At 74.4% G+C, this 56873-nt stretch carries 50 protein-coding genes, 1 tRNA gene, 1 other RNA gene and 1 pseudogene (1 of these 53 only partly in view); 40 read left to right on the top strand and 13 right to left on the bottom strand.

Annotation, left to right across the window (positions count from 1 at the left end):
- On the top strand, positions 1-627 hold the 3' portion of the coding sequence (gene nudC / locus ACPYN7_RS10380; protein WP_231738413.1) for an NAD(+) diphosphatase. It extends 459 nt beyond the left edge of the window; the window shows 627 of its 1086 coding nt (coding positions 460-1086); the start codon falls outside the window, past its left edge; its stop codon occupies positions 625-627.
- Positions 624-2453: an ATP-dependent helicase gene (locus ACPYN7_RS10375; RefSeq protein WP_424347594.1), complete on the top strand. Its 1830-nt coding sequence runs from the start codon at positions 624-626 to the stop codon at positions 2451-2453. The genes nudC and ACPYN7_RS10375 overlap by 4 nt, the downstream gene beginning before the upstream one ends.
- Here ACPYN7_RS10375 and ACPYN7_RS10370 read toward each other — a convergent pair.
- Positions 2444-3277, bottom strand: coding sequence for a ThiF family adenylyltransferase (locus tag ACPYN7_RS10370; RefSeq protein WP_424347593.1), 834 nt, complete (start codon positions 3275-3277; stop codon positions 2444-2446). The two genes, ACPYN7_RS10375 and ACPYN7_RS10370, sit on opposite strands and share 10 nt — an antisense overlap.
- A 161-nt stretch (positions 3278-3438) precedes the next feature.
- Here ACPYN7_RS10370 and ACPYN7_RS10365 point away from each other — a divergent pair, with 161 nt between their 5' ends.
- Complete coding sequence (locus ACPYN7_RS10365) at positions 3439-4008, top strand: M48 family metallopeptidase (RefSeq protein WP_424347592.1); 570 nt, start codon at positions 3439-3441, stop codon at positions 4006-4008.
- Here the strand turns inward: ACPYN7_RS10365 and ACPYN7_RS10360 are convergent.
- Entirely contained in the window at positions 3984-5426 is a 1443-nt protein-coding gene (locus tag ACPYN7_RS10360) for a zinc-dependent metalloprotease (protein ID WP_058874799.1), read from the bottom strand. The genes ACPYN7_RS10365 and ACPYN7_RS10360 overlap by 25 nt on opposite strands.
- Before the next feature lie 216 nt (positions 5427-5642).
- Between ACPYN7_RS10360 and ACPYN7_RS10355 the strand changes: the two genes are divergently transcribed.
- The 3 genes from ACPYN7_RS10355 to ACPYN7_RS10345 all read left to right on the top strand — a co-directional run bounded on the left by ACPYN7_RS10355 (position 5643) and on the right by ACPYN7_RS10345 (position 10002).
- The gene (locus ACPYN7_RS10355) at positions 5643-6722 is read left to right on the top strand and encodes a YlbL family protein (RefSeq protein ID WP_424347591.1); all 1080 of its coding nucleotides are present in this window, start codon (positions 5643-5645) and stop codon (positions 6720-6722) included.
- Between the two features lie 157 nt (positions 6723-6879).
- The gene (locus tag ACPYN7_RS10350; RefSeq protein ID WP_424347590.1) at positions 6880-9879 is read left to right on the top strand and encodes a UPF0182 family protein; all 3000 of its coding nucleotides are present in this window, start codon (positions 6880-6882) and stop codon (positions 9877-9879) included.
- Positions 9880-9925: 46 nt separating this feature from the next.
- Positions 9926-10002: transfer RNA gene (locus tag ACPYN7_RS10345), tRNA-Met, on the top strand.
- Positions 10003-10124: 122 nt separating this feature from the next.
- Here the strand turns inward: ACPYN7_RS10345 and ACPYN7_RS10340 are convergent.
- A complete protein-coding gene (locus ACPYN7_RS10340; RefSeq protein WP_058874796.1) occupies positions 10125-10868 on the bottom strand; it encodes a PspA/IM30 family protein in 744 nt (247 codons plus the stop codon).
- Between the two features lie 142 nt (positions 10869-11010).
- Entirely contained in the window at positions 11011-13059 is a 2049-nt protein-coding gene (locus tag ACPYN7_RS10335; protein ID WP_424347589.1) for a TPM domain-containing protein, read from the bottom strand.
- A gap of 282 nt (positions 13060-13341) precedes the next feature.
- Here ACPYN7_RS10335 and ACPYN7_RS10330 point away from each other — a divergent pair, with 282 nt between their 5' ends.
- Positions 13342-14817 carry a S1C family serine protease gene (locus tag ACPYN7_RS10330; RefSeq protein ID WP_424347588.1) on the top strand — a complete coding sequence of 492 codons (1476 nt, stop codon included), beginning with the start codon at positions 13342-13344 and terminating at the stop codon, positions 14815-14817.
- A 31-nt stretch (positions 14818-14848) separates the two neighbouring features.
- Here the strand turns inward: ACPYN7_RS10330 and ACPYN7_RS10325 are convergent, their stop codons facing one another.
- A complete protein-coding gene (locus ACPYN7_RS10325) occupies positions 14849-15316 on the bottom strand; it encodes a tRNA (cytidine(34)-2'-O)-methyltransferase (protein ID WP_424347587.1) in 468 nt (155 codons plus the stop codon).
- Between the two features lie 57 nt (positions 15317-15373).
- Between ACPYN7_RS10325 and ACPYN7_RS10320 the strand changes: the two genes are divergently transcribed.
- From ACPYN7_RS10320 to secA, 10 genes are all read left to right on the top strand, one after another.
- Positions 15374-16579 (top strand): cysteine desulfurase family protein, encoded by a 1206-nt coding sequence (locus ACPYN7_RS10320; RefSeq protein WP_424347586.1) that lies wholly within the window; start codon positions 15374-15376, stop codon positions 16577-16579.
- Between the two features lie 113 nt (positions 16580-16692).
- Entirely contained in the window at positions 16693-17889 is a 1197-nt protein-coding gene (gene mnmA / locus ACPYN7_RS10315) for a tRNA 2-thiouridine(34) synthase MnmA (RefSeq protein ID WP_424347585.1), read from the top strand.
- Positions 17890-17899: 10 nt separating this feature from the next.
- Positions 17900-18301: a chorismate mutase gene (locus ACPYN7_RS10310; RefSeq protein WP_424347584.1), complete on the top strand. Its 402-nt coding sequence runs from the start codon at positions 17900-17902 to the stop codon at positions 18299-18301.
- Positions 18298-19356, top strand: a complete 1059-nt coding sequence (locus tag ACPYN7_RS10305; RefSeq protein WP_424347583.1) for a hypothetical protein — start codon at positions 18298-18300, stop codon at positions 19354-19356. Before ACPYN7_RS10310 ends, ACPYN7_RS10305 begins: the two co-directional genes overlap by 4 nt.
- A 160-nt stretch (positions 19357-19516) precedes the next feature.
- On the top strand, positions 19517-20200 hold the full coding sequence (gene mtrA, locus ACPYN7_RS10300) for an MtrAB system response regulator MtrA (RefSeq protein ID WP_017833623.1): 684 nt from the start codon (positions 19517-19519) through the stop codon (positions 20198-20200).
- Positions 20197-21951 (top strand): MtrAB system histidine kinase MtrB, encoded by a 1755-nt coding sequence (gene mtrB, locus ACPYN7_RS10295; protein WP_424347582.1) that lies wholly within the window; start codon positions 20197-20199, stop codon positions 21949-21951. Before mtrA ends, mtrB begins: the two co-directional genes overlap by 4 nt.
- Positions 21948-23642, top strand: coding sequence for an LpqB family beta-propeller domain-containing protein (locus ACPYN7_RS10290; RefSeq protein ID WP_424347581.1), 1695 nt, complete (start codon positions 21948-21950; stop codon positions 23640-23642). The genes mtrB and ACPYN7_RS10290 overlap by 4 nt, the downstream gene beginning before the upstream one ends.
- Positions 23643-23740: 98 nt before the next feature.
- Positions 23741-24523 (top strand): ComF family protein, encoded by a 783-nt coding sequence (locus ACPYN7_RS10285; RefSeq protein ID WP_058874786.1) that lies wholly within the window; start codon positions 23741-23743, stop codon positions 24521-24523.
- Between the two features lie 102 nt (positions 24524-24625).
- A complete protein-coding gene (gene hpf, locus ACPYN7_RS10280; protein ID WP_058874785.1) occupies positions 24626-25312 on the top strand; it encodes a ribosome hibernation-promoting factor, HPF/YfiA family in 687 nt (228 codons plus the stop codon).
- 191 nt (positions 25313-25503) lie between these two features.
- Complete coding sequence (secA, locus tag ACPYN7_RS10275; RefSeq protein ID WP_058874837.1) at positions 25504-28218, top strand: preprotein translocase subunit SecA; 2715 nt, start codon at positions 25504-25506, stop codon at positions 28216-28218.
- Positions 28219-28239: 21 nt separating this feature from the next.
- On the opposite strand, the gene ACPYN7_RS10270 is transcribed toward secA, so the two are convergent.
- Positions 28240-28761, bottom strand: coding sequence for an Rv3235 family protein (locus ACPYN7_RS10270; RefSeq protein WP_424347580.1), 522 nt, complete (start codon positions 28759-28761; stop codon positions 28240-28242).
- Positions 28762-28905: 144 nt separating this feature from the next.
- The gene (locus tag ACPYN7_RS10265; protein ID WP_424347579.1) at positions 28906-29652 is read right to left on the bottom strand and encodes a LysM peptidoglycan-binding domain-containing protein; all 747 of its coding nucleotides are present in this window, start codon (positions 29650-29652) and stop codon (positions 28906-28908) included.
- 209 nt (positions 29653-29861) lie between these two features.
- Here ACPYN7_RS10265 and ACPYN7_RS10260 point away from each other — a divergent pair, with 209 nt between their 5' ends.
- On the top strand, positions 29862-30425 hold the full coding sequence (locus ACPYN7_RS10260) for a hypothetical protein (protein ID WP_424347578.1): 564 nt from the start codon (positions 29862-29864) through the stop codon (positions 30423-30425).
- A 27-nt stretch (positions 30426-30452) separates the two neighbouring features.
- On the opposite strand, the gene ACPYN7_RS10255 is transcribed toward ACPYN7_RS10260, so the two are convergent.
- Complete coding sequence (locus tag ACPYN7_RS10255; protein ID WP_058874782.1) at positions 30453-30668, bottom strand: helix-turn-helix domain-containing protein; 216 nt, start codon at positions 30666-30668, stop codon at positions 30453-30455.
- 236 nt (positions 30669-30904) lie between these two features.
- On the opposite strand from ACPYN7_RS10255, the gene ACPYN7_RS10250 reads away from it, so the two are divergent.
- Genes ACPYN7_RS10250 through ACPYN7_RS10240 form a run of 3 tightly spaced genes read left to right on the top strand, consistent with a single transcriptional unit; the run spans position 30905 to position 34504 of the window.
- Positions 30905-31558, top strand: a complete 654-nt coding sequence (locus tag ACPYN7_RS10250; RefSeq protein WP_058874781.1) for an SAF domain-containing protein — start codon at positions 30905-30907, stop codon at positions 31556-31558.
- The gene (locus tag ACPYN7_RS10245; RefSeq protein WP_424347577.1) at positions 31534-32901 is read left to right on the top strand and encodes an AAA family ATPase; all 1368 of its coding nucleotides are present in this window, start codon (positions 31534-31536) and stop codon (positions 32899-32901) included. The genes ACPYN7_RS10250 and ACPYN7_RS10245 overlap by 25 nt, the downstream gene beginning before the upstream one ends.
- A gap of 49 nt (positions 32902-32950) precedes the next feature.
- Positions 32951-34504, top strand: coding sequence for a sensor histidine kinase (locus tag ACPYN7_RS10240; RefSeq protein WP_424347576.1), 1554 nt, complete (start codon positions 32951-32953; stop codon positions 34502-34504).
- Positions 34505-34571: 67 nt separating this feature from the next.
- Here the strand turns inward: ACPYN7_RS10240 and ACPYN7_RS10235 are convergent, their stop codons facing one another.
- Entirely contained in the window at positions 34572-34820 is a 249-nt protein-coding gene (locus tag ACPYN7_RS10235; protein WP_017833636.1) for a WhiB family transcriptional regulator, read from the bottom strand.
- Positions 34821-35138: 318 nt separating this feature from the next.
- On the opposite strand from ACPYN7_RS10235, the gene ACPYN7_RS10230 reads away from it, so the two are divergent.
- The 6 genes from ACPYN7_RS10230 (at position 35139) to ACPYN7_RS10205 (ending at position 41780) form a co-directional block, all read left to right on the top strand.
- Positions 35139-35537: a hypothetical protein gene (locus ACPYN7_RS10230; RefSeq protein ID WP_058874778.1), complete on the top strand. Its 399-nt coding sequence runs from the start codon at positions 35139-35141 to the stop codon at positions 35535-35537.
- A 147-nt stretch (positions 35538-35684) separates the two neighbouring features.
- On the top strand, positions 35685-36863 hold the full coding sequence (locus ACPYN7_RS10225) for a glycosyltransferase family 4 protein (RefSeq protein WP_058874777.1): 1179 nt from the start codon (positions 35685-35687) through the stop codon (positions 36861-36863).
- A gap of 105 nt (positions 36864-36968) precedes the next feature.
- A complete protein-coding gene (gene glf, locus ACPYN7_RS10220) occupies positions 36969-38156 on the top strand; it encodes a UDP-galactopyranose mutase (protein WP_058874776.1) in 1188 nt (395 codons plus the stop codon).
- Positions 38153-40156 (top strand): glycosyltransferase, encoded by a 2004-nt coding sequence (locus tag ACPYN7_RS10215; protein WP_058874775.1) that lies wholly within the window; start codon positions 38153-38155, stop codon positions 40154-40156. The genes glf and ACPYN7_RS10215 overlap by 4 nt, the downstream gene beginning before the upstream one ends.
- Positions 40156-41016: an ABC transporter permease gene (locus ACPYN7_RS10210; RefSeq protein ID WP_424347575.1), complete on the top strand. Its 861-nt coding sequence runs from the start codon at positions 40156-40158 to the stop codon at positions 41014-41016. The genes ACPYN7_RS10215 and ACPYN7_RS10210 overlap by 1 nt, the downstream gene beginning before the upstream one ends.
- 2 nt (positions 41017-41018) lie before the next feature.
- Positions 41019-41780, top strand: coding sequence for an ABC transporter ATP-binding protein (locus tag ACPYN7_RS10205; protein ID WP_424347574.1), 762 nt, complete (start codon positions 41019-41021; stop codon positions 41778-41780).
- Positions 41781-41964: 184 nt separating this feature from the next.
- On the opposite strand, the gene ACPYN7_RS10200 is transcribed toward ACPYN7_RS10205, so the two are convergent.
- Positions 41965-44037, bottom strand: coding sequence for a DUF6541 family protein (locus ACPYN7_RS10200; RefSeq protein ID WP_424347573.1), 2073 nt, complete (start codon positions 44035-44037; stop codon positions 41965-41967).
- 143 nt (positions 44038-44180) lie between these two features.
- Here ACPYN7_RS10200 and ACPYN7_RS10195 point away from each other — a divergent pair, with 143 nt between their 5' ends.
- Together ACPYN7_RS10195 and ACPYN7_RS10190 are read left to right on the top strand one after the other, a co-directional pair.
- A complete protein-coding gene (locus tag ACPYN7_RS10195) occupies positions 44181-44846 on the top strand; it encodes a glycosyltransferase family 2 protein (protein ID WP_231738411.1) in 666 nt (221 codons plus the stop codon).
- A gap of 51 nt (positions 44847-44897) precedes the next feature.
- A complete protein-coding gene (locus tag ACPYN7_RS10190) occupies positions 44898-45314 on the top strand; it encodes a DUF2304 domain-containing protein (RefSeq protein WP_058874770.1) in 417 nt (138 codons plus the stop codon).
- 16 nt (positions 45315-45330) lie between these two features.
- On the opposite strand, the gene ACPYN7_RS10185 is transcribed toward ACPYN7_RS10190, so the two are convergent.
- Entirely contained in the window at positions 45331-46278 is a 948-nt protein-coding gene (locus tag ACPYN7_RS10185; protein ID WP_424347572.1) for a glycerophosphodiester phosphodiesterase, read from the bottom strand.
- 376 nt (positions 46279-46654) lie between these two features.
- Between ACPYN7_RS10185 and ACPYN7_RS10180 the strand changes: the two genes are divergently transcribed.
- The 7 genes from ACPYN7_RS10180 (at position 46655) to ACPYN7_RS10150 (ending at position 51382) form a co-directional block, all read left to right on the top strand.
- On the top strand, positions 46655-47917 hold the full coding sequence (locus ACPYN7_RS10180) for a CpaF family protein (protein WP_368825686.1): 1263 nt from the start codon (positions 46655-46657) through the stop codon (positions 47915-47917).
- Positions 47914-48771, top strand: coding sequence for a type II secretion system F family protein (locus ACPYN7_RS10175; RefSeq protein ID WP_424347571.1), 858 nt, complete (start codon positions 47914-47916; stop codon positions 48769-48771). Before ACPYN7_RS10180 ends, ACPYN7_RS10175 begins: the two co-directional genes overlap by 4 nt.
- Positions 48768-49712, top strand: coding sequence for a type II secretion system F family protein (locus ACPYN7_RS10170; RefSeq protein ID WP_424347570.1), 945 nt, complete (start codon positions 48768-48770; stop codon positions 49710-49712). The genes ACPYN7_RS10175 and ACPYN7_RS10170 overlap by 4 nt, the downstream gene beginning before the upstream one ends.
- A 51-nt stretch (positions 49713-49763) precedes the next feature.
- A complete protein-coding gene (locus ACPYN7_RS10165) occupies positions 49764-49988 on the top strand; it encodes a hypothetical protein (RefSeq protein WP_058874766.1) in 225 nt (74 codons plus the stop codon).
- A gap of 2 nt (positions 49989-49990) precedes the next feature.
- On the top strand, positions 49991-50398 hold the full coding sequence (locus ACPYN7_RS10160) for a TadE family protein (RefSeq protein WP_058874765.1): 408 nt from the start codon (positions 49991-49993) through the stop codon (positions 50396-50398).
- 133 nt (positions 50399-50531) lie between these two features.
- Positions 50532-50915, top strand: coding sequence for a hypothetical protein (locus ACPYN7_RS10155; RefSeq protein WP_424347569.1), 384 nt, complete (start codon positions 50532-50534; stop codon positions 50913-50915).
- A complete protein-coding gene (locus ACPYN7_RS10150) occupies positions 50912-51382 on the top strand; it encodes a pilus assembly protein TadG-related protein (protein ID WP_424347568.1) in 471 nt (156 codons plus the stop codon). The genes ACPYN7_RS10155 and ACPYN7_RS10150 overlap by 4 nt, the downstream gene beginning before the upstream one ends.
- Positions 51383-51490: 108 nt before the next feature.
- Here the strand turns inward: ACPYN7_RS10150 and ACPYN7_RS10145 are convergent, their stop codons facing one another.
- Positions 51491-52654: a glucose-1-phosphate adenylyltransferase family protein gene (locus ACPYN7_RS10145; protein ID WP_424347567.1), complete on the bottom strand. Its 1164-nt coding sequence runs from the start codon at positions 52652-52654 to the stop codon at positions 51491-51493.
- A gap of 88 nt (positions 52655-52742) precedes the next feature.
- Here ACPYN7_RS10145 and prfB point away from each other — a divergent pair, with 88 nt between their 5' ends.
- Positions 52743-53864, top strand: a complete 1122-nt coding sequence (prfB, locus tag ACPYN7_RS10140) for a peptide chain release factor 2 (protein ID WP_424347566.1) — start codon at positions 52743-52745, stop codon at positions 53862-53864.
- Positions 53865-53919: 55 nt separating this feature from the next.
- On the opposite strand, the gene ACPYN7_RS10135 is transcribed toward prfB, so the two are convergent.
- Positions 53920-55155, bottom strand: a complete 1236-nt coding sequence (locus ACPYN7_RS10135; protein ID WP_424347565.1) for a polysaccharide pyruvyl transferase family protein — start codon at positions 55153-55155, stop codon at positions 53920-53922.
- Between the two features lie 181 nt (positions 55156-55336).
- Between ACPYN7_RS10135 and smpB the strand changes: the two genes are divergently transcribed.
- The 3 genes and pseudogenes from smpB to ACPYN7_RS10120 form a co-directional block, all read left to right on the top strand.
- On the top strand, positions 55337-55813 hold the full coding sequence (smpB, locus tag ACPYN7_RS10130; protein WP_058874759.1) for an SsrA-binding protein SmpB: 477 nt from the start codon (positions 55337-55339) through the stop codon (positions 55811-55813).
- 86 nt (positions 55814-55899) lie between these two features.
- Positions 55900-56281: a transfer-messenger RNA gene (ssrA, locus tag ACPYN7_RS10125) on the top strand.
- A 211-nt stretch (positions 56282-56492) separates the two neighbouring features.
- Positions 56493-56873, top strand: a pseudogene (locus ACPYN7_RS10120) (hypothetical protein); the annotation flags it as partial.

The following is a 56873-nucleotide window of genomic DNA, read 5'->3' as shown; positions in this document are numbered from 1 at the left end:
GCCGGCCTGCGCGAACTGGGCCCGGTGCTCCCGGCGGCGGACACCTCGCTGCTCGTCACCGCCCAGTCCGTGGGCCTGTGGCACCGGGACCACCCCCGGTGCCCCCAGTGCGGGGAGCCCACCGAGGTGATCCGCTCCGGGTGGGCCCGGCAGTGCCGCAACGACGACTCCCTGCACTTCCCGCGCACCGACCCCGCGATCATCGTGGCGGTGAGCGACGGCCACCCCGATCCTGAGCGGGAACGGCTGCTGCTGGGCCGCTCCGCGCTCTGGAAGGGCAACCGGTTCTCGACGCTCGCCGGGTTCGTGGAGCCGGGGGAGTCCCTCGAGCAGGCCGTGGTCCGCGAGGTCGCCGAGGAGGCGGGCCTGACCGTGGGGGACGTGCAGTACCTGGGCTCCCAGCCCTGGCCGTTCCCGCGCTCCCTGATGCTCGGCTGCCGGGCGGTGGTGCGCTCCGGGGCGGCCGTCCCGGACGGCCAGGAGATCCTGGAGCTGCGCTGGTTCACCCGGGCGCAGCTGCGGGACGCGGCACGCACCGGGTCGGTGACCCTCCCCGGGCGGGTCTCCATCGCGCACGCGCTCATCGCGCACTGGCTCGGCGAGGACCTGCCGGAGACCGCGTGGTGAGCGCGGGCGAGGCCGCCACGGAGGTGGAGTCGACCCTGGAGGAGCGCATCCTCGCCGGCCTGGACCCCGAGCAGCGGGAGGTCGCGACCACGCTGCGCGGTCCCGTGTGCGTGCTCGCGGGCGCCGGCACGGGCAAGACCCGGGCCATCACCCACCGGATCGCCTACGGCATCGCCACGGGGGTCTACACCCCGCAGAAGGTCCTGGCCCTGACCTTCACGGCCCGCGCCGCCAACGAGATGCGCAACCGGCTGCGCGGCCTGGGGGCCGCCGGGGTGCAGACGCGGACGTTCCACGCCGCCGCCCTGCGCCAGCTGCAGTACTTCTGGCCCCAGGCCGTGGGCGGGCCCCTGCCCGGGCTCGTCGAGCACAAGGCGCGGCTGATCACGGAGGCCGCGCAGAACATGCGCCTGTCCACGGACCGTGCGGCCGTGCGGGACCTCGCCGGCGAGATCGAGTGGGCCAAGGTCTCGATGCTGACCCCCGACACCTACCCGGCCCGGGCCGCCGGGCGGGACATGCCCCTGAACTACGACGTGCGCACGGTCCAGCGCCTCTACCAGTCCTACGAGGAGCTCAAGACCGACCGGCACCTCATCGACTTCGAGGACGTCCTGCTGCTCACGGTGGCCGTGCTCGAGGAGGACGAGCGCGTCGCCGCGACCGTGCGCGAGCAGTACCGCCACTTCGTCGTCGACGAGTACCAGGACGTCTCCCCGCTCCAGCAGCGCCTGCTCGACGCCTGGCTCGGGGGCCGGGACGACCTCTGCGTGGTGGGCGACGCCTCCCAGACGATCTACTCCTTCACCGGTGCGACCTCCCGGCACCTGCTCGAGTTCCCGGCCCGGCACCCGCAGGCCCGGGTCATCGAGCTCGTGCGCGACTACCGCTCCACCCCGCAGGTCGTGGAGACGGCCAACCGCCTGCTCGCCGCCCGCCGGCCGGAGCGGGGCGCGACCCCCGGCGCGTGGGCCACCCCGCTGCGCCTGGTCGCCCAGCGCCCGGACGGTCCGCCCCCGTCCTGGAACGAGTACGCGGACGACGAGGCCGAGGCGGCCGGGACCGCGGCGCGCATCCAGGACCTGATCGACGACGGGGTGCCCGCCGCCGAGATCGCCGTGCTGTTCCGCACCAACGGGCAGTCGCAGGCGTTCGAGACCGCCCTCGCGGAGGCGGGCATCGGCTTCCAGCTGCGCGGCACGGAGCGGTTCTTCAACCGCCCGGAGGTCAAGCAGGCGGTGGTCCAGCTGCGCACGGCGGCGCGGGCGGCCGAGGCCACGGACGAGCCGACGCGCCTGGTGCGCGACATCCTCTCCTCCCTGGGCTACTCGGACCGGGCGCCCCGCTCCACGGGAGCGGTGCGCGAACGGTGGGAGTCCCTGGCGGCGCTCGTCTCCCTCGCGGACCGGATGGCGGCGGAGGCCGCGGCCCGCGAGGAGCAGTTCGTCCTGCCGGCCTTCACCGCGGAGCTCGAGCGGCGCATGGCCCAGCAGGACGCCCCCGTGATGAACGGGGTGACCCTGGCGTCCCTGCACTCGGCCAAGGGCCTGGAGTGGGACGCCGTCTTCCTGGCGGGCCTCAGCGAGGGCCTGATGCCCATCGGCTTCGCCGAGACCGCGGACGAGGTCGACGAGGAGCGCCGACTGCTCTACGTGGGCATCACGCGGGCCCGGGAGCACCTGGTGCTCTCCTGGACCCTCTCCCGCACCCCGGGCGGCCGGCCCACGCGCCGTGCCTCACGCTTCCTCGACGCCCTGCGCGGCACGGACACGGCCCGCGCGCCCCAGCGCCGGGCCCGCCCGCGCGGCGCCCGCGCTCACTCCTGAGCGAGCCCGCACAGGCACCGGCTCCGGTCCAGTCGCGGCCGGGACACGGCCTCCGGCCACGGCGGGGCGAAGAGGACCGCGTGCCGGTCGCCGCCCCTCGCCCCGGCCGGGAGCAGCGCCCCGCGCCCGTCGCCGTCGCACAGCGAGTCCAGGGCGACCCGGAGCACCTCGACGGCCAGGCGGACCGCCACGGCCTCCGCGTGGGCCGGTGCCGCCCACGCCGCGAGGACGGCGTCCGGACCGGGGGGCGCCGGGCCGGGCTCCCGGCCGTCGAGCGTGGCCCGCACGCAGTCCGGGCACGGCCGGTGCGCCCAGGGCACGGTGGGCCAGCGCAGCAGGACGCCGCCGGCACGGTGCAGCGACACGAGCGGGTGCCGGGGATCGATCCCCGGCCACGCCTCCGGCTCCCCCGCCGCGGGCACGGAACGGCCGGCCGGAGGAGCGGCCGGGTGCTCGAGGCTGTGCACCACGACGGTGCCCGGGAGCAGGGCACCGGGGAACAGCTCCGGCGCGCTCACCGGCACGCACCGGGGATCGAGCTCGCGCAGCCTCCGGCGCAGGGCCGCCTCCCGGGAACGGCCGACGTCCGCGGGCCGGTACGCGCCGGTCCCGAGATCGGCGGCCGTCACGGCCGCGGAGTCGTTGACGTTGAGCCCGAGCACGCCGCAGCGCAGCAGGCGCACGGCCAGCGCCGCCGCGAGACCGTCCAGGCCCAGGAGCAGGACGTGCACCTCGTCCGGGCGGGGGCGCTCGAGGCACGACGCACGCGGGCCCGCGTCCTGCTGGTGAGCCCGGGACGGGCCGGGGAACGGTGTGGTGGGCACGGGACGCCTTCCGGGACGCGCGGACGGGACGCCCCCACTGTGACCCGCGCCGGGCCTGCGGCGCGCCCGCCGGCGGGCCGTCCACAGTCCACGCCGGCGGACCGTGCACAGGTCACGGGCGGCGTTTCGCGGCCCGCGCCCGTGGCGTGTTCAATGGCCCCATGCCCGTACCGTCGCAGCCCGAGGTCGTCGTGCGCCGCTCCGCGCGCCGGCGCAAGACCGTGTCCGCCCACTGGAGCGAGGACACGGTGGTGCTCTCGGTCCCCCAGGCGGCCACCCGGCGGGAGATCGAGCACTGGACCCGGGAACTGGTGCCCCGGGTCGTGGAGCGCCGGCGCCGCGAGGCGGCCAAGGGCGCCGACCGGCGCTCCGACGACCGTCTCCTGCAGCGCGCCCAGGAGCTGTCGCGGCGCCACCTCGACGGCCGCGCCCGGCCCTCCGACGTGCGCTGGTCAGGACGGCAGCAGGCCCGGTGGGGCTCCGCGACGCCCGCCACCGGCGTCATCCGGATCTCGGCGCAGCTCCAGGAGGCCCCGGAGTGGGTGCTCGACTTCGTGCTGGTGCACGAGCTCGCGCACCTGCTCGAGGCCGACCACAGCCCCCGGTTCCGGGAGCTGGAGGCCCGGTACCCCCTCGCCGAGAGGGCCCGGGCCTTCCTGGACGGCGCGGCGTGGGCGCACCGGCACGCGGAGGACGCCGCGGAGGATCAGCGGGAGCCGTCCCCGTCCTGAGGCCCGGCGCCCTCCGGCCCCCCGGGGCCGCCGTCCGCGCCGGGGGCGCCGTCGGCTCCGGGCCCCTCGTAGCCGCCCGAGAGCAGCCGCTGGAGCGCGGCGTCGACCTCGTCCTCGGACGCGGTGAGCAGCCCGCGGCGCTCGGTGAAGCCCGCGGGGTCGTCCAGGTCCTCGTCGGTGGGCAGCAGCTCCGCCGCGTCCCACAGCCCGTCCCGGTCCTGCACGCCGCGGCGCTCGCCGACGTACTGCCAGAACTCGGCGGCCTCGCGCAGCCGGCGCGGGCGCAGCTCCAGCCCCACGAGGGAGCCGAACGCGTGCTCGGCCGGCCCGCCGGAGGCCCGGCGCCGCCGGACGGTCTCGGACAGCGCCTCGGCGGACGGCAGGTTCGCGGTCGCGGCGACGGTCACCACGTGCACCCAGCCCTCCACGAGGGCGAGCACGGTCTCGAGCCGCTTGAGCGTGACCTCCTGGTCGGGGGTCTGCTGCGGGGCGAAGATCCCGGAGGACAGGGCCTCCTGCATGCTCGACGGGTCCATCGGGTCGATCTCCCGCGCAGCCTCCTCGATGCGGGCCATGTCGATGTGGATCCCCGCGGAGAACCGCTTGACGAGGTCCAGGACGTGCTGGCGCAGCCACGGGTTCGCCGCGAACAGGCGGACGTGGGCGGCCTCGCGCACGGCGACGTAGAGCATGATCTCCTGCGCCGGGATGTCCAGGCCCTCGCCGAAGTCCTTGATGCTGGCCGGCAGCAGCCCGGACCGGCCCTCCGCGAGCGGCAGCCCGATGTCGGTGGAGCACAGCACCTCGCGGGAGAGTCCGCCGATGGCCTGGCCCAGCTGGATCCCGAACAGCATGCCGCCCGCGCCGGCGAGCATGCCCGAGGCCCCGCCCATCATGGCGGAGAGCTCGGGGGGCAGCTGCTGGGTGAGGGCGTCGGTGAGCGCCTTCGTCACGGACTCCGCGACCGGACCCGTCATGTCCTTCCAGGTCTCCTGGGTGGCCTCGATCCACTCCGCGCGGGACCACGCCCGGGGCAGGATCGAGGGCTGGCCGAACTCGGTGTGGTCGGCCAGCCACAGCTCGGCGAGGCGCATCGCGTCCTCCACCGCGCCGCGCTGGGCGGGGGTCACGGAGGGGTCGCCGCCCTCGGCGGCGATCCGCCGGGCGTGGTCGTGGGCGAGCTTCCAGTTGACCGGACCCTCGGACGCCCCCGCGCCCATCATGGACTGGATCTGCTGGAACATCATGGACATCGCCTGGGGGTCCACCGGCACGCCGGCGCGCTGGAGGTCCTCGGGGCTCATCCCGCTCTGCCCCATGAGGCGCTCGAGCATCTCCTGGAAGGGGTCCTTGGGGCCGTCGCCGGAGTCGTCCCCGGGCGTGTTCCCGGGGCGGTCGTGGGGAGGCTGGGGAGTCATGGGTCCACCGTTCTTCGGTCGGGTCGGGGATCGGGCGGCACGGGCGCGCCCGACGTCACTGCTCCCAGCGTAGCGAGCACCGGACGGGGCCGACCATGAGCCAACTCCCAGTTCGCTGGAAGCTCAGGGCGGGGTCCCGCGCGATAAGCTGGACCGTCCGGACCGGGCGGCCCCGCGGCCCCCGGTCCTCCCGACGACGACCGCCGAGGACCGCCCGTGACCGCATCCCCCCGCCCGCTCCGAGCCCAGCGCCGCCGAGGCCTCGAGTCCTGGGCGCTGCTGGGGTCCGCGGGGCTGCTGCTGGCCGGGACGGTGCTGCCCGCGCCGTTCGTGATCGAGGCGCCGGGCCCCACGTTCAACACGGTGGGGGAGCACGACGGCCGGCAGCTGCTGGGCGTCTCCGGCGCCCGGACCTATCCGAGCGAGTCCGTCCTGGACCTGACCACGGTCTACGTCACCGGCGGACCCGACAAGAGCGTCAACGTGCTCACCGTCCTCGGGTCCTGGCTGGACCCGTCCGCGTCCGTCGTGCCGGCCGACACCCTCTACCCCCGGGACGTCACCGACGAGGAGGCCGCCCAGTACAGCATGGCGGCCATGAGCACCTCGCAGGAGGACTCGGTCGCGGCGGCGCTGACGCACCTGGGCGAGGACTTCGACACGCGGCTCTCGGTGCAGGGGACCGTGCCGGACGGCCCGGCGGAGGGGGTGCTCGAGCACGGCGACGTCCTGCGCGGCGTGGACGGTGCCCCCGTCACCTCCCTGCCGTCCCTGAAGTCGGCCCTCGACGCGGCGGGGGAGCGGGGCGTCACCCTGCAGGTCGAGCGCTCCGGGTCCCCGCGCGAGGTCGAGGTGGACACCGTGCGCGACGAGGCGTCCGGGAACTGGCAGCTCGGCGTGTACCTCCTGCCCGCGTACGACTTCCCGATCGACGTGGCCTTCGAGCTGGACGAGGTCGGCGGGCCCAGCGCCGGGCTGATGCTCGCCCTGGGAATCGTCGACGAGCTGACCCCGGGCTCGGTCGCCGGGGACCGGCACGTGGCCGGCACCGGCACCATCACCCCGGAGGGGGAGGTGGGGCCCATCGGTGGCATCCGGCAGAAGCTCGAGGGAGCCGCGGCGGCCGGGGCGGAGGTCTTCCTCGCCCCCGAGGGCAACTGCGCCGAGGCGCAGGGCCACGTCCCGGAGGGCCTGACGGTCGTGTCCGTGCGCACCCTCGACGACGCCGTGGCCGCGGCCGAGGCCGCCGGGGACGGCGGGGACCTGTCGGCGCTGCCGTCGTGCGCGGCCGGATGACGGCCGCCGCGTGCACGATTGCACCCCCGAGAAGCCCGCGGGCAGAATGGACGGGGTGCCCCGGCGACCCGCCGGCGGCGTTCCTCCCCGACGCACCCCGCACCCCACGACTTCACGCACCACACCTGACGAACGACGCCGATTGCAGAGGTAACCAGTGACCGCCGGACCAACAGCCCCCCGACCACCGAGGCAGCAGCCAGCAGGACAGCGGCGGAAACGGGGTGCGCTGTGGCCGACGGTCGTGGTCGTCCTGGTGCTCGTGGCCGCCTTCGTGGGACTGACGCAGCTCTACACGGACGTCCTGTGGTACGACCAGCTGGGCTACCTCAGCGTGTTCGTCACGGAGAACGTCACGAAGATCGTGATCTTCGTGGTCGCGGCCGTGCTCGTGGCGGCGCTGATGTTCGCCAGCCTCTTCCTCGCCTACCGGCACCGGCCGATCACGGCCGAGTCCATCGTGGACGACAACCTGCGCCGCTACCAGGAGGCCCTGGAGCCGGTCCGCAAGATCGTCATGGTGGTCGTCCCCGTGCTCTTCGGGCTCTTCGCGGCGAGCACGGCGATGACCCAGTGGGACACGGTGCTGCTGTTCCTCAACCAGGAGCCGTTCGGCCAGGAGGACCCGCAGTTCGGCCTCGACCTCGGCTTCTACGTCTTCACCCTCCCGTTCCTGCGCTTCCTCATCGGCTTCCTCGTCTCGGCGATCCTGCTCGCCGGTGTGGCGGGGATCCTGATGCACTACGTCTACGGCGGCATCCGGATCACCGAGCGGGGGCTCAGCACCACCCGCGCCTCGCGCGTGCACCTGGGGGTGCTGGCCGCGCTGTTCCTGCTGCTCCAGGCCGCGAACTTCTGGCTGGACCGGTACTCCACGCTGCAGTCCTCGTCCGGGTCGTGGACGGGCGCCCTGTACACCGACGTCAACGCCGTGATCCCCACCAAGGCGATCCTCGCGGCGGCCGCCCTGATCGTGGCGATCCTGTTCGTGGTGGCCTCGTTCATCGGCCGCTGGCGGCTGCCGGTCATCGGCACCGCCATGCTGCTCGTGGTCGCGGTGGTGGCCGGCGGGATCTACCCCTGGATCGTCCAGCGCTTCCAGGTCACGCCCACGGAGCAGGCCCTGGAGAACCAGTACATCCAGCGCAACATCGACCTCACCCGCTCGGCCTACGGGCTGGACTCGGCCGAGGTCATGCCGTACGACGCCACCACGGAGACCGAGCAGGGCGCCCTGCGCCAGGACACCGAGACGACCTCGAACATCCGCCTGCTGGACCCGAACGTGGTCTCCGCCGCGTTCTCCCAGCTGCAGCAGTTCCGCCCCTACTACCAGTTCCCGGACACCCTCAACGTGGACCGCTACGAGATCGACGGCGAGGTCCAGGACACCGTGATCGCCACGCGTGAGCTGAACCCCGACCAGAACCAGGGGTGGTTCAACCAGCACGTGGTCTACACCCACGGCTACGGCGTGGTCGCCGCCTACGGCAACCGCGTCGAGGTCGACGGCAAGCCGCAGTTCATGCAGGCCGGCATCCCGTCCCGGGGCGTGATCTCGGACGACTACGAGCCGCGCATCTACTTCGGGGAGAACTCCCCGATGTACTCCATCGTCGGCGGCGCGGAGGGCGACGAGCCCCTCGAGCTCGACCGCCCGCAGACGGCCGGCGACCAGGAGGGGGACGCCAAGACGACGTTCGCCGGCAACGGCGGGCCCAGCATCGGCAACTTCTTCAACCGCCTGGCCTACTCGATCAAGTTCCAGTCCTCGGACATGCTGCTCTCGGACGCCGTGCGCCCGGAGTCGCAGATCCTCTACGACCGGGACCCGCGCGAGCGCATCGAGAAGGTCGCCCCGTACCTGACGGTCGACGGCGCCCCGTACCCGGCCATCATCGACGGCCAGGTCCAGTGGATCGTGGACGCCTACACCACCTCGGACGCCTACCCGTACTCGACGCCGTCGGTGCTCCAGGAGGCCACCCAGGACACGCAGACCGCCCAGGGCGCGGCGGCGACCCTGCCCCCGGAGCGGGTCAACTACATCCGCAACTCGGTCAAGGCCACGGTCAACGCCTACGACGGCACCGTGAACCTGTACGCGTGGGACGACCAGGACCCGGTGCTGAAGGCGTGGCAGAACGTCTTCCCGAACACGCTCCAGCCGTACTCCGAGATGTCCGCGGAGCTCATGGCGCACGTGCGCTACCCGCAGGACATGTTCAAGGTCCAGCGGGAGCTGCTCAACCGCTACCACGTCACCGACGCGAACAGCTTCTACGCCAACGACGACGTCTGGTCCGTGCCCAACGACCCGACCCAGGACACCGACGTGGCCCTGCCCCCGTACTACCTCTCGATGCGGATGCCCGGTGAGGACGAGGCCAACTTCTCGCTCACCACCTCCTTCATCCCGCAGCAGTCGGAGACGGGCAACACGCGCAACGTGATGTACGGGTACCTGTCCGCCAACTCCGACGCCGGGACCGGCGAGGACGGGGTCAAGAGCGACGAGTACGGCACGCTGCGCCTGCTCGAGCTGCCGCGGTCCTCCGTGGTGCCCGGACCGGGCCAGGCGCAGAACCTCTTCAACTCGGACACGGACGTCTCGACCGAGCTGAACCTGCTCCGCCAGGGCGCCTCCGAGGTCATCAACGGCAACCTGCTCACCCTGCCGGCGGGCGGCGGCATGCTCTACGTCCAGCCCGTCTACGTCCAGTCCTCGGGCGACGCCGCGTACCCGACGCTGCGGCGCGTGCTCGTCGGCTTCGGCGAGGAGGTGGGCTTCGCGCCCACCCTCGAGGAGGCCCTCGACGAGGTCTTCCAGGGCGACTCCGGCGCCCAGACGTCCTCCGGCGCGGGCGTGGACGACGCCGAGGCCGGGAGCCCCGACGGGGCCGGCGAGGGCGGGGCGGGAGCCCCGGCCGGCGGCGGCAGCCTCGAGGACGCCCTCAGCGACGCGAACCAGGCGATCCAGGAGTCCGAGGAGGCCCTGCAGGAGGGCGACTGGACCTCCTACGGGGAGGCCCAGCAGCGGCTCCAGGACGCCATCGAGCGGGCGCTCGAGGCGGACGGCGTCGTCGCGCCCGAGGCCGAGGGGGCCCTGGCCCCCGAGGAACCGGCCGGGGAACCGGCGGAGCAGCCCGCCGGGTAGCCGATTTGCGGGTCCACCCCGCGGCACGTATAGTCATACATGTCGCCGCGGGGTGGAGCAGTTCGGTAGCTCGCTGGGCTCATAACCCAGAGGTCGCAAGTTCAAATCTTGCCCCCGCAACCAGAGAAGGCCCCCGGACCACCACGGTCCGGGGGCCTTCGCCGTGCCCGGGCTCCCGGGCCGGAAGGAGCCCCCACGGCCGCGGCCGTGGGGGCTCCTTCCGCGCTCCCGGTGCGGGACCCTCGTCAGACCTCTTCGGAGGAGACGATCCGCTCGGCGTTGCGGGACTTCAGGGCCGCGAGGCGGGCCTCGATCTCCGACTGCTGGCCGAGGGACTCGAGGGACTCGAACTGCGCGTCCAGGGAGGACGCGGCGAGCTCCTGCTGGCCCAGCACGCGCGCCTCCTCGCGCCGGATCTTGTCCTCGAACCGCGACACCTCGCTCGTCGGGTCGAGCACGTCGAAGGCCTTCAGCGCGTCCTGGACCTGCGACTGCGCCTGCACCGTCTTCTGCCGGGCGTTGAGCTCGTCCCGCTTGTTGGACAGCTCCTGCAGCTTGCCCCGCATCCTGTTGAGCCCGTCCTTGAGCTTCTCCACGACCTCGGTCTGGGACTGGATCTGCGGCTCGGCGCCGCGGGCCTCCGTCTCGTACTGGATCTGGCGCTGGAGGGCGACCTTGGCGAGGTTGTCGAACTTCTGGGCCTCGGCGCCCTTGCCGGCCCCGCGGTACTCCTCGGCCCGGTTCGAGGCGGCCAGGGCCTTGTTGCCCCACTCCTGGGCCTCGCGCACGTCCTCCGCGTGGTCCTGCTCGAGCAGGCGCAGGCTGCCGATGGTCTGCGCGACGGCGGCCTCGGCCTCGCGGATGTTCTCGGTGTAGTCGCGCACCATCTGGTCCAGCATGAGCTGCGGGTCCTCGGCGGCGTCGATCATGGCGTTGATGTTGGCCTTCGCGAGCTGGGCGATGCGGCCGAAGATGGACTGCTTGATCATGGTTCCTTCTCTCCTGTGGTGCTTCCCGGGAGGACCTCCCGGGACGGTGGGCGGGACAGGGATCGTGGGGCGGACGGGTGGACGGGTCGGGGAGCGGCGGACCGTGCCGGGGCGGCCGACGGTCGGCGGCCGGGATCCGGGATCAGAAGCTGCCCCCGATGCCGCCGCCGAAGCCGCCCCCACCGCCGCCGAAACCGCCGCCGAAGCTGCCGCCGAAGCCGCCGCCCCCGCCGCCGAAACCGCCTCCGCCGCCGTTGAGGATCGAGCCGAGGAGGATGCCTCCCAGCATCGCGCCGCCCAGGCCGCTGTTGGAGCGGCCGCGGTGGCCGCCCATCCCCACGGGCGTGCCGAAACCGCCGTAGGAGAAGGAGTCGACGTCCCGCTGGGCGATGTACTGGGCCTCGCCGGCGAGCCGGACGGCCTCGTTGGCGTAGGTCAGCGCCTCGGAGGGGTCCGACCTCCGGGCCTGCTGGGCGGCCTCGAGACAGCGCTCGGCCTCCGCGAGACGGGTGCGCGCCTCGGGACCGACCCCGCCGCGGCGGGCCCAGATGTACTCGCTCGCCGAGCTCAGCTGGGCCTGCGCGGACACGAGGGTGTGCGCGAGGGTCTCCCGCGCGGAACGGTCCCGGTCGTTCTGGGAGCGCACCGACGCGAGCCCCTTGTCGAGCTCGTCCTTGGCCACCGCCAGGCGCCGGCTCAGGCCGAGCGGATCGATCCGGCCCGCGCCCATCTGCTCCTCGACGGTCCGCAGGACGGCGCCGACGCCGGCCACCGCGCCCGCGAGCTCCGGGTTGGAGCCGCGCCGGACGAGGGCGTCCGCCTCGGCGACGTCGCGCTGCGCGATGGTCACGGCGTCCTTGAGGGACTCCTCGGCGTGGGCGAGCTCGGTGGCCGCGTGCTCCACGGCGTCGAGCAGCCCGCCGGCCTGCCCCGCCCCCTCCTCGGCGGCGCGGATGTCCAGCACGGCGTCGCTCGTGCGGCCCGCGGCGAGGTCGGTGCGGGCCTCCTCGAGGGCGGTGTCCACGAAGTCGAGCCGGTCCCGGGCCTGGTCGATGTTGTCCCGGACGGGGGCCACGGCGGTCTCGTTGTAGTGGGCGGTCAGCTCCCGCAGCCGGGCGTCGGCCGTGGCCACGCGGGGACGCACCGCCTCCGCGTGGCGCCGGACGTCCTCGAGGGCCTGCGGGGCGCGGGACTCCAGCCGGCGCAGCGAGCTGAAGGCCTCCTGGTGCTCCTGGAGAGGGCGCTGGGCGTCCTGGGAGCGGGCGATGATCTCCCCGAGCCAGGCCCGCTGCTGCTCCTCGGTGTCCGGGATGTGGTCCTCGAGCTGCTGCTGGAGGGCGAACGAGGCCTGCATGTGCTTCTTGGCGTCCTGGACGGCGCGGCGGAACGGCTCGACCTGCTCGTCCCCGTACTGCAGCTGGGCGAAGGCCAGCTCCTGCTCGGAGTGCTGGATGGCGTTGTCGGTGGCCACGAGGAGCTCGCCGGCCCGCTTGCGCAGCTCCGGCACCGGGACCTCCGGCGGGCGGCCGGGGCCCGCCGGGCCCCGGCCACCGGGCCCGCCGTGCGGGGCGGACTCCTGCTGCCGGCGCTTCTTGTTGCGGGCGGCCATGCCGTAGACGGCGAGCCCGCCCAGGCCGAGCGCCCCGAGGCCGAGCAGGCCGAAGCCCGCGCCGCCGCCGTCGGAGCTGTCCGCGGCCCCGGCGGGGGCGCCGGAGAGCTCCGCCTCGATGCCCTCGACCGCGCCCTCGACCGCGCCGTCCCAGTCGTCGGCCGCGAGCGCCGGCGTGATGTACTGCCGGTTGATGCGCTCCTGCTGCTCGGTGCTCAGGGGCCCGGTCGAGTACGCGGAGAACCGCTGCTGCCGGTCCTCCGTGGCCACGACCAGCACCGCGTCCGAGCTGCCGAGGTCGTTGACCTCGGCGAACTCCTGCAGCCACGCGTCGGGGTCCGAGGGGTCGGTGAAGGAGTCGACGAACACCGCGGTCAGGGTGATGCCCTCCTGGGTGGCGAGCTCGCGCACGTCGGCGGCCAGCGCCGAGGGGTCCTCCAGGACGCCGGCCTCGTCGACGATCCGCTCGCCCGGGGGCACGTCCACGGGCGGCTGGGCGGCGGCCGCCCCGGCGGGCGCGAGCAGGGCGAGCGTCAGACCGCAGCCGGCGACGGTCCGGCGGGCAATGGGGCGCCAGTGCATGATCTCCCTCACGTGGTCGGTGCTCCCGATTCTAGGACGGGGGCGCCCCGGCGGGAGGAACGGCGCCGGGCCTACGCGCAGGGCGAAACCGCAAGGCGGCTGATGACCTCCCGGCGGGCACGGGGCGCACCCACGGCCGGCGTCCGGGCGCCGTGCGGGAAGCGGTCAGTGCTCTCAGCGTCGTCTCAGTGCGGACGTGGATACTGGGGAGCTGAGCCGCCCGCGCCGCCCCGTCCGCTCCGGGGCCGGCCGGGCCCGTCCGTTCCCAGGAGGAGACCGCCCATGTCCGAGCCCCGCGACCCCCGATCCGGTGCCGACCCGCAGCTCACCCAGCCCCTGCCCCCGGTCACCGGCCGCCCGGCCCACGACCCGTGGGCGTCCGGGGCCGAGCAGGACGCGCCCCCGGGGTACGGGGTGCGCGACGGGCGGGACGCCGGTCCCTTCCCGGGCGCGTGGCAGGGCGCCGGGGACCCCGCCGGCCGGCAGCCGTGGGGGCACGCCGGCGGCAACGGCGACGGCAACGGTGCGGGGGCCGGCCGGGGGCGGCGGCGCTTCTCGGGGGGCTCCCTGGTCACGGGCATGGTCCTGGCCGCGCTGGTCGGGGCGGGGGCGGCCGTGGGGACGGACGCCCTCCTGGACGACGGCGGCACGGTGCCGGCCGCGGGCGGGTCGACGACCAGCTCGATCATCGTCAACGACCAGGACGAGGTGAACGCGGTGACCGCGGCCGCGGTGAAGGCCTCTCCGTCCGTGGTCACGATCTCCGCGTCCGGCGGCGGCCAGAACGGCTCCGGCTCGGGGGTGATCATCGACGACGTGGGGCACATCCTCACCAACACGCACGTGGTGACCCTCGACGGCACCACGAGCAGCCCCGCCATCGAGGTGCAGCTCGACGACGGCCGGGTGCTGCCGGCCGAGGTGGTCGGCACCGACCCGCTGTCCGACCTCGCGGTCCTCAAGGTCGACGCCCCGGGGCTGACCCCGGCCACCCTGGGCTCCCTGGACGACGTGAACGTGGGCGACACGGCCATCGCCATCGGGGCGCCGCTGGGCCTCGCGGGCACGGTCACCGACGGGATCGTCTCCACCCTCGACCGCACCATCACGGTGGCCTCCTCCGCCGCGCCGAACACGCCGCCGGAGGGCGAGAGCGAGGAGCGGGGCGACGGCAACGACTTCTTCTTCGACCTCCCCGACCAGAACGGCGGCCCGGGCGGCCGCTCGCAGGGCTCCTCGCCGTCGGTGTACCTCAACGTGATCCAGACCGACGCCGCCATCAACCCCGGCAACTCGGGCGGGCCGCTGATCGGCACGGACGGCGAGGTCATCGGGATCAACGTGGCCATCGCCTCGGCCGGCTCCGGCACGGAGGCCGGCAACATCGGCGTGGGCTTCTCGATCCCGGTGGACACCGCGAAGCGGGTGGCCGAGGAGATCATCAACAACGGCCGGGCCACGCACGGCTACCTCGGCACCAGCGTGAGCGCCGCTCCGGGCGCGGAAGGGCGGAGCCGGGCCTTCTCCGACGGCGCCGCGGTGCAGCAGGTCGTGCCCGGCTCGCCGGCCGACGACGCCGGGCTGGAGGTGGACGACGTCATCACGCAGTTCAACGGCCACCGCATCCAGGACGCGAGCTCCCTGACGGCGGCCGTGCGCGAGCTGCCCGCCGGGGGCACCGGGACGATGACGTTCGTGCGGGACGGCGAGGAGCGCACGGTCGAGGTGACGGTCGGGGACGCCGCCGATCAGCAGTGAGGGGTCGGGGCGCGGGCCCCGGCCCGGCCGCTCAGCCGGCGGCGCCCGCGAAGCCCAGCTGGCGCCAGGCCTCGTAGACGGCGATGGACGCCGAGTTCGCCAGGTTCAGCGACCGGCGGGCCGGCAGCATGGGAATGCGGACCCGCGCGGTGACGTGCGGGTCCGTCTTCACCGCCGGGGGCAGGCCCACCGACTCGGGCCCGAACAGCAGCACGTCCCCGGGGCGGTAGGCGACGTCGGTGTGCGCCAGCTCCCCGTCCGTGGTGAAGGCGAAGACCCGTTCCGGGGCCAGGGCCGCCCACGCGGCCTCCAGGTCCGGGTGGACGCTCAGCACGGCGAGGTCGTGGTAGTCGAGGCCGGCCCGGCGCAGGTGCGCGGAGCCGAAGTCGAAGCCCAGGGGCTCCACCAGGTGCAGCTCGGCCCCGGTGACCGCGGCGAGGCGGATCGCGTTGCCGGTGTTGCCCGGGATCTCGGGGGTGTGGAAGAGGATGCGGAGCATGCCCGCCAGTCTACGGACGCCGGCCCGGCGACCGTCCGGCGTCCTAGACTGGACGGCGTGCCGCACCGTCCCGTCTACCTCGACCACGCCGCCACCGCGCCCCTCCGGCCCTCCGCGCTCGCCGCGGTCACCGAGCAGCTGGCCCGCGGCGGCAATCCCTCCTCGCTGCACCGGGCCGGGCGGTCGGCGCGCACGGTCGTCGAGCAGGCCCGCGACGACGTCGCCGCGGCCCTCGGCGCGGACCCCGTCGAGGTGATCTTCACCTCCGGGGGCACCGAGGCCGACAACCTGGCCGTGCAGGGCCTGTACCGGCACCGGCGCGGGCAGGACCCCCGCCGCCGGCGGATCCTCGTCTCCTCGGTGGAGCACGCCGCGGTCGCCGAGACCGTGGAGTGGCTGGCCGCCCACGAGGGCGCCGAGGCCGTGCTCCTCCCCGTCGACGCCGCCGGCCGGGTGGACCCGGCCGCGGTGCGGGAGGAACTGGCCCGGGACCCCGGCGCCACCGCGCTGCTGACCGTGATGTGGGCGAACAACGAGGTGGGCACCGTCCAGCCCGTCGCCGAGCTCGCCGCGCTCGCCGAGGAGTTCGGGGTCCCCTTCCACTGCGACGCCGTGCAGGCCTTCGGCTCCCTGCCCGTCGACGCGCACCTGCCCGGGCTCACCACGCTGGCCGTCTCGGCCCACAAGCTGGGCGGGCCCGTGGGCGCCGGGGCCCTCGTGGCCGGGCGCACCGTGAGGCTGGCCCCCGTCCAGCACGGCGGCGGCCAGGAGCGCACGGTGCGCTCGGGCACCCTCGACGCCGCCGCGCTCGCCGGGTTCGGCGTGGCGGCGCGGGAGGCCGCCGCGGAGCGCCAGGCCGAGGCGGAGCGGCTCGCCGGGCTGCGCGACCGGCTGGTCGCGGGCGTGCGCCGGATCGTGCCGGACGCCGTCCTGCGCGGGCCCGAGGACCCGGAGCACGCCGGGACCAGGCTGCCCGGCAACGCCCACTTCACCTTCCCCGGCTGCGAGGGGGACTCCCTGCTGTTCCTGCTGGACGCCGCCGGGATCGCCTCCTCCACCGGCTCGGCGTGCCACGCCGGGGTGCCCCGCGCCTCCTCCGTGCTGCTGGCCATGGGCCTGGACGAGGCCACCGCGCGCGGCGCCCAGCGCTTCAGCCTGGGCCGCACCAGCACCGCCGCCGACGTCGACGCCCTGCTCGCCGCCCTGCCCGAGGTGCACCGGCGGGCGCTGCGCGCCGGGCTCTCCGGAGCGGCGCCGGCCTGAGCCCGGCCCGCCGGGGACCGGGCAGGCCCGTCCGCCACCGCGGGGAATACCGGCCCGCCGCGCCCCGTTGACGACACGGACCCCGAACCCCGACCCCTGGAGACGATCTCACCGTGCGAGTACTGGCAGCCATGAGCGGCGGCGTCGACTCGGCCGTGGCGGCGGCCCGCGCCGTCGACGCCGGCCACGACGTGACGGGCGTCCACCTCGCGCTCTCCCGCACGCCCGGGACCCTCCGCACCGGCTCCCGGGGCTGCTGCACGATCGAGGACTCCCGGGACGCGTGGCGCGCCGCCGACGTCCTCGGCATCCCGTACTACGTGTGGGACTTCTCCGAGCGGTTCCAGGCCGACGTCGTCGACGACTTCGTGGCGGAGTACGCGGCCGGGCGCACGCCCAACCCGTGCCTGCGCTGCAACGAGAAGATCAAGTTCGCCGCGCTCCTGGAGAAGGCCCTCGCCCTCGGCTTCGACGCGGTGTGCACCGGCCACTACGCGAAGGTGGTCGAGGACCCCGACGGCCGCCGCGAGCTGCACCGCGCCGCGGACTGGGCGAAGGACCAGTCCTACGTCCTCGGCGTGCTCACCGCCGAGCAGCTCCAGCACGTGCTGCTCCCGCTGGCCGAGACCCCGTCCAAGGCCGAGGTGCGGGCCGAGGCGGCCCGCCGCGGCCTGTCCGTGGCGAGCAAGCCCGACTCCCACGACATCTGCTTCATCCCCGACGGCGACACCCGCGGCTGGCTCGCGGAGCGGATCGAGATGACCGAGGGCGAGATCAAGGACGTGGCGGGCCACGTGGTCGGCACCCACCCCGGCGCCAACGCGTTCACCGTGGGCCAGCGCAAGGGACTCCGGATCGGCACCCCGGCCCCCGACGGCAAGCCGCGCTTCGTCCTGGAGATCCGGCCGAGGACCAACGAGGTCGTCGTGGGCCCCCAGGAGATGCTGGCGGTCGAGGAGCTGCGCGGGATCCGCCCCTCCTGGGCCGGGGCGCCCGTGCCCGAGGCCGCGCCGCTGCTGCGCCCCGGGGCCGCGGCCGGGACGGCGTCGGCCCCGTTCCCCGTCCTCGCCCAGGTCCGGGCGCACGGGGACCCCGTCCCGGCGCGGGCCCGCCTCGAGCTCGTCGAGGGGCCCGGCGGGGACCCGGTGCCGGAGCTCGTGGTCCGCCTGGAGAAGCCGATGCGGGGCGTGGCCCCCGGCCAGTCGGTCGTGCTCTACCAGGGCACCCGGGTCCTCGGCCAGGCCACGGTGGACCGCGCCCACTCGCTGGCCCGCCCCGACGTCGTCGGCCGGGCCGATCCCGCCCGATAGACTGGCCGGCATGAGCGCACCGCACCCCCACGCCTCCGCCGACGTCCGGGCCCACCAGGACTTCGACGCCCACGCGTCCTCGCTGCAGGGCCGGGCCGACCCCCGCGTGCTCGCCGAGCTGCAGTCCATCCGCGGCACCATCGACAACATCGACGCGGCGCTGGTGCACCTGCTCGCCGAGCGGTTCAAGGCCACCCAGCGCGTCGGCGTCCTCAAGGCCACCCACGGGCTGCCCGCCGGCGACCCGGACCGCGAGTCGGCCCAGATCGAGCGTCTCCGGGCGCTCGCGGCCTCCGCGCAGCTCGACCCCGAGTTCGCGGAGAAGTTCCTGAACTTCATCATCAGCGAGGTCATCCGCCACCACGTGGCCCTCTCCGAGGACCACCGGCGGGAGGACGACGACCCCTCGTGACGCAGCACGCCACAGCCGCCTCCCGGCGCACCGACCCCGACGTCCCCGGCGTCGTGGGCACGGCCCTCGGCGCGATGCCGGGCACGGACGTCGTCGAGTCCGTCACGCTGCTGCGCGGTGAGCTCGGGGCGCCCCACATCTCCTTCCTGCCCCTCCTGCCGGCCCGGGGCGCGGCCGCCGATCCCGTCGCCCGCACGGCCGCGGTGCTCGACGGGCTCCACGCGGACCGGCAGCCCCACGGGCTGCGCGTGTCCGGGGTCCCCGGCAAGGACTCCCGGGCCGCGCGGGCGCTGCTGGCCGGGGACGTCAACGTGCTCGCCGACGTGATCGGCGCCGAGAGCGGTCCCGACGACGCACCGGTCAAGACGCAGCTGTTCGGCCCGCTCAGCCTGGCCGCCCGGCTCCACCTGCACGCGGGGGAGCGGGCGCTCAAGGACCACGGCGCCCGCCGCGACCTCGCGGACTCCCTGGCCTCGGGCGTGCTCGAGCACGTCCGGGCCGTGCGCGCCGCGGCCCCCGGCCGGGACGTCCTCGTCCAGCTGGACGAGCCCGAGCTCGCCCGGGTGCTCGCGGGCAGCCTGCCCACGATGAGCGGCTACCGGACCCTGCGGGCGGTCCCCGCGGCGGAGGCGCGGACGTCGCTGACGGGCGTGGTCGAGGCCTGCCGGGAGGCCGGCGCCGCCGCCGTCGCCCTGCGGCTGCCCCCCGGGACCGATCCCCGGCTGGCCCGGGAGGCCGGAGCGGACGCCGTGCACGTGCCGGCCCCCGCCGGCTCGGCGCACGAGTGGGAGCCGCTCGCCGCGCTCGTCGAGGAGGGGCTGCAGCTGTGGCTCGGGCTCGTCCCCGTGCCCCCGGGCCGGGCCGGGGCCCGGGCCCTGGCGGCGGACGTGTGGTCCGTGTGGCGGGACCTCGGCCTGCCGGCCGCCGCCCTCGACCGGGTCCGGATCACCCCGCGCGAGGAGCTCGACGCGCTGGGGCCCGCCGAGCTGCGCGACGTCCTCGCCCGGGTCACCGGGACCGCCGAGGCGCTGGCCCGGACCGCCGCCGAGGCCTGAGCCCGTCCACCGGCCGGGCCGACACACTCCGCGCCGAGGTGCGGGGCGGGCCGCGATCGGCCACAATGCAGGTGGACCCCGGTCCACCACCACGCCCCGGACGCCCCGGGCCACGGCGGTCCCCGCCCCTGCGGGGCCGCCCCACACCACCGGAGAGGCGATGAACGCGCGAATACTGGTCGTCGACGACGACGCCGCCCTGTCGGAGATGATCGGGATCGTCCTGACCGCGGAGGGCTTCGAGCCCGTCTTCTGCTACGACGGTGCCACCGCCGTGGACACCTTCCGGGCCGTGCGCCCCGACCTGCTGCTCCTCGACCTCATGCTCCCGGGCAAGGACGGCATCCAGGTCTGCCGCGAGATCCGCACGATCTCCGACGTCCCGGTCGTCATGCTCACCGCCAAGTCGGACACCGTCGACGTGGTCCGCGGACTGGAGGCCGGGGCCGACGACTACGTGCCCAAGCCGTTCAAGCCCGCCGAGCTCGTGGCCCGGGTCAAGGCCCGGCTGCGCCCGGTCGAGCGCGCCAACTCGCAGGAGCTGCGGATCGGGGACCTGACCATCGACGTGAGCGGGCACAGCGTGCACCGGGGGGACCACGAGATCGGCCTCACGCCCCTCGAGTTCGACCTGCTCACCGCCCTGGCGCGCGCACCGCACCAGGTGTTCTCGCGGGAGATGCTGCTCCGCGACGTCTGGGGCTACCAGCACGCCGCCGACACGCGGCTCGTCAACGTCCACGTGCAGCGGCTGCGCTCCAAGATCGAGCGGGACCCGGAGAGCCCCGAGATCGTGGTCACCGTGCGCGGCGTCGGCTACAAGGCGGGCACGTCCGCCCGATGACCCCGCCGGACGCCGCCTCCTCCCGGCGCCACGGGCCGGCCCGCGCCGCGGCCCGCCGGCTGCGGCTGGGCCGGCTCCTCCTGGCCCGCCGCTGGCGGCAGTCCCTGCAGTTCCGGGCCATCGCGGTGTCCCTGTCCCTGACCGCCCTGGCCTTCTTCGTCACGGGCAGCTTCCTCTCGCACCAGATCGCGGACCGGCTCTTCACCGAGCGCCTGGACCAGGTCCTCGCCTCGGCCACCGCGGACTTCGAGCAGGTGCAGGACAGCTTCGACGCCTCGGACGCCTCCGACCGCGACGAGCTGCAGGCACTGGTCGCCTCGACCCTCGGCTCGCTCTCGGTCGACGGCGCGGAGACCGAGCGCTGGATCCTGCTCCCGATGGACTTCACGAGCGGGCAGACCCTCATCCCGGCCCAGAGCCAGAGCCCGTGGATGACCTCGAGCACCGTGCCCGCGGAGCTGCAGGAACGGCTCGCGGAGCAGGACGGCGTGTTCTGGCAGCCCGCCTCCGTCCGGATGACGGAGAAGGGGGAGGAGGCCCCCGTCATCGTCGTGGGCACCGTGGTGGACCTCTACCAGAACAGCCGGTACGGGCTCTACCTCGTCTACGACTTCTCCGAGCCGCAGCGCACCCTCGACGCGATGCACGCGGTGCTGCTGCTGTCGGTGGTCGTCCTGCTCCTGCTCGTGGGCGCGATCGTCTGGTACGTCACCCGCGAGGTCGTCCGTCCCGTGTCCACCACCGCCCGCGTGGCCGAGCAGCTCGCCGACGGGGACCTCGGCGTGCGGATGCCCGTCAGCGGCTCGCACGAGGTCGCCCGCCTCGCCCGGTCCTTCAACCGCATGGCCGACAGCCTGCAGGAGCAGATCACCCAGCTCGAGCAGCTGTCCTCGATGCAGCAGACCTTCGTCTCGGACGTCTCCCACGAGCTGCGCACCCCGCTGACCACGGTGCGGATGGCGGCCGAGGTGCTCTTCAACGCCCGTGAGGACTTCGACCCCGTCAACCGGCGCTCCGCCGAGCTGCTCTACCACCAGGTGGACCGCTTCGACGCCCTGCTGGCCGACCTGCTCGAGATCTCGCGCTTCGACGCCGGCGCCGCCCGGCTCGAGGTGGCCAACGTCGAGCTGTTCTCGGTCGTGCACGACGTCGTGGAGGCCGCGGCCCCGCTCGCCGTCTCCTCCGGCTCCACAGTGCGGGTGCGCTCGGAGCTGTCCCGCTGCACCGTCCAGGGGGACCAGCGGCGGATCGAGCGGATCCTGCGCAACCTCGTGGTCAACGCCCTCGAGCACGGGGAGGGCCGGCCCGTCGACGTCGTCGTCGGGGCCTCCGAGGTGGCCGCGGCCGTGGCGGTGCGCGACCACGGCATCGGGATGACCGAGGAGGAGGCGGCCAAGGCGTTCAACCGCTTCTGGCGCGCGGACCCGGCCCGCGCCCGCACCACGGGCGGGACGGGGCTCGGCCTCGCGATCGCCACCGAGGACACGCGGCTGCACGGCGGCCGGCTCGACGTGTGGGGCGCGCCGGGGGAGGGCGCCTGCTTCCGGCTCACCCTGCCCCGGACCCGCGCCCGGCGGCTCGGCCCCGACGACGACAGCCCGCTGGGCCTGCCGCCCGACGCCGACGCGTACCCGGAGACGGCGGCGGTGACCCGGACGGGGTCCCTGGCGCTGGCCTCCGCGGCCCCGCCGGAGCAGCTGCCCCCCGCCGCCGCGGCGCAGCCGGCCGACGTCGAGGAGGACCGGACATGAGCAGGACCGGAAGACCGGCCCGCTCGGCCGCACTCGCCCTGGCCGCGGCCGTGGCCCTCGCCGGCTGCGGGGCCATTCCCCGGACGGGGCCCGTGCACCGGCACGCCGAGCCGACCCGGACCGCGGCCCAGCCCACCTACGACGTCGAGCCGGCCGGCCCCCGCGACGGGGCGACCCCGGAGCAGATCGTGCGGGGCTTCCTCGCGGCCGGGACGGGCGTGGCCGACGACTACTCCGTGGCCCGGGAGTACCTCACCCCGGACCTCGCCGGCACCTGGCACCCGGACGCGCGCACCATCGTGCACCGCGGCGACGCCTCGATCGTGCCCCGGCTCGAGGACGACGAGTACCGCGTGAACCTCGAGGTGGAGAGCGTGGTGGACGGCTCCGGCGTGATCGAGCGCAAGCCGGCGGGGGCCACGGAGGTGCTCGACTTCGACGTGGCCCAGGTGGACGGCCAGTGGCGGATCTCCGACGCCCCGGACGCCACGGCGCTCACCCGGCCCGACTTCGAGGACGTCTTCGAGCCCCACCACCTGTACTTCGCGGACGAGGACCTGTCCAACGTGGTGGTCGACCCCCGGTGGTTCCCGGACCGGGTGCCCGTGTCCACGTCCATCGTGCGCAACCTGCTCGGCGGGCCCGCGCCGTACCTGCGGGGCGCCGTGACCTCGGCGTTCCCGGCGGGGACCACGCTCGCGGGCTCGGCGGTGCCCGTGCGGGAGGGCACCGCCACGGTGGAGCTCAGCGTGCCCGACTTCGACCCCGCGAACATCGAGATCAACCGCCGGATGCACGACCAGCTCTCGCTGAGCCTCAGGTCGCTCACCGCGGTGAACGACGTGGAGCTGCTCGTCGAGGGGGCGCCCGTGGAGCTGGGCGCGGGGTGGACGGACACCGCGCCGGTGCAGGACGTCACCGTCCCGTCCCGGCAGGTGGGGCTGCGCGACGGCGAGCTCGTGTTCTACCAGGGCGGCCAGACCGAGGCCGTGGACGGGATCCCCCCGCTGGACGACCACTTCCCGTCCAGCCCCGCGATGGACGCCGCGGCCGAGCACTTCGCCTTCGTGGACACGGGCACGGGCGCCCTGGTGACCGTGGCCCGGGACGAGGAGCCCGTGGAGCGCTTCAGCGGCACCGGCCTGACCCGCCCGAGCTTCGACGAGCACGGGTGGGTGTGGACCGGGGACTCCGCCGGGACCGTCCGGGCAGTGCGCACCGGCGCGGACGCCGGGGACCCGCGGCGCGTCGAGGCCTCGTGGCTGTCGGCGCGGACCGTCACCTCGCTGCGGATCTCGCGCGGGGGCACGCGCGCGCTCGTCGTCACCGAGGACGACGGCGTCTCCCAGATCTGGCTCTCCGGCGTGGTGCGCGAGCCCGACGGGACGCCGCGCCGGCTCAACGAGCCGTACCGGGTGGCCGCCGACGTCGACGCGGACGCGGCCCTGTGGCTCAGCGACCGGGAGTTCGTGGCGGCCCCGCTGGGCGGCACGGGGTCGGTCCGGCCCCGCGTCTACGACGTGTCCGGGCGCTTCCGCGAGCTGCCCGCCCTCGTGGGCCTCACCGGGCTGAGCGGGGGCAACGGCACGTCCTCCGTCTACGCCGTGGCCGGCGGCACCCTGCACATGCTCACCGGCAACGCGTGGGCGCCGCAGAGCGAGGACGTGCTGGACACGGCGTTCGCCGGCTGAGGCCCTCGCCCGGGACGGCCCCCTCGTCCACAGCGCCGGCTGTCCGGACGGGAGCCGCCCCCCGGTCCCGGGCGGCGGGCCCCGGCCAGGATGGGGGCATGCCCGCGAACCCGCTCTCCGCCCGCGCCCTCGACCGGGCGGCCGCACGGGCCCTCGACCGCCTGGCCGAGGCCGCCGAGGTGCTGCTGCCCGTGGAGTGCGCCGTGTGCCGCGCCCCGGGCGCCGCCCTGTGCCGCGCCTGCCGCCTGCTGCTGCGCCGGTCCTGCGCCCGGCCCTTCGAGGCCTCCTCGGCCGCGCCGCTGCTGGATCCGCCGCTGCCCGTCGTGGCCGCCGGGCGCTACGCCCACGGGCTCGCCACGTGCCTGCTCGCCCTCAAGAACACCGGCCGCACCGACCTGGTCCCCGTGCTCGCCGCCTGCCTGGCCACGGCCCTGGACCGCGCCGCCCGGGACTGGCCGCCCGGGCCCGTGCTGCTGGTCCCGGTGCCGAGCAGCCCGGCGGCCCTGCGGCGCCGCTGGTTCGACCCCGTGCGGCTGCTGCTGGAGGACTGCGCCCGCCGCGGCGTGCTCCCCGCCGGTGCGGTCGTGGACCGCGGGCTGCGGCACCGCGGGAGCGGGACCCTGCTGCCCGGACCGGCGCAGAAGCGGCTGGGTGCGGCGGGCCGTCGGGACCGCCCCGCCGGGTCCATGCGGGCCGCCGCGGCTCCCGGCGCCCGGTGCGTCGTCGTCGACGACGTGCTGACCACGGGCGCGACCCTCGGGGAGGCGGCCCGCGCGCTGCGCGCCGGCGGGGCCGAGGTGGTCGGTGCGGTGGTGCTCGCGGCCGTGCGCTCCCCGGCGGTTCCGCTCACCGCTGATCCGGACCCGGCCGGGGCCTGGTGATTATCCCGTGTGATTCAACTAACGTTGAGCCACGGGACGCACCGATCCTCCCGGGTGGGCGGCCCCATCCGCCCACGTCACCCCCGAGATTTGGAGGGCATCATGGAACTGAACGTCATGGGGCGCAACGTCGCCGTACCGGAGCGGTTCAAGGAGTACGCCGCCGAGAAGGTCGTCAAGTTCGAGGAGCTGGGCGAGAAGGTCCAGCGCATTGATGTCAAGGTCACCAAGGACCACGCGCTGCCCGGCCACCAGGGCATGGGCGTGGAGATCACCGTCTCCGGCCGCGGCCCCGTCCTGCGGGCCGAGGCCCGCGGCGACGACAAGTTCGCCGCCTTCGACGAGGCGTACAGCAAGCTCCTGGAGCGCCTGCGCCGGGCGCGCGACCGCCGGAAGGTGCACCGCGGCGCCCACCGCCCCACGGCCGTTCACGAGGCCACCGGCACCCTGCCCGTGGTGCCGAGCTCCGGACCCATCTACTCCACCGCCGAGGAGCTCGCGACCGCCGAGCAGGAGGCGTTCGACCAGAGCGTGAGCCTCTCCGACGCGGTCACCCCCGTCGAGATCCGGCGCAAGCGGTTCCCGGCCTCCGAGCTGAGCGTCGACGAGGCCGTCGACCACATGGAGCTCGTCGGCCACGACTTCTACCTGTTCCTCGACAAGGAGACCGGGGAGCCCTCCGCGGTCTACCGCCGCAAGGGCTGGAGCTACGGCGTGATCAGCCTCAGCGACAACGGCGAGGCGTCCGAGGAGAGCGTCCGGGCGTACCAGACCGAGCCCGCCCGCTGAGCACGCACCGCTGAGCGCGGGACCCGCCGGCCGGGTGCCGGCCGGGTCCCGCCACGGGAGAGCCCGGTGGTCGCGGCCACCGGGCTCTCCCGTGCCCGAGGACCGGGGCCCGCTCGCGTAGACTGGAGCAGGTGCCGGATACCCCCCCCATCAGTCCCAGCACGGCAGTCGAACACGAGGAGCGTGTGCACGTGGCGTCATTCCTGGAGAAAGTCCTCAGGACCGGAGACAAGAAGGTCCTGACGAGGCTGCGGTCCTACACGACCGCCATCAACAGCCTCGAGGACGGTTTCCGGGAGCTCAGCGACGCGGAGCTGCGGGCCGAGACGGACGCCTTCCGCGCCCGCGTCGCCGACGGCGAGTCCCTGGACCGGCTGCTGCCCGAGGCCTTCGCCGTGGTCCGGGAGGCCGCCTCGCGCACCCTGGGCCAGCGCCACTACGACGTCCAGCTCATGGGCGGCGCCGCCCTGCACCTCGGGAACATCGCCGAGATGAAGACCGGTGAGGGCAAGACCCTCGTCGCCACGGCCCCCGCCTACCTCAACGCCCTCTCCGGCAAGGGCGTCCACGTCGTCACCGTGAACGACTACCTGGCGGAGTACCAGGCCAACCTGATGGGGCGCGTCTACCGGTTCCTGGGCATGGAGACCGGCGTGGTGCTGGCCAACCAGGACCCGGCGACCCGGCGGCAGCAGTACGTCGCCGACATCACGTACGGCACGAACAACGAGTTCGGCTTCGACTACCTCCGCGACAACATGGCGTGGAGCCCCGACGAGCTCGTCCAGCGGGGCCACAGCTTCGCGATCGTCGACGAGGTGGACTCCATCCTGATCGACGAGGCCCGCACCCCGCTCATCATCTCCGGGCCCGCCTCGGGGGAGGCCAACCGGTGGTACACCGAGTTCGGCCGCCTCGTGCAGCGGCTCCAGGCGGGCACCGACTACGAGGTGGACGAGAAGAAGCGCACCGTCGGCGTGCTGGAGTCCGGGATCGAGAAGGTCGAGGACTGGCTCGGCATCGACAACCTCTACGAGGCCCAGAACACCCCGCTGATCGGGTTCCTGAACAACGCCATCAAGGCCAAGGAGCTCTTCCGCGCCAACAAGGACTACGTGGTGCTCAAGGGCGAGGTGATGATCGTCGACGAGCACACCGGGCGCATCCTCGCCGGCCGCCGCTACAACGAGGGCATGCACCAGGCCATCGAGGCGAAGGAGGGCGTCGAGATCAAGGCCGAGAACCAGACGCTCGCCACGGTCACCCTGCAGAACTACTTCCGCCTCTACGACAAGCTCTCGGGCATGACGGGAACCGCCGAGACCGAGGCCGCGGAGTTCATGAACACCTACGGGCTGGGCGTCGTGTCCATCGAGACGCACCGGCCCCTCGCCCGCATCGACCGCCCCGACCTCGTCTACAAGAACGAGGTCGCGAAGTTCGCCGCGGTGGTCAAGGACATCGAGGAGCGGCACGCGAAGGGTCAGCCGGTCCTCGTGGGCACCGTCTCGGTCGAGAAGAGCGAGTACCTCTCGAAGCTGCTCGCCCAGCGCGGCGTCCGGCACGAGGTGCTCAACGCGAAGAACCACGCGCGGGAGGCCGCGATCGTCGCGCAGGCCGGCCGCAAGGGCGCGGTGACCGTGGCCACCAACATGGCCGGCCGCGGCACCGACATCATGCTCGGCGGCAACGCCGAGTTCAACGCCGTGGACCGGATGCGGGAGAAGGGCCTGGACCCGCAGCGCGACGCGGAGGAGTACGAGCGGGTGTGGCCGGAGGTGGTGGCCGCGTGCGAGGAGGAGACGCGGGCGGAGCACCAGGAGGTCGTCGCCGTCGGCGGTCTCTACGTCCTGGGCACCGAGCGCCACGAGTCGCGGCGCATCGACAACCAGCTGCGCGGGCGCTCCGGGCGCCAGGGGGACCCGGGCGAGTCCCGCTTCTACCTCTCCCTCGCGGACGACCTCATGCGGCTGTTCAACGCCGGGGCCGCCCAGCGGCTCATGGCGGGGGCGCCGGACGACACCGCCCTGGAGCACAAGATCGTCTCCCGCGCCATCGCCTCGGCTCAGAGCCAGGTCGAGGGGCGCAACGCCGAGCAGCGCAAGAACGTCCTCAAGTACGACGACGTCCTGAACCGTCAGCGCGAGGCGGTCTACCGCGACCGGCGCCGTGTGCTCGAGGGCGACGACCTCCAGGAGCAGATCGCCCAGTTCGTCGACGAGGTCGTCAGCTCCACGGTCGAGGACCGCACGGCCGTCGGTCACCCCGAGGACTGGGACCTCGACGGGCTGTGGGAGGCCCTGCGCACGATCTACCCCGTGACCCTCACGGTCGACGAGGTCGTCGAGGAGGCCGGGGGCCGCACCCGGCTCACGGCGGAGTTCCTGCGCGAGCAGGTCCTCTCCGACGCCCGTCTCGTCTACGACCAGCGGGAGGAGGAGGTCGGCGCGGAGGCGATGCGCAACCTGGAGCGGCGCGTGCTGCTGTCGGTCATCGGGCGCAAGTGGCCCGAGCACCTCTACGAGATGGACTACCTCAAGGAGGGCATCGGCCTGCGTGCCATGGCGCAGCGCGACCCCCTCGTGGAGTACCAGCGGGAGGGCTACGCGATGTTCCAGGAGATGATGGGCGCGATCCGCGAGGAGACGGTCGCGACGCTGTACCGGATGGAGATCCGGCGCCAGCGCGTGGGCGCCGACGGCGGCCCCGTGGACCTGCAGATCCCGCGTCAGCCCAGCTTCCTGCAGTACACCGCGCCCGCCGAGACGGGGGGGACGCAGACCCGCACGGAGCCGGTCGCGGCCGGCGGCGGGGAGGACGAGGCGGACGCCGCGGACACGTCCCGCAACCGGGCGGGGCGGCGTGCCCGGGCTCGGGCCGCCAGCGCGGAGGCCTCCGAGGGCTGAGCGGGGCGGGACGGCGGAGGCTCAGCCGACCTCGAGCTCGGTGACGCTCCAGCCCCGCCCCAGGCGCTCCACGCGCATGGCCACGGCCCGGCTGCGCCGCGGCTCGACCAGCACGAGGGCCACCTCGTAGACCCCGCGGTCCACCCGGCAGACCCGGCACCTGCGCACGTGCGGATTGCGGTGCAGCTCCTGCAGCGCGGCCTTGTCCTCGAACTGCTCCTGCAGCAGCCGGAGCATGTCGGCGCGCTGCTGGAAGCGCTGCACGATCTCCGGGGTGGTCCAGCGGCTCAGCTGCGCCGCCGGTCGGCTCCCGCCCAGCACCTCCACGGCCGCCTGGCCGATGGACCGGGCCAGTGCCGTGACCCGGCCCAATTCGTCCGCGGTGTCGTGGCCCAGCACGCGGGTGGCGCCCCACGTGTAGCCGCCCGGGGCCGTGGGCGGAGCCGGCCGTGCCCGGCGGGCCGGCGGGCCGGCTGCCGGGCGTCCGGGCGCGGGCACGACCGGCCGGGCCATCGGATCGGAACCGGCGGCGGGTGCGTTCATGGCGGGCCTCCTGGGAGCGGTGCTGTCGTCCTGCGGTGCTGTGGTCCTGCGGTGCTGTGGTGCTGTGTTCCTGGGGTGCTGTGGTCCTGCAACGTGTCAGGGTTCGGGCGGTCCCGCTCCGGGCCGGGACGGGGCGCGGGCGGGTCAGGGTCCTCCGGGGCCGGGCACCAGGAGCCGCTGGCCGGGCAGGAGCCGGTGCGGCCCGTCCACGAGCACGTGCCGGTTCAGCGCGTACCAGCGGGGCCACGCGCGGGCGATCTGCTCGTCGGTGGCCTCCGGCCCCAGCTGGGCGGCCGTGAGGGACCACAGCGTGTCCCCGCGCAGGACCGTGACGGCGCCGTCCACCGTGCGCTCCGCCGCCACGGGCCGGCGACCGCAGGGCTCCGGTGCCGCCGGGGGAGCGGGAACGGTCTCCGCCTCGGCGCCGGCGTCGGGGCCGGACGCGGGTCCGGGTGCCGGGGCGGGGGCCGGCGTGCCCGGGGCCTCCTGGGCGGCTGCCCCGGCGTCCCAGAACGGGGAGGGCGTGTCGTCGGCGAGCGCGCCCGGGGCCGCGAGCAGCTGCAGGCCCAGGGCGGCGGCCGCCGCACGGCGCAGCAGGGCGGGGGAGCACCGCCGGCAGACCCCGGCGAGGCGTTCCCAGCGGCGGCGGCCGGCCAGCACCGCGAGCACCGCGAGCGCGGCGGCGAGGGTCCAGGCCACCACCACGGCGCAGCCGAGCGCGGCCGCCGCCAGCCCGATCAGCGCCTCCGTGTCCGGGCCCCCGGAGGGACGGCCGGCGCCGCCGGTCAGGGCCGCGCCGCAGGCCGCGGTGGCCAGGCCCAGGACGGGGATCGCGAGCACCGACCACAGCGGAGCGGCGGTGGTGCGTGCGGGTCGTGGCGTGCCGGCCATGTCGTCCCCCGATGACAGGTCTTTTGATGGCATTTGATGCCGTTTGATGCCGGTTGATGTCCTGAGACATTGGTAGCACCAGGGGGCGGCCGGTGTAAAGGTCTGCGTCCGGCGCGGTGGACATGGCGTTCCTTGACCGGTCCGGGGCGGGCACCTAGGTTGAGGCCCTGCGCGGCCGGACGGACCGGACGCCGGAAGGGGGCGCTGCCGTGCGCTGGGAGCAGCTGTTCGCGGACATGGAGTCGCAGCTGGCCTCCGCGCACCAGCTGGGACTGGAGGAGGAGGCCGCCGAGCAGGCCCGCGCGGAGTACTCCCGGGTGCGCCTCGCGGACCGGCTGCGGCTGCGGCAGGGCGAGCCCGTCCGGGCCCTGCTCGCGGGGGCCGTGCCCGTCGAGGGCCGGGTGGGCACGGTGGGCGCCGGTTGGGTCGCGCTCGAGGACCGGGGGACCCAGCACCTCGTGCCGCTGGGCGCCGCCCTGTGGTGGGAGTCCCTCGGCCGGGGGTGGACGACCGGTGCGGACCCGGTCGCGCTGCGGCTCGGCCTGGGGCACGCGCTGCGCGCCCTGGCGCGGGCCCGGGCCGGGGTGCGGGTGCGGCTCTCCGGCGGAGGGCCGCTCGGCGAGCTCGAGGGAACGGTCGACCGGGTGGGCTCGGACTTCTTCGACCTGGCACTGCACCCCGACGACGACTACCGGAGGCGGAGCAGCGTGACCGCGCTGCGCGCCGTCCCGTTCCCCGCCCTGGTCTGCGTCTCCTCGCTCAGCGCGCGGTGAGGCCGCCGCGAAAGTCCTCCCGGCGGATCAGTCGGCTGCGCCCGAGCGCACCGCCTCGGCCGTGCGCTCGTACCCCCGCGCGATGTACTCCTCCAGCTTGGCGGTCTCGACACGCCACTGGCCGCGTCCGCCCACCTGGATGGCGGGCAGCTCTCCGCTGCGCACGAGAGCCCTCGCCTGCGCGGCCGAGATGTTGAGGATCTCGGCGACGTCCGCCAAGGTCAGGAAGCGCTGCTGCGCCATCTCCCGCCTCCTTGCTCGTGGTTGCTCTCCCGTTCCAGTCTGCCACCGAACGGGCGGGACGGCCGCCCGTCCACATGCGGGGGACCACGACGGGGGCCGGCCGCGGGACCGGCCGGCCCCGATCCTGTCCCCAGTTGTGCACCGGACCGTTCCCGCGGCCCCACGCGCGCGGGCACAATGTGGGCGACGAGCGCGGTCCCCACGGCCGTGCCGAGCATCGAGAGAGGCGGTCGCCGATGAGCGGCACGGTCAGGGGCACGGACGCCCCGTCGGCCCGGTTCCGGAGACCGACCTGGCGGGACCCCCGGCTGCTCACCGGGCTGCTGCTCGTGCTGCTCTCCGTCGCCGGGGTGACCGCCGTGGTCTCCGCCACGAACCGGACGGACCCCTACCTCGCGGCGGCCGCGGACATCGAGGTCGGCCAGGAGGTGACCGGGGAGGACGTCGTGGCCGTGGACGTCCGGCTGCAGGACGCGGCGGACCTGTACGTCCCGGCGGACGACGCCCCGGGCCCGGGCACCGTCGCCACGCAGCGGATCCCGGCGGGCCAGCTGCTGCCCGGCACCGCCCTGGGCACCGCGGACCGGCTGGACCGCAAGCCGGTCGCCGTGCCGGTGGAGCACCCGCTGCCCCAGGACGCCGGGGCGGGCACGCGCGTGGACGTCTGGGTCGCCGCGCAGAAGCCCTCGGGCCGCGGCCACGAACCGGCCCGCCTGCTGCTGCCCGCCGCCGAGATCGCCGGGGTGCAGGCGGAGGAGACCGCCCTCGGCGCGGGCCGCGGCACCGTGGTGCACGTGCTGGTGGAGGAGGACCCGATGGAGGAGCTCGTGGACGCGCTCGGCAACGACGCCCGGGTCACGCTCGTGTGGAACCCCGCGGGCGGCCGGTGATGGTCCTGCCGGTCATGGCCCTCGGGGTCTCGACGTGGCCTCTCGTCGACGGGATCGAACGGCTGCACGGGCCGGTCACGGTGGTGCGCCGCTGCCTCGACCTCACGGAGCTGCTGGCCGCGGCACGCGCCGGGCTCGGCCGGGCCGCGCTCGTCGCGGAGGGCGCCGAGGACCTCACGGCGAGCCTGCTGGAGCAGATCCGGCTCGGCGGCGCGGCGCTGCTCGTGCTGGAGGGCCACGACCACCGCCGCCTCGCCGGCCTGGGCGCCGTGGTCGTCCCGGAGCACGCGGACCCGGAGGACGCCGCACGCCTCGTCGAGGAGGCCGTCGCGGCCGCGGCGGGCGCGCCGAGCGCCGTCGGCTACGCCGACGTGGTCGCGCCGGACCGCGCGGCGGACGCGGACCCGCGGACCGGGGCGGACTCCGGCGACGAGGTGCCGTCCGGCCCCCGGGGCGGGGGTCGGATCGTGGCGGTGTGGGGGCCCACCGGAGCGCCGGGACGGACCACGGTGGCCGTCAACCTCGCCGCCGAGCTGGCTCTCCTCGGGCAGGACACGGCGCTCGTGGACGCGGACACCTACGGCCCGTCCGTGGCCGCGGCGCTCGGGATGCTGGACGAGGCCGCGGGCCTGGCCCAGGCGTGCCGCCTGGCCGACCAGGGGCGGCTCGACGGCGCGGCCCTGCGCCGGACGGCCGCCGATGTGGCCGTCGCCGGGCGCACCGTCCGGGTGCTCACGGGCCTGACCCGCCAGGACCGCTGGCCGGAGCTGCGCTCGAGCGCCGTCGCGGCGGTGCTCGAGCGCTCGGCCCAGGAGTTCGGGACCACGGTGGTGGACTGCGGCTTTGCGCTCGAGGCCGACGAGGAGCTCACGGTCGACACCATGGCTCCTCGCCGGCACGCCGCGGCCCTCACGGTCCTGGAGCGCGCGGACGTGGTGGTCGCGGTGGGCGCCGCGGACACCATCGGCGTGCCGCGGCTGGTCAAGGGCCTGCCGGACGTCGCCGCGGCCGCGCCCGGGGCCCGCCTCGTCGTCGTCGTCAACAAGCTGCGCCGCTCGGCGGCGGGACGCTCCCCCGAGCTGGGGATCCGCGAGGCCTGGGCGCGCTTCGGCTCCGGGCCGGCGCTCGAGCAGTTCGTGCCGTGGGACCCGGAGACCCTCGACGAGGCGCTGCTGGCGGGGGCCGTCCTGGCGGAGACCTCTGCGGGGTCGTCCGCGCGCGCCGCGTTCCGCACGCTGGCCGGCCGGGTGCTCGCCGGCGCCGGGGCGCCGGAGGCGGACGGGAGTCCGCCCGTGCACGGTACTAGGCTGGGCGGCAGGATCGGGGCCTGGCTGCGGCGCTGATCGCGGGGGCGCCGTCCGGGCCTCCCCAGCTGCGACCACGGGAGGCGATGTGGCGTTCACGGAACCGCTCAGGGACACCCAGGACTTCGGCCCCGGGGACTACGAGTGGCTGCACCTGCTCGTGGGCGACTGGCAGCTCATCTCCGACCTCGCCTTCGGCGACCTCGTCCTCAGCTTCCCGGCCGACTACATCCCGGCCGCGGGCAGCGGCAACGGCCGCGGGATGCCCGCTCCCGGCAGCCCGTTCCGGGTGCTCGCCCACGTGCGGCCCTCGACGGGCCCCACGGTCTTCCACCAGGACCTGGTCGGCGAGCTGCTGCCCGACGAGCTGAGCGGGCCCCTGCGGGCCGCCTGGGTGGGCCGGCGGATCGAGCGGGTGCGCCCTGCCGGGGACGGGACGGGCGTGCCCGAGCCGATCCGGGTCGTGCCGCTGGTGCGCAAGGGGCGCACGCTCGCCCTGCTGAGCCTGCACGCAGGCCGGGCCGGGGGGCCGGTGGTCTCACGGCAGGAGGTCGTCTACCGCGAGACCGCGGACGCGCTGCTGCGGATGGCCAACGAGGGCCTCTGGCCGGACTTCTCCGCCCCGACGGGATCCCGACGGGGCGCGCCCCGGGTGGGCGACGGGGCGATCCGACTCGACGCCGAGGACCGCGTGACCTACGTCTCGCCCAATGCGGAGTCGGCGCTGCGCCGGCTGGGGGTCGACGGCGAGCTGCTCGGGGAGCGGCTCATGGACCTCGTGCCCCCCGTGCTGGTCCCGGGGGCGGATGCGGACGAGACCCTGGCCCCCGTGCTCAGCGGACGGACGGCGTGGCGCACCGAGGTGGAGGGCGCCCGCGTGAGCGTGAACTTCCGCTCCGTCCCGCTGCGGGACCGCTCCGGCCGGCTCGGGGCGGTGCTGCTCTGCCGGGACGTCACCGAGCTGCGCCGCCGGGACCTGGAGCTCGTGTCGAAGGACGCGACCGTCCGGGAGATCCACCACCGCGTCAAGAACAACCTGCAGACGGTCTCCGCGCTGCTGCGGCTGCAGGCCCGGCGGATGACGACGGACGAGGCGCGGCACGGGCTCGAGCAGGCCATGCGCCGGGTCGCGACCATCGCGATGGTGCACGAGACGCTCTCGCAGGGGTTCACGCAGAACGTGGACTTCGACGAGCTCGTCGCCCGGCAGTTCCGGCTCGCCGCGGAGGTGGCGTCCCCCGAGCAGACGGTGCACACCCGGATGATCGGCGAGTTCGGCGAGCTGCCGACCCGCCTGGCCACCCCGCTGGCGCTCGTGATCAACGAGCTCGTCACCAACGCCGTGGAGCACGGCCTCGCCGGCCGGACCGGCACGGTGACCCTGGAGGCGTCCCGCGTGCAGGACGAGGACGGCGCCGGTCAGCTGCTGGAGGTCGTGGTGAGCGACGACGGCGCCGGGATGGGCGACGTCGTGATCGAGGAGTCCGGGGCCGGCGCCCTCCGCAGGGCGGGCGCCGGCGAGGGACTGGGGATGCAGATCGTGCGCAGCCTCGTGGCGGGCGAGCTGGGGGGCTGGATCCGCTGGGTCCCCCGGCAGGGCGGGGGCACCGAGGTCACGGTGTGCGCCCGGCTCGACGAGTAGGCCGGTCCGGGAAGCGGCGAGGACCGGGACCCCGCGGGGGTCCCGGTCCTCGGTGCGGACGGAGCGCTCAGGAGGCGCGGCGGGCGCGCGCGGCGCGGCGCTTGAGGGCGCGGCGCTCGTCCTCGCTCATCCCGCCCCAGACGCCGGCGTCCTGGCCGGACTCGAGGGCCCACTGGAGACACGTGTCCATCACCGGGCAGCTGCGGCACACGGCCTTGGCCTCCTCGATCTGGAGGAGAGCAGGTCCGGTGTTGCCCACGGGGAAGAACAGCTCGGGATCCTTCTCCAGGCATGCTGCGCGGCTACGCCAATCCATGGTCAGCGATCGCTCCTTTCAAGGGCGGGTCCCGTCGGCGCAGGGCAGAACGATCCTGCGGCAGCGGCGTCCGGGACAAGAGAAAAGGCCCATTCGCACGGGCCTTGTGAAGAACTGACGTCCACTTTCCCACGCCGGAGGGGTGCGGACAAGGGTTTGCGGGCCGCGTCACACGTCGTTCGGTGAGTCGTTGCTCACAGCGCGCCCCGCACGGACGGCCCCGGGGCCCGGCCGGCGCCCCGCCCCGGCGGCCGGCGGACTAGGGTGGCGGGGGAGCGCCGCCGCCCGCGCCCGCCGCACCGCCGGAAGGAGAACCCCATGCCCGCCCCCTCCCAGGCGGCCCGGCCGCCCGCGGTCGCCGTCCTGACCGGCGTGGTCCTGCTCGAGGCCCTGGTCCTCGCGGGGGCCGGGCTGCGCCTCGTCTGGACGCTCCTGTTCGGGGACCCCCTCACCACGGGCGGGACGGTGTTCCTCACGGCGGTGTTCCTCGGGGGCGCCTTCTGGCTGCTGCGCGTCGGCCGGGGCCTCTGGCGCGGCTTCCGGTGGCCCCGCGCAGCAGCGCTCGTGGTCCAGCTCTTCCTCCTGGTGCTCGCCTACCCCCTGCTCCGGTCGGGGCAGTGGGGACCCGGGCTCGCGACGGCCGCCCCGGCCGTCGTCGTGCTCGTCCTGCTCTTCCGCCCGGACGTGCTCGCGTGGACGAGCCGCACCGTCCGGTAGCGGGCCCGCCGGATCCGTCCGCCGCCGCCCGGTGGCGCGCCCGGCCGGGACCGCCGGCCGGGACCAGTACAGTTGAACCGCCCGCGCCCGTCGACGTCGTGCCCGGCCCCGTCCCCTCCCGTCGAGCAGCTCCGAACAGGTGGTCCCGTGACTCCCCGTCGCATCGTCATCGTCAGCCGCATCTTCGCCCCCGAGCCCGCCGCCGCGTCCTTCCGGCTGCGGGCCCTGGCCCGAGGGCTGACCGAGGCCGGCGCCCAGGTCACGGTCCTCACCACGCGCCCGCCCGCCGGGTCCGTGATCGAGCCGGAGCCCTACCCGGTGCGCCGGTGGCCCGTGCTGCGCGACCGGTTCGACTACGTGCGCGGCATCGTCCAGTACCTCAGCTTCGACGTCCCCGTCCTCTTCCGGCTGCTCGCCACCCGCGCCGACCTCGTGGTCAGCGAGCCGCCGCCCACCACGGGCATGGCCGTGCTCGTGTCCTCGTTCCTGCGGGGCCGGCCCTACGTCTGGTACGCCCCCGACATCTGGACCACCGCCGCCGAGAAGATGGACGTCGCCGCCCCGGTGAAGCGGGCCATGCGCGTCATGGAGACCCTCGCGGCGCGCCGGGCCGCCGGCGTGCTCACCGTCTCCGAGGCCATGGGCCGTGAGCTGCAGTCCGTCACCGGCGTGGCCTGGGAGAAGGTGCTCGTGGCGGAGAACGGCATCGACACCGACGTCTTCCGCCCCGACGGGCCCGTGGCCGAGCCCGGCGCGCCCTACTTCGTCTACGCCGGGTCGATGTCCGAGTGGCAGGGCGCCGACGTGTTCGTCCGCGCCATGCCGCGGGTCCTCGAGGCCCACCCCGGCGCCCGGCTGCGCTTCTTCGGGCGCGGCTCCGACATCGACCGGGTGCAGGAGATCGCCGAGCGGCTCGCGCCGGGGAGCGTGCTCTTCGAGGGGCTGCGCCCCGCGGCCGAGACCGCGCAGTGGACGCGGGGCGCCGTCGCCGCCCTGGGCGCGGTGCTCCCGGGCATCGGCTACGACTTCACCAAGCCCACCAAGATCTACGCCGCCGCGGCGTGCGGGACGCCGGTCGTCTACGCGGGCGCGGGGGTCGCCGCCGAGCTCGTCGAGGACAACGGTCTGGGCGCGGCCGTCGACCACGACGCCGACGCGGTGGCCGAGGCCATGATCGCCGCCCTCGACCGCCGGCTCGACCCGGAGCGGGCCGAGGAGAACGACCGGGAGCGCCGCCGGCGCGCCGCGTGGGCGGCCGAGAACGCGTCCCTGGCGGCCTCCGGCCGCGTCGCCGCCGAGTGGCTGCTCCGGGGCTTCCCGGACTGATCAGGTACTTTGGTACGCAGCGCACGCCCGGCGCGCTCGTGCCGCCCCCCCCACCGGCCGGACGCCGTCCGGGCCCACCAGGACACCAACCTCAGGAGTTTGCCCGTGAACGCAGATCTCGTCGTCGTAGGCTCCGGCCTGTTCGGCCTGACCGTGGCCGAGAGGGCCGCCAACGAGCTGGGCCTCGACGTGGCCATCATCGACCGGCGGTCCCACATCGGGGGCAACGCCTACACGGAGAACGAGCCGCAGACCGGGATCGAGGTGCACCGCTACGGCGCCCACCTGTTCCACACCTCCAACGAGCGGGTCTGGGACTACGTGAACCGGTTCACCGACTTCACGGACTACGTGCACCGCGTGTACACGAGGCACCACGACGAGGTCTTCCCGATGCCGATCAACCTCGGCACCATCAACCAGTTCTTCCGCGCGGCGTACTCGCCCGCCGAGGCGCGGGCGCTGATCCAGGAGCAGGCGGGGGAGCTCGCCGGGACGGACCCGCAGAACCTCAACGACAAGGGCATCCAGCTCATCGGCCGGCCGCTCTACGAGGCGTTCATCAAGCACTACACGGGCAAGCAGTGGCAGACGGACCCCAAGGACCTGCCGGCCTCGATCATCAACCGGCTCCCCGTCCGCTACACCTACGACAACCGGTACTTCAACGACAAGTACGAGGGCCTGCCCGTGGACGGCTACACGGCGTGGCTCGAGCGCATGGCGGACCACCCCAGGATCGACGTCCGGCTGGACACCGACTTCTTCGACGACGGCCACGACTACTCCCGGTCCGCCGTCTCCGGGCAGGTCCCGGTCGTCTACACCGGGCCCGTGGACCGCTACTTCGACTACGCCGAGGGCGACCTCTCGTGGCGGACCATCGACCTCGAGCAGGAGGTCCTGCCGATCGAGGACTTCCAGGGCGCCCCGGTGATCAACTACCCGGATCCCGACGTCGCCTTCACCCGGATCCTGGAGTTCCGCCACTTCTACCCGCAGCGCGACTACACCACGGACGCCACGGTGATCATGCGCGAGTTCTCCCGGTTCGCGGAGAAGGGCGACGAGCCGTACTACCCGGTCAACACCGCGGTGGACCGCGAGAAGCTGCTGAAGTACCGCGATCTCGCCCGCGGCGAGGACAACGTCCTCTTCGGCGGCCGTCTCGGCACCTACAAGTACCTGGACATGCACATGGCCATCGGGGCCGCGCTGTCCATGGTCGACAACAAGCTCAAGCCCCACTTCACCGGCGGGGCCACCATCGAGAGCGGGGGAGTGGACGCGTGACCGCGACGACCCAGGACATCGACCGGACCGACACCGGGGGCACCGCCCACCGGGTGCTGCAGGAGCTCGTCTTCCCGACGGGCGAGCGCTTCTCCACCCAGCCGCTCTACCTGGACTCCCGGGCCGACACGGGCACCGCCGTCCAGCAGGAGGACACGAAGGAGCAGCGGCCCCAGATCGTGGTCAACGTGGCCTCCGACGCCGCCGCCGGCAACGGCGTGGCGATCCTCGGGCGCTCGTCCGTGCGCGTGCCGGCCCGCACCACGGTGTCCTTCGCCACCTACTTCAACGCGTTCCCGGCCAGCTACTGGCGGCACAACACCCACCTGCGGGAGGTCGTGCTGCGGGTGCGCACCACCGGGCGCGGCACGGTGAACGTGCACAGCTCCAACGCGCGCGGCGAGTCCGTGCCCGTGTCGGTGCACGAGGTCTCCGGCGCCGACCGGCTGACCGAGGTCGTGCTGCCCCTCAAGGCCTTCGCCGACGGCGGGTGGTACTGGTTCGACGCCGCCGCGGGGGACCAGGAGCTCGAGGTGCAGGGCGCGCAGTGGCTGGGCGACGGCACGGGCACCGCGGAGGGCTCCGTGACCCTCCAGATCACCACCATGAACAAGCCCTCCTACTGCCTCACCAACGCCCGTCTGCTCGACGAGCAGCGGGACAGCCTGCCACAGGTCGCCCAGGTCGTGATCGTGGACCAGGGCAACCAGAAGGTCGTCGACGAGCCCGGCTTCGACGAGGTCCGGGCGCGCTTCGGCGACCGCCTGCGGGTCATCGACCAGGGCAACCTGGGCGGCGCCGGCGGCTTCGCCCGCGGCATGTACGAGGCCGTGCGCGCCGACAGCACCTACGTGCTGCTCATGGACGACGACGTCGAGATCGAGCCGGAGGCCGTGCGCCGGATCAGCGTGTTCGCCGACTTCTGCAAGCGGCCCACCCTGGTCGGCGGGCACATGATCGACCTGCTCAACCCGACGAAGATCCACAACTTCGGCGAGGCCATGGACCCGTACAGCTTCCAGTACGGCCCCGCGGGGGAGGGCGTGGAGATCGGCCACGACTTCCGGCACAGCAACCTGCGGAGCACGGCCTGGATGCACCGCCGCATCGAGGTGGACTACAACGCCTGGTGGATGTGCTTGATCCCCACCCAGGTGGTGCGCGAGATCGGCCTGGCGCTGCCCGTCTTCATCAAGTGGGACGACGTCGAGTACGGCATCCGCGCCAAGGCGGCCGGCTACCGGACCGTGTCCCTGCCCGGCGTGGCCGTGTGGCACCTGGCCTGGGCGGACAAGGACGACACCATCAGCTGGCAGGCGTACTTCCACAAGCGCAACCAGCTCGTGGCCGCGCTGCTGCACTCCCCGTTCGACCGCGGCGGCGAGGTGCTCGGCCGCAACGGGATCAAGGACCTGCGGCACCTGCTGTCGATGCAGTACTTCGCGGAGGAGGCCCGGGTCCTGGCCCTGCGGGACGTCCTGGACGGGCCCGAGACCCTGCACGAGCTGCTGCCCCAGCGCATCCGCGACGTGCGCCGGATGATGACCCAGCACTCGGACGCCGTCTACCAGCCGGACCTCGACGCGTACCCGGCCGTGGCCTCGGCCAAGCCGCTGCGCACGCGGCGGCTCTCCGCCCCGCACGGGCTGAAGGTCCTCACCTCGGCGACGACGGCCGTGGTGCGCCACCTCGCCGTGCGCCCGCAGGAGCAGGCCGAGGAGCACCCGCAGGTGCACCTGCCCTACCAGGACGCACGGTGGTGGCGGCTCGCCCGCTACGACAGCGCCCTGGTCTCCGCCTCGGACGGCACCGGCTACACCTGGTACAAGCGCTCGCCCCGCGAGGCCCGCGCCCTGATGGCGGAGTCGCTGCGGCTGCACGCCCAGCTGGCCCTGCGCTGGCCGGAGCTCTCCCGCCGCTACCGCGCCGCCCTGCAGGAGGTCACCTCCATGGAGGCCTGGGAGGCGACCTTCCGCGAGCACTCGGAGATCGGCGCCTGATGCCGGCGGCCACGGTCGTCCGGCGGCCGTCCCCCGGGACGGGGCTGCCGGCGGTGTTCCGGCAGCGCTACCTGCTGAAGCTGCTGGTCGACAAGGAGCTGCAGATCCGCTACCGGGGCACCGTCCTCGGCCTGCTGTGGTCCTACGTCAAGCCGGGGATCCAGTTCGTCGTCTTCTATGTGGCCCTGGGCATCTTCCTGGGCCTGGAGCGGGGAATGGAGAACTACGCCGTGTACCTGTTCTCCGGGATCATCGTGATCAACTTCTTCTCGGAGTCCTTCGGCAACGCGGCGCGCTCGATCGTGGCCAACGCGAGCCTCATCAAGAAGATCTACCTGCCCCGGCAGATGTTCCCGGTCGCGTCCGTGTGGGTCGCCGCGGTGCACCTGATGCCCCAGCTGGTGGTCATGCTCGTCGCGGCCCTGATCGTCGGCTGGTCGCCCACGTGGATCTCCCTGCTGGCCGTGCCCGCGGCGCTGCTGATCGTGGGCCTGCTGGGGGCCGGGCTGGGCATGCTCTTCGGCGCGGCCAACGTGTTCTTCCGCGACGCCGAGAACTTCGTGGACCTGATCGTCATGGTCAGCACGTGGTCCGCCCCGGTGCTCTACGCCTGGACGATGGTCCGCGACGTGCTGGGCCCGGTGTGGTTCGCCGGGTTCATGCTCAACCCGCTGACCGTGGCCGTGGAGCTCTCGCACGCGGCGTTCTGGCTGCCGACCACCACCCCCGGCGCCCACGAGGTGCCGCCCCACCTGTTCTCCCTCTGGACGCCGGTAGCCCTGCTCGTGGTCACGGTGATCATGGTCCTGGGCGACCTGATGTTCCGCCGCCTCGAGGGCCGATTCGCGCAGGAGCTGTGACGATGAGCACCGATCCCACCGCGCCCGCGCCCGCCGTGGTCGCCCGGCACCTGGCCAAGGAGTTCTCCCTCCGCCACGCCCGCTCCCTCAAGGAGACGGTGATGTGGCTCGCACGGGGACGGCGCCAGGACATCTCCAACCGGTTCCGCGCCCTGGAGGACCTCAGCCTCAGCATCCGGCCGGGGGAGAGCGTGGCGCTCGTGGGGCTCAACGGCTCCGGGAAGTCCACGTTCCTCAAGCTGGTCTCCGGCGTGATGAGCCCCGACGGGGGATCGCTGGAGGTCAACGGGCGGGTGGCCGGGCTGATCGAGGTCGGCGCCGGCTTCCACCCCGACCTCACCGGCCGCGACAACGTCTACCTCAACGGCGCGATCCTCGGCATGAGCAAGGAGGACATCGACCGGAAGTTCGACCGGATCGTGGCGTTCTCCGAGATCGAGCAGTTCATCGACACCGAGGTGAAGTTCTACTCCTCCGGCATGTACCTGCGCCTGGCCTTCGCCGTGGCGGTGTTCACCGACCCGGACATCTTCATCATCGACGAGATCCTCTCCGTGGGGGACGAGCCCTTCCAGCGCAAGAGCCTGGGCCGGGTCAAGGAGCTCTCGGCGGAGGGCAAGACGCTGCTGGTCGTCAGCCACGACTTCGACGTGGTCCGCAAGGTCTGCAACCGCGGGGTGTGGATCGAGCACGGCCGGGTGCGCAGCGACGGGCCCATCGACGAGGTGATCGAGCAGTTCCGCGCCGCGGAGAACGCCGGCTGACGCCTCCCGCCCGCACGGACGACGGGCCGCCCCGCTCCTGCCGGAGCCGGGCGGCCCGTCGTCGTCCGTCACCGGAGCGGAGCCCACGGCGGAATCGGCGCGCGCCGCGGGACCGGGGCGCGCCGCGGGAGCAGTGCCCGCCGCGGGACCGGGGCGCGCCGGCAGGTCGGGGACCGCGCGGGCCTCAGGGGCCGTCGCAGCCGACGACCTCGTAGAGCGCCGCCTCGCCCTCCTGCCCGACCAGCGCGAGACCGGGGGCGGCCTGCGGGTCGACGGCGTTGATGCCCGAGTAGTCGCGGGCCTGCCGGGCCTCCGGGATGATGAACTGCGTGCCGAAGTCCAGGACCCACTGCACGTCCAGCTCCTCCGCGGCCGCGCAGGCCGGGCTGCCCGGGACGGCGCCCCCGATCCCCGCCGCGATCGCGTGCAGGTCCGGGTCCAGCGCCCGCAGCTCGGTGGCGGGCTGCTCGACGTGGTACTGCGTCACGGCCCGGTCCGCGACCGCGTAGGCCAGGGAGCCGCCGTTCCACGGGTTCACGGCGATGACGTCCCCCGGCTCGGTGAGCTCGTCCAGCTCCTGCAGCAGCTCGTACTCGTCCCGGTCGACGATGCTCTCCGGGCCCTCCCACGCGTAGTACTGCTTGCCCCACCGGGTCGCCTGGGTGAGGGAATCGACCTGGGAGTACGGCACCGCGAGAGCCAGCAGCACGAGCGCCGCGACGGGAAGGCCGGCGCGGCCGGCCCGGGGCCGGCCGGCGAACGTGGCCAGGGACTCGAGGCCGGCGGCCAGGCCGCCCACCACGTGGGCGGCGCCGAGGGCGATGAGCGGCACAGCCGTCAGCGGGAGCGTGGCGGCGAGCCGGTACGAGTCGGTGTACCACCCGCCCACGAGCCACTGCCGGGCCGGGCTCTCCTCGCCGGCGGCGGCCACGGCGTAGAGGTAGACGAGGACCAGGTGGGCGAGCACCAGCCAGCGCAGCCTCCGCCGGGCGACGGCCGCGTAGATCCCCGCGCCGGTGAGCAGCACGAGCACCCAGGGCACGTCCTCCCGGCCGTTGGCGCCGAAGAGCAGGGCCTCGCCGACGGCCCGGGCCAGGGTGGTGGACGGCTCCCACACGAACGACGTGGTGAGCACGTTCCACAGCAGCAGCCACGCGGCGACCGCGAGCGCGGCGACCGCCACGAGCACGAGCGCGGGACCGCGGCGCCGGGCGCCGGCGGCGGCCCGCAGGCCGAGCCACCACGCCGTGGCCGCCACGGGCACCGCGACCACGAGCAGGGCCAGGAACGCGTTGGGCTGGGAGACGAAGAGCGCGCCCAGGGTGACCACGAGGCTCGCGGCCAGGCGCACCCGGCCGGCCGCGTCCGGGGTGGCCTCCGTCCGGTCCGCAGTCACCCCGGGGCCGAGCAGCCGCACGAGCAGGCCGAGGGACACGGGGGCGATGGCCAGGGCGAGGATGTTGGGGAAGAGCGGTCCCCAGGCCATCAGGCCCAGCGGGAAGACGCTGAAGCCTGCGGCGGCCGTGCCGGCGAGGACGGCCGCCACCGCGGACGGGCCGACGAGGCAGCGGGCCAGGAAGATGCACGAGGCCGGCCAGACGAGACCCGCCACGGCGAGCAGGGTCAGGTTGTGGGCCACGAGGACGCTGTCGCCGGTGAGGGGCACCACGAGGGACGCCAGCTGGTGCCACGCCGCGGGGTACAGGGCGATCGCGCTGTCCGGGCTCACCATCCGGTTCAGCGTCAGGGTCGAGCCGCTGCCGGTCTCCACGACGTAGCGGATGGCGTTGAGGTGGAAGATGTTGTCCCAGCGCTGGGCCATCGCCTCCGGAACGCCGATCACGGAGGTCAGCCGGCGCAGCAGCAGGACCGCGCCGACCGCCAGCCCGGCGGCCGCGCCGGCCGGGAACAGCCAGCGGCGCCCGCCGTCGTCGTGCGCTTCCCGGCCGCCCGGTTCCGTGCCGGCGGCGTGCGAGCCGGGCACGTGCCCGCCCCGGGGGACCAGCCGCCCCACCAGCCAGGCCAGCGCCGCCAGCACCAGGGCGGCCAGCACCTGGGACAGGGCGCCGTAGGGGACGCCCACCAGGTCCAGGACCACGCCCGTAACCCCGACGACGGCGACGCTGAACGCCGGTGCCGTCAGCAGGATCCTGCCCCCGCGCTGCCCGAAGGCCCACAGCAGGGCCAGCCCGGGCAGCCACAGGAACGCCAGCAGGACCAGGAACGCCGGGAGGTGCGGCCACCAGTCCGTCAGCACGTCGGTCCTGCGGGGCTCGGCCTGGCAGCGGGCACGGTCTCGTCCTCACGACGGGGGGAAAGGGTCGGGACGATCATAGCGGCCGGCCCCCGCCCGCCTCCGCCCTGACCGGCGCGTCCGGCCTGCTGTGCGAGAATGTCCGGGTGAGTCGTTCGTGGATCGTCATGCCCGTGTACAACGAGGCGGCCGTCGTGGGAGAGGTGCTGAAGGAGCTCCGCAGGACCTTCCCGCACGTCGTCTGCGTCGACGACGGATCCTCCGACGACTCCGCCCGGATCTGCGCCGAGGCCGGCGCCGTCGTCGTCCAGCACCCCATCAACCTGGGGCAGGGCGCGGCGCTGCAGACCGGGTTCGAGTACGCCCTGCAGGACCCCGGGATGGACTGCGTGGTCACGTTCGACTCCGACGGCCAGCACCGCGTGGTCGACGCGTGGGACATGGTCGAGCGGATCCGCTCGGGCGAGGCCGAGGTCGTGCTCGGCTCCCGCTTCCTCGACCGGCGCACCCGGATCTCCCCGCTCAAGCGGGTCGTGCTGCGCACCGCGGCGTTCTTCTCGAAGCTGTCCACGGGCATGGACCTCTCCGACGCCCACAACGGGCTGCGCGCCATCGACCGGGGCACCCTGTCCCGGATCCGACTGACCCAGAACCGGATGGCGCACGCCTCCGAGATCGTCAACCAGCTCGCCGACATCCGGCCCGCCTGGGTCGAGCACCCCGTCGAGATCATCTACACGGACTACTCGAAGTCCAAGGGGCAGTCGCTGCTCAACGGCGTGAACATCCTCGCCGAGCTGTTCGTCAAGTAGCCCGCACCCCGTCCGCCACCAGTTCGCACGATAGAAGGGAAGAGCCGTCCGATGATCTATGCCGTCCAGATCCTGCTGGTCCTGGCCGTGGGCTACGGCGCGCTCGCCCTGATCCGCGGCGGGGCCAACGCCAAGCACCAGGCGATCCGCCGGGTGGTGGGTCTCGCCTTCTTCGTCTTCGCGGCGCTGTCCATCTTCTTCCCCGACCTGCTGACGGGAGTCGCCCAGTTCTTCGGGATCGGGCGCGGCACGGACCTCGTGCTGTACGGCTTCGTGGTGATCTTCATGATCACCCAGGCCACTTCCGCGCTGCGCAACCGGCAGCAGGAGGTCAACGTGACCCGGCTGGCCCGGCACATCGCCGTGACCGAGGCCGAGCGGCCGTGGGCGCCGGCCCCGGAGCACGCCCAGCGCGCCTCGGTGCGGACCTTCGCGGAGACCTCCCCGGCGGAGCGGCCCGCCGGCTGAGCGCTCCCGGCACGGCTCAGGCCTCCCGGAGCACCCGGGACAGCAGGTCCGGCCGGTCCGTCATCACGCCGTCCACGCCCCACGCCAGCAGCCGGCGCATGTCGTCCTCCCGGTCGATCGTCCACACGTCCACGCGCAGACCCGCCTGCTGGGCGGCCCGCAGCAGCCCGGGCGTCAGCACGCGCAGGCCCAGCAGCGTGTCGGGCGGCTGCAGGCCCTGGAACGGGAGGGCGGGAAGCCCGTGCCGGCCCAGCAGGCACAGCAGCCGGAAGACCGCGAACTCCGTGACGGCGGCCGCCGTGGGGACCGCCCCGCCCGAGACCTGCCGGAAGCGGCGGATCGAGGCCGTGCGGTTCGTCGCGACGAGCGTGCGCCCCTGGGCGCCCGCCGCCCGGATGGTCCGCCAGACGATCTCCTCGGCGCCGGGACGGTTGCCCTTCAGCTCGATCGCCACCCGGTGCTCGGGGAACTCCTCGTAGACCTCCGCGAGCGTGGGCACGTGCACCCCGCGCCCCCGCCACGGGAAGGTCGTGCCGTCGGGGGTGAACGCGTGCCCGGCGTCCAGGCGCCGCAGCTGCGCGGTGGACAGCAGCGCGACGGCACCGGTCCCGTCCGTCGTGCGGTCCACCGTGAGGTCGTGCATCAGCACGGCCGAGCCGTCGGCGGAGGCCTGCACGTCGAGCTCCAGCACGACGTCCCCGAGGGCCGCGGCCGCCCGGAACGCCTCGAGGGTGTTCTCCGGTGCCACCTCGGCGCCGCCCCGGTGGGCGAAGGCGGTCGGCCAGTCCCGGGGCACGGGAACCGCCGGACCCGGGGACGGGGCCGCCAGGTGCCGGCCGAGGGCCGCGCCGACCCCGCTGGTGAGCAGGTTGCCGGTGAACGGGACGGCCGCGCGCAGCAGCGCCCGCGCCCGGACGGCGACGTCGGGGCGGGTGCCGTCCTGCTGGGGGGTCAGATGGGTCACGGCGGTCCTCGCGATCGGCGGCGGTCCCCGCGGCACGGGCCCCGCCGGGGCAGCGGACACCGGGGGCGGAGGCGTCCTCGCCCGCCCACACTACGGCCCGCGGCCACCCCGTGCACGCCGCCACCACGGGTGCCCCGGCACGGGCGACCCGGACGCGCGAGAGCGGTGCCGCGCGGCAGATTTCATGCACGCGCATCCTGTGACGGACCGTGTGTTTCCGGACGGGAACAACGTCGCAGGTCAGCGGAGGCTGTCCACAGGCCACCGGAACGGGGTTGTGGGGACGACGGCGGCCCGGCCTATGTTCCTGTGCATGCGCTCCGTGGGGGAGCGCGGCCGGCGCGGATCCCGCGGCGGGCGACGTGCAGGGGGACCGATGACGGCACTGCTCTCCGAGGACGCGCTCGGGCTGGTCGAGGCCGAGGTGCGCGAGCTCATCCGGCGCCGGGGCCTGGACCCGGTGCTGGAGCTGGAGCGGACCCGGGAGCTGGTGGACGCCGCGGTGCGGGACTACGACCAGCGGTCGGCACGCGGGGTGCTGCCGGCCCTGGCCGACCTGGACGCCGCGCGCCGGGTGCTGCTGGACCTGGTGGCCGGGTTCGGCCCGCTGCAGCCGCTGCTCGACGACCCGCGGATCGAGGAGATCTGGATCAACGGCCCGGCGGAGGTCTACGCGGCCCGCGGCGGGGAGTCCGAGCTGACGAGCCTGGTGCTGACCGAGGCGCAGATCCGCAATCTCGTGGAGCGCATGCTCAAGTCCTCCGGCCGCCGCCTGGACCTGTCCTCCCCGTTCGTGGACGCCGCGCTGCCGGACGGGTCCCGGCTGCACGTGGTCATCCCGGACGTGACGCGCCGGCACTGGGCCGTGAACATCAGGAAGTTCGTGGCGCGGGCACGGCGGCTGGACGACCTCGTGGAGCTGGGCTCGCTGCCGCCGCGCGCGGCGCGGTTCCTCGACGCGGCCGTGGCCAGCGGGCTCAACATCCTGGTCTCGGGCGCCACGCAGGCCGGCAAGACCACGCTGCTCAACTGCCTGTGCGCCTCGATCGGACCGCGGGAGCGGGTGGTGACGGTCGAGGAGATCTTCGAGCTGCAGGTCCCGCTGCGCGACGTCGTGGGCATGCAGTGCCGCCAGCCCAACCTGGAGGGCACGGGCGAGATCCCGCTGCGCCGGCTCGTGAAGGAGGCGCTGCGGATGCGCCCGGACCGGCTCGTGGTCGGCGAGGTGCGCGAGGCCGAGAGCCTGGACATGCTCATCGCGCTCAACAGCGGTCTGCCGGGGATGTGCAGCCTGCACGCGAACTCGGCCCGGGACGCCGTGACGAAGATCTGCACCCTGCCGCTGCTGGCGGGGGAGAACATCAGCACCGGCTTCGTGGTGCCCACGGTGGCCTCGTGCTTCGACCTCGTGGTGCACTGCCACCGCGACCGGCACGGCCGGCGCCGGGTGAGCGAGATCCTCGCGATCGGCAACCGGGTCGAGAACGGTGTGATCGAGACCTACCCCGTCTTCGCCGAGGCCGACGGCGCCCTGCTGGCGGTGGCCGCCGAGGCGCCCGCCGCGTGGAAGTTCGAGCGGGCCGGGCACCGGGTGAGCGAGCTGCTGGCGGACGACGGCCCGGGCGGGGCGGCGCGGTGAGCGCGGCGCTGGGGGTGCTGCTGGGGGCGGGCGTCTTCCTGCTCTGGTGGTCCTGCTGGGCCGAGGACGCGCCGCGCCCGGCCCGTGCGCGCCGCCCCGGCCGGACGCAGGAGCTGCTGCTGCGCGCGGACCTGGCCCGGGTCGGCCCGGCGGTGCTGCTGGCCGCCTGTGCCGCGGCCGGAACGCTGGGCGGCCTGCTCGTCGTCGCGGTCACCGGCGCGGCCGTCCTCGGCCTGTGCGCCGCCCTCCTGGGGGCCTGGCTCCCCGTGGCGGTGGTCCAGCACCGGGCCCGGAGCCGTGCGGCCGCCCTGCGGGAGGTGTGGCCCGACGTCGTCGACCACCTGCGCTCGGCGATCCGGGCGGGGATGTCCCTGCCCGAGGCACTGATCCAGCTGCAGTACCGCGGGCCGGAGCCGGTGCGCCCGGCCTTCGCCCGGTTCGCCGCCGACTACCGCGCGTCCGGCCAGCTGCAGGGTGCGCTCACCCTGCTCAAGGACCGGCTGGCCGACCCGGTGGCCGACAACATCGTCGAGGCCCTGCGGGTGACCCGGGAGGTCGGCGGGACCGACCTCGGCCGTCTCCTCGGGACGCTGTCGGAGTTCCTCCGGGAGAACGCCCGCACCCGCGGCGAGCTGGAGGCCCGCCAGTCCTGGACGGTCAACGCCGCCCGCCTCGCGGTGGCCGCGCCGTGGATCGTCCTGGCGCTGATGGCCACCCAGCCGGCCGCCATCCGGGCCTACGACACCCCGGCCGGCGCCCTCGTGCTGCTCGGTGGGCTGGTCGTGTCCGTGGCCGCCTACCGCCTCATGCTGCGGATCGGGGCCCTGCCCGTGCCCGCCCGGGTGCTGCGGTGAGTGTCTCCCCCGCCCTGCTGGTGCTCCTCGGCCTGGTGCACGCCGCCGGCCTGTGGCTGGTGCTCACCGGGGCCCGGGTGACCGGCGGGCCGTCCTTCGCGACCCGCATCTCCCCGCAGCTGCGCTCGGTGGAGGTCGAGTCGGCGCTGCTCGCCCGCCCCGGGGACCGCGCGGTCCGGGCCCCGGGCCGGGCCGCGGCGGGACTGGATCCGCTCGTGCGGGCTCTGGCCCGGCGCGTGTTCCGGCACGCCGGCCCGTCGGCGGCCCTGGAGAGCCGGCTGATGCGTGCGGGGTCCACCACCACGGTGGCGGACTTCCGCGCCGAGCAGCTCCTGTTCGCGACCGGGGGCCTGCTGGTCGGGGTCCTGCTCGGCGTGGCCGGTGCGGCCCGCTGGGGCACGGGCCCCGGCGGGGTGCTGCTGGCCGTCGGGGCCGCGGCGGCCGCCGGCCACCTGCTGCGCGGACACCTGCTGAGCCGGCGGATCCGCGTCCGTGAGACCCGGATGCTGGCCGAGTTCCCCGCCGTGGCCGAGCTGATGGCGCTCTCGGTGGGGGCGGGGGAGAGCGCCGTGGGTTCGCTGGAGCGGGTGTGCCGGGTGGCCGAGGGGGAGCTCACCGCCGAGTTCCGCGCGGTGCTCGCGCAGACCCGGTCCGGCGCCGGGCTCGTGCACGCCCTCCAGGACTTCTCCGCACGCACCCCGGTGGCACCGATCGGGCGGTTCGTGGACGGCATCGTCGTGGCCATCGAGCGCGGCACGCCCCTGGCGGACGTGCTGCGCGCCCAGGCCCAGGACGTGCGGGACAACGACAAGCGGGAGCTGATGGAGGCGGCCGGGCGCAAGGAGATCGCCATGATGGTCCCCCTGGTGTTCTTCGTGCTCCCGCTGACGGTCGTCTTCGCCGTGTATCCCGGTCTCGCCGTTCTCGAGCTCGGCTTCTGAGCTCTCAGCCGGGCGGCCGGAGAGCGGCCGCCCCCCAGGAAAGGACACCCCATGACCCACCTCCACCGGCTCGCCGCCCTGCTCGGCGTCCTCGCCCCGGCACTGTCCGCGCTGCGCGAGCGGCTCTCCGCCGACGACCCGGACCGCGGCGACGTCCCCGGCTGGGTGATGCTGACCCTCATGTCGGCGGTGCTCGTGGCGGGCCTGCTGCTCGTGGCGCAGCCGGCCCTGGAGGGACTCTTCCAGGACGCGATGGCCCGCGTGAGCCAGAACTGAGCATGGGCGGGATCCGTGCCCGGGCGGACACCGGGCCCCCGGAGACGGACCGGGGCAGCGCGGTGGTCGAGTACGTGATGGTGGCCGGCCTCGTCGCGATGATCTTCGCGGCCACGCTGCAGCTCGCGCTGGCCCTGCACGTGCGCAACACGCTGGTCGACGCCGCCGCGGCCGGCGCCCGGTACGGCACCCTGGCCGACCGCTCGCCCGAGGACGGGGTCGAGCGGACCCGCCGGATCGTCTCCGGCGCCCTGGGTCCCCGGTACGCCCAGGACGTCGCGGCCGCCCCCGTGACGACCGGCGAGCTGCGGACCCTGGAGATCACGGTGGTCTCCCCGCTGCCGGTGATCGCGCTGTTCGGCCCGCCCGACTCCCTGGAGGTGCGCGGCCATGCCGTCCTCGGGGACTGAGGCGGTCGGGAGGACCACGGCCGCCGGGACTGCTGCGGCGCCCGGGACGGCACGGACCACGGCGCCGGCCCGTGCGCCCGGCGCGGCGGACGGGGCGGGGAGCCCCGGGGGGAGCGACGAGGGCAGCGCGGTCGTGGAGTTTGTGGCACTGGGCACGCTGCTGCTCGTGCCCGTGATCTACTTCGTGCTCGCCGTGGCCCAGGTCCAGGCCGGGGCCTTCGCGGTCGTGGCCGCCGCGCAGCAGGCCTCCCAGGTGCTGGCCCGGGCCGAGCCCGGGGAGCTTTCGGACGCCGGGCTGACGGCGGCGGCACAGCTGGCGGCCACGGATCAGGGCTTCGCCCCCGACCGGCTGGGGATCCGGCTCGAGTGCTCCGACGGCGCCTGCGGGACGCCGGGGGCGGTGGCCACCGTGCACGCCACCCTGGAGGTCCCGCTGCCGCTGGTGCCCGGGTTCACGGACCTGGACGTCGCCGTGCTGACGTCCTCGGCCACCGTCGTGCTGGGGCGCTACGGATGAGCGGGCGGGCGGCGCACCCGGGCGGGAACCGGGACGACGAGGACGACGGCCAGGTCACGATCCTGGTCATCGGCTTCGCGGTCGTACTGCTCCTGCTGACGGTCGTGGTCATGGGCGTCACCGCGGTCTACGTGGGGGAGCGCAAGCTCCAGGTGCTGGCCGACAACGCCGCGCTCGCCGCGGCCGACACGTTCGTGGCCCTGCGCCCGGGGGAGGGCGGGGCCCCGCCGGCGACGGTCCTGGACGACGCCGCCGTGGCGGGGGCCGCGGCGGCCTACCTGGACACGGTCCGGGCCGGGGCGGACACCCCGGGCCTGGCCCTGGCCGCACCCACCGGGAGCCCCGACGGGCGGACCGCGGAGGTGTCGCTGTCCGCCGTCGTGCACCCGCCGGTCGTCAACCTGCTGGTGCCCGACGGCATCCCGATCACCGCCACGAGCGATGCCCGCGCCCAGCTGGGGCGGTAGCAGCGTCCCCCGGCGCCGAACGCACCGGTTCCGCCCGAGAGGCCCGCAGGAACAGCCAGGTCTCGGGCGGAACCGGTGCGTTCGGCGGCACGGGGGCGGGTGGGCGGGTCAGTAGCCGGCCGGGAGCACGGCGGAGCGGTCGAACTCCTCCGTGCCGCGCACCGTCCCGTCCTCGCCGATCAGCGTCACGCCCTTCTCGGAACCGCGGCGGCCGGCGCCGGAGATGTCGGCGCCCACGTCGGCCACCACGTTCTCGAGGGTCACCCCGGCACCCACCCGGACGCCGTCCAACAGCACCGAGCCGCGCACCGTGGCCCCCTCCTCGACGACGACGCCGGGCCCGAGCACCGAGCGCTCCACGGCGCCGCGCACGATCGCGCCCGCGGCGACCATGGACCGGCGCAGCTCGGCGCTGCCGGCGATCCGGGCGGGTACCCGCTGCGGCTGGGCCGAGAGGATCGGCCAGCCGGGGTCGTCGAGGGTGACGCCCTCGCCGTCGAGCATCTGCAGGTGGGCCGTCCAGTAGGACTGCAGGGTGCCCAGGTCCATCCAGTACCCCTCCAGGCGGTGCTCCACCACCGTGCGGTGCGCCACGAACCACGGGACCAGGTCGTTGCCGTAGTCCTCGAGCCGGCCCTCCTGCTCGTGCAGGACGTCCAGGGCCTCCAGCAGCTTCTGCGCGTCGTACAGGAACATCTCACCGGCGACCAGCCGCCCGCGGGGCGTCTCGGGCTTGTAGTCGAAGCCGGTGACGCGCCCGTCGTCGCCGGTCTGCACCACGCCGTAGCGGGAGGGGTCCTCGTCGACGAGCGTGGTGACCACGGTGAGATCGGCGTCCCGCGCGAGATGGGTGTCGATCACGTCGAGGAAGTTGAGCGTGTAGAGGTGGTCGGCGCTGAGCACGAGCACCAGGTCCGGGGCGAAGTCCCGGATCAGGTCCTTCTGCCGGTAGAGGGAGTCCGCGTTGCCCTCGGCGAAGCCCTCGCCCTCGGTCCCCTCGTACGGGGGCAGGACCTGGAGGCCGCCGTGGGTCCGGTCCAGGTCCCAGGGGCGCCCGTTGGCCAGGTGGACGTTGAGGCCGTGCGGGAGGAACTGCTCGACGACCCAGACGTCCGAGACGTGGGAGTGCACGAGGTTGGACAGGGCCACGTCGATGAGCCGGTAGGTGCCCGCCACGGGCAGGGCGGGCTTGACCTTCTTCTCCGTCAGGGCGCCGAGGCGGGAACCCTTGCCCCCGGCGAGGATCAGGGCCAGTGTGCGGGGGATGCGCATCGTGCGTCCTTCCTCTCGGCACCATCCTGCCAGAGCGGGGCCGCGCGGGGCCGGGACGATTTGCCCCCATGCGATAATCTTGGCTTCCATGGCCTCCCTTGACTTCCCGGCAGAGATCTCCGCCCTTCGTTCCACGTTCGCGTCCATCGAGGCCGTGAGCGACGTCGACGCCATCAAGCGGGACATCGCCGAGCTCTCGCAGCAGGCGACCGCCCCGGACCTCTGGGACGACCCGGCCTCGGCGCAGAAGATCACCTCCAAGCTCTCGCACAAGCAGTCCGACCTCGAACGGCTCGAGAAGCTCGGCGGCCGGATCGACGACATCGAGGTCATGGTGCAGCTGGCCGCCGAGGAGGACGACGCCGAGACCCTGGAGCTCGCCGTCGAGGAGCTCGCCGCGGTGAAGAAGGCGCTCTCCCGGCTGGAGGTCCAGACGCTGCTCTCGGGCGAGTACGACGAGCGCGAGGCAGTGGTGACCATCCGCTCCGGCGCCGGCGGCGTGGACGCCGCCGACTTCGCCGAGATGCTCATGCGCATGTACCTGCGCTGGGCCGAGCGCCACGGCTATCCGACCACCGTCCTCGACACCTCCTACGCGGAGGAGGCGGGCCTGAAGTCCGCGACCTTCGAGGTCAAGGCGCCCTACGCCTTCGGCACGCTGTCCGTGGAGGCCGGCACCCACCGGCTCGTGCGCATCTCCCCGTTCGACAACCAGGGGCGGCGCCAGACCTCGTTCGCGGCGGTGGAGGTCATCCCGCTCATCGAGCAGGACGACTCGATCGAGATCCCGGAGGCGGAGATCAAGGTGGACGTCTTCCGCTCCTCGGGCCCTGGTGGGCAGTCCGTGAACACCACGGACTCCGCGGTGCGGATGACGCACATCCCCACGGGCATCGTCGTGTCCATGCAGAACGAGAAGTCCCAGATCCAGAACCGCGCCGCCGCGCTGCGCGTGCTCCAGTCCCGGCTGCTCCTGCAGCGCCAGGAGGAGGAGAGCGCCAAGAAGAAGGAGCTCGCCGGGGACGTCAAGGCGTCCTGGGGCGACCAGATGCGCTCCTACGTCCTGAACCCGTACCAGATGGTCAAGGACCTGCGGACCAACCACGAGGAGGGCAACCCCTCCGCGATCTTCGACGGCGCGATCGACGGCTTCGTCGACGCCGGCATCCGCTGGCGCGCCGACCAGCGCCACGCCCCGGCCGACGCCTGAGCTCCCGCGGGATCCCCGCCAGGGCCCCGGCCGACGACCGGCCGGGGCCCGGTGCTCAGCGGCGCAGGAAGCGCGCGACCGTCCGTCCCGGCAGAGTGCGGGCCTCGGGCTCGGCCGGGCCGTGCGCGGGGGGATCGACGGCCGGGTACAGCTCCTCCGCCTCGCGCAGCTTCGTCCGGTGCAGCCGTGCGGCCGTGGCCGGGAAGGCGGCGGACCGGGCGGGTGCGGCCGGTTCCGTGCTGCCGGTCGGTGTGACGGACCAGCCGGTGCCGGCCTCGAGCAGGGACTGGTGCTTGATGCGGTAGTAGTCCGGGCTGACCTCGAGCGCGGTGCCCTCCGCGCCGCACGCGGCGGCGAGCAGGTGGAAGTGGAACCGGGAGGTGAGCCAGGTCTGGCCCGGGCGGGCCGGGAAGCCCTCCTGCCACACCCGGGTGAAGGGCACGAAGTTCTCCTCCGGGACGAGATCGGCGAGCCGGTCGAAGGCCGCGCGGTCGGCGCCGGGGATCGCCTCGAGGTAGCGCACGGGCCGCCCGGCCAGCGCCGGGCCCGTCAGGGCGGCCCGCACGGCGGCGACGGCGTCCTCGAGGACATCGGGCTTGGACATGTCGCTCTGCAGGCACACCCACACGTCGCCGTCGGCGGCTCCCTCGACCGGAGCGCCGGTGAAGCCCGCGAGGCCCGGGAGCCCGAGGAAGGCGTCGTCCGGGGCGCGGTCGGCCCGGGAGAGCTGGGCGCTGGGCGCGTCGCGGACCGTGGCGTGCTCGAAGGCCCCCAGCGTGGTGCGCAGCCCCTCGGCGTCGGCGGCGGGGGACAGGCCGAGGCCGGTGGCGACGAGGCGCGCACCGGACACCTCGCGCAGCCGCAGGGCCGCGCGCAGCAGACGCGCGTGGTGCGGCCAGATGGAGTTCAGGTAGCCGCCCCCGATGAAGTGGACCGAGCCGGCCCGGCGGGCGCCGAGCAGGCCGAGGTCGTAGCGGGGGGAGCCCAGGTGCGTCACCACCCGGTCCACGTGGGCGTCGGCCGCGGCAGGGTCCATCCCCGCCGTCTCGACGGCGAGCCGCCACAGGGTGTCGGTGGTCCGCAGCCGCGGGTGCAGGTCCGCGAACAGGTGGGACGCCAGCCCCGGGTTCGGGCAGTCGAGCCACACCTCGGCGTCGGGCCGGGCGCGGGCGAGGAAGCGCAGCCACGACGCGGCGATGAACTCGTCGCCGAAGTTCGGGTGGCCGCTCGTGCCGACGAGGTACAGGACCTCCCGGACGGGCGGGGGCTCGGTGGGGACTGGATCCAGCATCCGCTCAGCTTAGCGGGTGCCGCGACGGTGACCTGGGGCGACGCCCGGGCACCGGACCCGGCTCCCGACGCGGCCGGCGACCGTCCGTTCCGCGCCGGCGCCGTGGCGTAGGATGGAGGCCCTGCCGCGTGCCCCGGTGCGCGGCCGTTCCCCGCCCGCACCGTCCCCAGGGAGGAGGCCCATGGCCAAGAAGGACTCCGGTCGCCAGGTCGTCGCCAACAACAAGAAGGCCCGGCACGACTACCACATCCTCGACACCTACGAGGCGGGCCTCTCGCTCATGGGCACCGAGGTGAAGTCCCTGCGCATGGGGCGCGCCTCGCTCGTGGACGGGTTCTGCCAGTTCACCGACGGGGAGCTGTGGCTCGAGGGCGTCCACATCCCCGAGTACCTGCAGGGCTCGTGGACCAACCACTCCGCCCGCCGCCGCCGCAAGCTGCTCCTGCACCGCACCGAGATGGACAAGATCCAGCAGAAGACCCGGGAGGCCGGCTTCACGATCGTCCCGCTCTCCCTGTACTTCGTGGACGGGAAGCGGGCCAAGGTCGAGATCGCGGTGGCCAAGGGCAAGCGGGAGTACGACAAGCGCCAGGCGCTGCGGGAGCAGCAGGACAACCGCGAGGCGCAGCGCGCCATGCGCTACAAGAACCTGGGCTGAGGCGCCCGGGCATCCCTTGCGGCCGGCGTGTACCGCGCGGTAGACTGGGGTGTCCCGCTGCGGCGGGATGCTTGACAAACGAATACGGGGATGATCGGTTTCGACGATGTGAGTTGAGACAGGGGAAGCGGGTCGAGGACGCAGAGTTATCTCGTAAACGCTCTCTGTAAAACAATAGTTGCCAATTCCAAGAGCAACGCCACGCAGTCCACTTTCGCGCTCGCCGCGTAAGTAGACTCACCAGTGGCTGTCAGCCCGGGTTCGCCTTCGACCCGGGGCCTGGCATCAGCTAGAAGGCCACTGCTCCAGCCGTTCGTCGCGGGCGTCTGGAGAACACTTTCGCGACTGAGTCCGTCGGCCACGTGTCTGCACGAGGGCCGGGACTGAGAAGACGCCAAGCAGACTGCACCCGGAGAAGCCCTGACAATGCTGCATCGGACGGGGGTTCAATTCCCCCCATCTCCACGAGATCCCTGACCGGGGAGCGCCGCGAGGCGCTCCCCGGTTTTTTCGTGCCCGCTCCGCCCGGCCCGGGGTCCTCCGGCGCCCCGTGCGGGCCTCGTCCGCGACCGGGGCGCACCGTGCCCCGTCCGGTCCGGGACCGGTGGGCCCACAGGACCTCACGGCGGACCGTGTGACAAGCTGGTGCCGTACCGACGACGACCGAAAGGGCAACGCCATGAGCCACAACGACAACACGCCAGACCAGAGCGGCACCGGTGCCGGCGGGTCGTCGAGCTCGGGCCGCCAGGACGTGCCCGAGTACGGCCAGCGCGTGGAGGGAGCTCCCTCCGGCCCCTCCTACGACCCGCCGCGCTACGGCCAGGGAGCACCCGGCGACCAGTACTCCGCACCCCAGTACGGCCAGGGGCAGCAGGGGCCGTACGGCCAGGACCAGTACAACCAGGGGCAGTACCGACAGGACCAGTACAACCAAGGTCAGTACGGCCAGGGCCAGTACGGGCAGGACTCCTACAACCAGGGTCAGTACGGCCAGGGCCAGTACGGGCAGGACTCCTACAACCAGGGTCAGTACGGCCAGGGCCAGTACGGGCAGGAC

The organism is Kocuria sp. CH-021 (genome assembly GCF_049716185.1).
GTDB lineage: Bacteria > Actinomycetota > Actinomycetes > Actinomycetales > Micrococcaceae > Kocuria > Kocuria cellulosilytica.
The sequence above is the reverse complement of the archived record's forward strand: the minus strand, read 5'-3'. Positions and strand labels throughout refer to the sequence as shown.

Excerpts from the sequence above, each read along its gene's own strand:
- ACPYN7_RS10365 (WP_424347592.1), top strand. The coding sequence starts at position 3,439 with ATGCCCGTACCGTCGCAGCCCGAGGTCGTCGTGCGCCGCTCCGCGCGC.
- ACPYN7_RS10360 (WP_058874799.1), bottom strand. The coding sequence starts at position 5,426 with ATGACTCCCCAGCCTCCCCACGACCGCCCCGGGAACACGCCCGGGGAC.
- ACPYN7_RS10340 (WP_058874796.1), bottom strand. The coding sequence starts at position 10,868 with ATGATCAAGCAGTCCATCTTCGGCCGCATCGCCCAGCTCGCGAAGGCC.
- ACPYN7_RS10335 (WP_424347589.1), bottom strand. The coding sequence starts at position 13,059 with ATGCACTGGCGCCCCATTGCCCGCCGGACCGTCGCCGGCTGCGGTCTG.
- ACPYN7_RS10330 (WP_424347588.1), top strand. The coding sequence starts at position 13,342 with ATGTCCGAGCCCCGCGACCCCCGATCCGGTGCCGACCCGCAGCTCACC.
- ACPYN7_RS10325 (WP_424347587.1), bottom strand. The coding sequence starts at position 15,316 with ATGCTCCGCATCCTCTTCCACACCCCCGAGATCCCGGGCAACACCGGC.
- ACPYN7_RS10310 (WP_424347584.1), top strand. The coding sequence starts at position 17,900 with ATGAGCGCACCGCACCCCCACGCCTCCGCCGACGTCCGGGCCCACCAG.
- mtrA (WP_017833623.1), top strand. The coding sequence starts at position 19,517 with ATGAACGCGCGAATACTGGTCGTCGACGACGACGCCGCCCTGTCGGAG.
- mtrB (WP_424347582.1), top strand. The coding sequence starts at position 20,197 with ATGACCCCGCCGGACGCCGCCTCCTCCCGGCGCCACGGGCCGGCCCGC.
- ACPYN7_RS10290 (WP_424347581.1), top strand. The coding sequence starts at position 21,948 with ATGAGCAGGACCGGAAGACCGGCCCGCTCGGCCGCACTCGCCCTGGCC.
- ACPYN7_RS10285 (WP_058874786.1), top strand. The coding sequence starts at position 23,741 with ATGCCCGCGAACCCGCTCTCCGCCCGCGCCCTCGACCGGGCGGCCGCA.
- hpf (WP_058874785.1), top strand. The coding sequence starts at position 24,626 with ATGGAACTGAACGTCATGGGGCGCAACGTCGCCGTACCGGAGCGGTTC.
- ACPYN7_RS10270 (WP_424347580.1), bottom strand. The coding sequence starts at position 28,761 with ATGAACGCACCCGCCGCCGGTTCCGATCCGATGGCCCGGCCGGTCGTG.
- ACPYN7_RS10265 (WP_424347579.1), bottom strand. The coding sequence starts at position 29,652 with ATGGCCGGCACGCCACGACCCGCACGCACCACCGCCGCTCCGCTGTGG.
- ACPYN7_RS10255 (WP_058874782.1), bottom strand. The coding sequence starts at position 30,668 with ATGGCGCAGCAGCGCTTCCTGACCTTGGCGGACGTCGCCGAGATCCTC.
- ACPYN7_RS10250 (WP_058874781.1), top strand. The coding sequence starts at position 30,905 with ATGAGCGGCACGGTCAGGGGCACGGACGCCCCGTCGGCCCGGTTCCGG.
- ACPYN7_RS10235 (WP_017833636.1), bottom strand. The coding sequence starts at position 34,820 with ATGGATTGGCGTAGCCGCGCAGCATGCCTGGAGAAGGATCCCGAGCTG.
- ACPYN7_RS10230 (WP_058874778.1), top strand. The coding sequence starts at position 35,139 with ATGCCCGCCCCCTCCCAGGCGGCCCGGCCGCCCGCGGTCGCCGTCCTG.
- ACPYN7_RS10210 (WP_424347575.1), top strand. The coding sequence starts at position 40,156 with ATGCCGGCGGCCACGGTCGTCCGGCGGCCGTCCCCCGGGACGGGGCTG.
- ACPYN7_RS10205 (WP_424347574.1), top strand. The coding sequence starts at position 41,019 with ATGAGCACCGATCCCACCGCGCCCGCGCCCGCCGTGGTCGCCCGGCAC.
- ACPYN7_RS10190 (WP_058874770.1), top strand. The coding sequence starts at position 44,898 with ATGATCTATGCCGTCCAGATCCTGCTGGTCCTGGCCGTGGGCTACGGC.
- ACPYN7_RS10180 (WP_368825686.1), top strand. The coding sequence starts at position 46,655 with ATGACGGCACTGCTCTCCGAGGACGCGCTCGGGCTGGTCGAGGCCGAG.
- ACPYN7_RS10165 (WP_058874766.1), top strand. The coding sequence starts at position 49,764 with ATGACCCACCTCCACCGGCTCGCCGCCCTGCTCGGCGTCCTCGCCCCG.
- ACPYN7_RS10160 (WP_058874765.1), top strand. The coding sequence starts at position 49,991 with ATGGGCGGGATCCGTGCCCGGGCGGACACCGGGCCCCCGGAGACGGAC.
- ACPYN7_RS10150 (WP_424347568.1), top strand. The coding sequence starts at position 50,912 with ATGAGCGGGCGGGCGGCGCACCCGGGCGGGAACCGGGACGACGAGGAC.
- ACPYN7_RS10145 (WP_424347567.1), bottom strand. The coding sequence starts at position 52,654 with ATGCGCATCCCCCGCACACTGGCCCTGATCCTCGCCGGGGGCAAGGGT.
- prfB (WP_424347566.1), top strand. The coding sequence starts at position 52,743 with ATGGCCTCCCTTGACTTCCCGGCAGAGATCTCCGCCCTTCGTTCCACG.
- ACPYN7_RS10135 (WP_424347565.1), bottom strand. The coding sequence starts at position 55,155 with ATGCTGGATCCAGTCCCCACCGAGCCCCCGCCCGTCCGGGAGGTCCTG.
- smpB (WP_058874759.1), top strand. The coding sequence starts at position 55,337 with ATGGCCAAGAAGGACTCCGGTCGCCAGGTCGTCGCCAACAACAAGAAG.